This is a genomic window from Vibrio litoralis DSM 17657 (genome assembly GCF_000426765.1).
Taxonomy (GTDB): Bacteria; Pseudomonadota; Gammaproteobacteria; order Enterobacterales; family Vibrionaceae; genus Vibrio; species Vibrio litoralis.
In genome coordinates, this window is the sequence record NZ_AUFZ01000006.1 from 1 (window position 1) to 57671 (window position 57671).

Consider the following 57671-nt stretch of genomic DNA (forward strand, 5'->3'; position numbering starts at 1 on the left):
TGCCATTGGCTTTCAATTTACCAAGTAGTGTGAATAACTGCTCACGACCTTGCTCAGTCAAAATAGCTAATGTGATACCACTTAAATAAACCGCATCGAAGGTTGATAATGTTTCGATCAGTTGAGCGCTTTCCGCTTGATCAAACATATATTTCGCAGCGGCATCATTACGCCAGTAGTAGAAGCTACGCTCACCAGTGTCATCGGTTTCGATGTAATACATACCTGGTTGCTTGTTTTCAAAACGAAGGATGTGTTGAGTATCAATCGCTTCTTTTGACCAGCTATCAATCATGTTTTGGCTAAAGCCTTCACGACCAAGTGCGGTAATGTAGCTTGTTTTAATAGCAGTATGTTTGGTTAGGCGAGCAAGATACAACGCAGTATTAAGCGTATCACCACCAAATTTTTGCGTTAGGAATTCGCCTGATTTTTGCAGTTCAATCATACATTCGCCAATGACTGCAATATTGAAATTTTTCATTGCATTTCCAACATTAGATATTATTTATAGCGAGCCTTTAAATACCGACACAAAATCTTTCGCTTTCACGACGATTTCTTCATCGGACATCGTCGGTTTATAAAGTGCCGAGCCCAAACCAAATCCAACCGCACCTGCTTCCATAAATGGGCGCATACTTTCTTCTGTCGCATCAATCCCACCAACTGGCATACAAGGTGTTTCTTTAGGTAAAACAGATAGTAATGCTTTAAAGCCATCCAAACCTAAGGCTGAAACTGGGAATAATTTTAAACCTGTTGCACCAGCGGCTAAGGCATTAAAGGCCTCGGTTGGCGTAACAACACCGGGGAATACCGCACAACCCGCTGCTCGACCGATTTTGATAACATCAGCATTCATGTTAGGCGTAACCACTAAGTTAGCACCAGTGGCTACCACAGCTCGTGCTTGCTCTTCGGTAGTTACCGTTCCCGCTCCAACCATCATTTCATTAAGATCAAAATGCTCAACTAAGCGTCGAATACTTTCCAATGCATCAGGGCTATTTAGCGGCACCTCAATCATAGTAAAACCTTGATCTTTCAACAGGGTCGCTATACGGATAATGTCATTAGGCTCAATGCCTCTTAAGATAGCAATTAAGGGTAAGTGCTTAGATAAATCAAACTGTTTCATTAATACTTTCCTTTATCATTTGAATACCTGAGATAAAACAGCTATCTCCATCGAATATTTGCGCATCAATGCCTAATAATTGACAAGCACTTAAGTAACGCTTCGCCAACGCTTCGCCCCCAACGATATAAACACGCTCTTTTACTTGTGATAACTCATGGCCGATAAGTAGCCCAGAAACAAAGCTATGTACATGAGAAGGAGAAATATTCTTAAACAACAAGTTAGTACGCGCAGAAAATAGTTGAGTTAATAAAGAGCGATCTTGCTGAGCTTGAAAAACACCTCTTTCAAAGGTTTCTCTATCTTCTACCTGCTCAGGCAAGCCTTTGCCTAAAATCGAATGATTAACGAGTAAAGAAAAAACCTCACCTGTCATATAGGTTGAAAATTGACTGATGTGTTTTTGAGTAACAGCGACGTGCTTACTATGAGTACCCGGCAATAGCGCGCAAAAGTCACCATTCGCACATAGACCTTGCAGACCTAAAACCTGAACTTCTTCACCTCGCATTACATCGGTAATTCCCGGTGGTTCGAGATGACTCACCCCAGGAACAATATAAGCAGGCGCTCCCCAAGGAAGTGCAAAGTGATGAATTTTTGCAGCCAGTGATAAGATAGACGCCTGAGTTTCTACATACCCTGCATCAAGCCAACCATTAGCTGAGCCTACCATTCCAGCCATAAAGATAGGATGTTGCTGATAGTCAGTTAACCAATTAGATAAAGTATCAGCAAGAACATGAGAGAATTGGCCATCAGCCACACTCAATAAACCCATCTTGCGTTCTATTTTATCGATGCACTGGCCAGAGCCGTCTATCGCAAAAGCGCGGAAATTGGTGGTACCCCAATCAATGATTAAATATTCAATTTGACTCATATAATAACCTTAAAAGGCCACGACTATACCTTTCGTACTTGAAGGGTATGTGTGGCCTAAATAATATCGTTACGCTTGTTTAGTCGATAACTCAGCCTCAGTTGTTGAGTCTGACTCCATTGCTCGGCGCTGTTCGTTAATAATCGCCAACGCTTCTTCATCAGAAACCGTATTTGCCGGCGTTAGTAACGTCACAATCACACCACCAATCAAAGCTGCAATCACAGAAGGAATTGATGGGTTCCCCCAGTAAGTATTCCAGTCAGCATGTAGCATTACAGAAATTGAACCTACCGATGCACACAATAATGTCGCTAACGCACCCTGCCAGTTATAACGTTTCCAAAATTTACCTAGAAGGCCAACCACACACATACCCGACATTACAGTCGCAATCATCTTAGTGATATAGCTGATAATGTCATTCGATGTTAAAGCAAACAGCAAAGCAATACCGATTACCGCAATCAGAGCAAAACGAGAGTACTTAACTGCTTTATCTTTTGGTGGGACTTTACCTGTCACCATGCTCCAAACATCACATAATAAAATTGATACACCAGCAATCGCATCAGAACTTGCACTCGACATGGTTGCTGATAGACCTGCAATCAAAACAATCAGTGCAATACCTGCCGGTAAAACCGTTGCTGCTAAAAATGGGAAAGCAAAGTTACTGTTTTCTAGATCAGGGTTAATCACATGTGCCGCCATACCAATAATGGCAGGAACAATTGAAAACAATAAATATAATCCACCAGATAAGATGAAGGATTTTTTAACCGTAGACACATCTTTACCTGAGTATATACGCTGGCGATAAGATGGCGTTGCCAACACACCGACAGCAACAACAAATGCAAGGGATAACGCAGGAAGTAGACCTAACTTATCAATAGCCAAGAAACTCACAGAAGCCGAGTCCATACCATTATAAAGGTTCTCAAGACCACCAATATGATCAACGGCAAATACTGCCATCAAAATAAAACCAAAAAATAAAATTAATGCTTGGATGGTATCAGTCCAAACAACTGCGGTATAACCACCGATCACAACATAAATCGCAAATGCTACTGCAATTAAAATTTTTGCCGTATTTAAATCAATATCCGCAATCCAAGCTAAATATAGACCACCACCTAAAATATGTGCACCAAGCCAGCCAATAGAGGCAATAAAGATCAATACACCTACAATATTTTTAACTAACTTATTACCACCAACATAATAAGAAAGCTCTTCACTCATTGTCATAAACTTAAGTTTACGCACTGGAGCAAAAATAAAGGCTAGTAACAAAATACCGATTGCACCACCCACTCCATATAGAGCACCAGCCCAACCATTAGAGTAACCAAAGCCTACCGCCCCCATACTAGAACCGGTGCCTACCATAGTTGCAACAGTTGTACCTAATACCAAGAATAACGGTAACCCTCGACCACCAAGTAAAAAATCCTCGCCTGTTTTTTGTTTTCGAGAGACAAACCAGCCCAACCAAATACAAAAAACCACATATAAGCCAAACCCAGAAAGAAACAGTGTACTATGCATATTAATCCCTTATTTTATATTTCACGCTAATGACGTTATATTTTTATTTTATTTAGATAAAAACTTCAGGGTGCAGAAAACTAAAGGCTCACAGCATGAGCCTTGATTTTATTATTTAAATTTAATAATTGAGAATTATAAAGCCATTCATCTAAATTGAACCTTTGGCGTTATAAAACCATTTGGATTTATAAAATTATTGTGCTTTATAACAAGTCAAATCAACTTCAACTTTCACATCAACGACAAGATCAGCCACCATACAAATACGTGCAGGTGGGTGTTCAGCAAAATATTCTTTAAATACTTTGTTAAAAGATTGGAAATAACGAGAGTCTGTTAATACCACTTTCATATGAACAATATCTTCTTTGTTATAACCTGCATTATGCATAATGGCTAAACAGTTATCGATCGCCAGTTTAGATTGCTCAATAATGCCACCTTCAACCACTTCGCCATCTGTCATTGGCGTTTGACCTGAAACATATAACCAACCACCGGCTTCTACTGCGTTAGAGAATGGTAAGTGTTGACCACCTGTTCCTGATTTACCTTCTGGGCCAAAACGTTTAATTGACATAACAATTACCTTTATTGTGTTTTTAAAATGAAGCGCGACGAATAAATTGTCCGTAACGCTGTGATTGAATATTTTTGTTTTGGTAAGCTAAGCCACCATTAACAAAAACACTATAAATACCTTCTGCTTTTCTTTTAGGTTCAGAAAAAGTTGCCACATCTTTAATTGTATTAGCATCAAATAAAACAATATCAGCAAATGCTCCAGCTTTAATGACACCTCGATTTAATAAATTAAAGCGTTGTGCAGATTTACCCGTCATTTTATGAACCGCTTCTTCTAAAGAAAATAATTGCTTTTCTCTTGAGTAAAAACCTAATACTCGAGGGAAAGCGCCCCATAAACGAGGGTGTGGATGTGGATCATTAGGTAAACCATCTGAACCAATAACCGAATGTTTAGATTGTAGAACTCGCTCAACGTCTTCAGCGCACATATTGTGATAAACCGCACCAGCTGGCTGTAGCATTTTTGCTGCTTCTAACAATGTTTGGTTCGTTTCATCCGCGATTTGCTGCAATGTTTTTTGAGCATGTTCTGGACAAGATTCTGACCAAGTAATAAAAATCTCAAACTCATCGGTAACTTGCTTTAAATCTAAAGTCGAAGAGCTCGCTGAATAAGGGTAGCAATCACAACCTACGGTTTGCTCTTTCGATGTCTCATCAAGCAATTGCAATGTTTCGGTTGTTCTACCCCAGTTACCCGCGCCTGCACATTTTAAATGTGAAATCACAACGGGAACTTTATTAATACGCCCCACTTTAAAAGCCTCTTCCATTGCATCAAGAATGGGTTCAAACTCCGAGCGCATGTGAGTAGTATAAATCGCGCTCTGGTTTGTTAATTCAGCAGCCAGTTGCTCCACCTCATCCGAAGAAGAATCAAATGCGGAAGCGTAAGCGAGTCCAGTACTTAAACCCAATGCCCCTTCTTTTAAAGCTTGCTTAAGTTGTTCGCGCATTCCTGCAATTTCTTGTGGGTTAGCCGGACGATATAAATCATCCATCACATTATTGCGTAATGTTGTGTGACCAACTAACGCAGCCACATTTACCGCAGGCTGTGCTTGTTCAACCGCTTGAGCATAATCTTGAAAAGTTGGGTATTTAAAATCTTCTTTATTCCCCAATAAATTCATTGGATCTGGCGGCACATCTTGCAACATTGCAGGGGTGGCACTAATGCCACAATTGCCAACAATAACCGTGGTAATACCTTGAGTGATTTTAGGCTCACACTCAGGCTCACGAATCACATTGGTATCATCATGGGTATGCACATCAATAAAACCTGGTGCTGCTGTTAAACCGTCCCCATCAATGAGTACCGCGTTTTCATTTTGTAAATCTTGACCAACTCGCGTAATTTTATCTTCAACAATTTCAATATCAGAAAAAAACCTTGGCTTTGAAGTGCCATCTACAATCGATACATTCTTGATTAAATACGTCGTCATTCCAATGCTCTTATTTTCTAATCACCTAGAGGTTGGCGATCCCCTCCTGATCGATGATTATCAAGGTTAATTTTGATTCGCCTTAACTTGTCTCTTGATCTTTGCTTTTGAATCACAGCTAACCGATAAGCTAAAATATCGATTGCTACCATCATGGCGTAACGAGAAGCTGATGGCTTATAAATGTAATCCGTTTCTTCAGTTAAAATGGGTAACGTAAAATCACTAATCTCAGCTAATTCCGAATCAGGGTTGGTAATCGCTATCACCTTTGCTCCGTACTGTTTCGCAATACTCGCCGCTTCTGTGACCTCTCGAGTAAACCCTGATACCGACATCACAACAAATACATCATTCTTATCTATGGTCGATGCTACCATTCGGCTTAACAGGCCATCGTTATAAGCAGTAACCACAAAACCCAAACGAAATAATCGATATTGCAGCTCTTGTGCCATGATGGTTGAGCCACCGCCCATCCCCACACTTAACACTTGCCTTGAGCCAATGATCACGTCACAAACTTGATTTAACACGTCATCCGAAATGGCGTTGCGATTTTTATGAATCATGTTTTTGGCACTTTCATAAATACCGCCGATGCCACTTTCATCCGGCTTTTCATAAATAAAGCGCTGACCAATCGCTAATGATTTTGCGATCTTCATCTTCAGCTCACGAATATTTCGACAGCCTAGTGTTTTACTAAATCGAGTCACCGATGCTTCACTGACTTCCGCTTGAGCCGCTAACTCAGTAATGCTCGCACTAGAAGCAAACTCCAAGTCATCAATAATGGCATTAGCGACTTTTTTCTCCGTACCTTTTAATTCCGGATAAACTTCATTTATGCGCGAAACAATATCTATTTCAATATTCATATTGAGTTCCAAATTATGGGATCAGTATCCCTTTACTTTAAGTCTAATTCTGTGAGATAAAACTCATTAACCAAAACAATTTATGAAAATTTCAAACAGAAAAAATGAAAAAACAAAAATTAAAACCTTAAATACAACAGCTTAACCAATGATTGGAATAATAGGAAATAAAATAATGCACCACAAAAATGAAAATAACAATCATAGTGAATTTTTAAAAACCCAAAAAGGTATGCCTGCGATCCAACAAAACAGTGGTCGCTATAACTTGATAAATGAAGAAGTTAGCTTACCTTGTGCAACCTTAAAAATGAGTGCAGTCGACAATAACATTGCCTGGATGAAACACTTCGCGGAGCTCTTTAATGTTCAGCTAGCACCTCATGGTAAAACCAGCTTAACGCCAGCCATCATCAGCAAGCAACTCGCTGCGGGAGCATGGGGGATGACCATGGCAACCATTCAACAAGCCTTTGTTGCCTATCAATGCGGTGCGAGAAATGTCATTTTAGCCAATCAATTAATCGGTAAATCAAATTTTGAACTGGCTCATCAACTCATCACACAAAGCGACTGCCAACTTTATGTCTGTGTTGATTCATTAAAAAATGCTCAAGCGCTGGCCGATTTTTTTGCAGATAAGAAAAGCACTCTTAATGTATTGATTGAATTTGGAGTCGAAGGCGGCCGTTGCGGAGTCCGAACAGCAGAACAAGCAATGGAACTAGCCACCTTCATCAAAAACACTGATTCCCTTTCTCTACAAGGCATCGAATTCTACGAAGGTGTGATTCATGGAGAAAATGAAGAACAAGAAATCCGGGACTTTTTACTCGAAGTGTCACAATTAGCCCTAGAGTTCCAGCAACAAACACTATTTGATACTAAGCAGCCAATTTTAACTGGCGCAGGCTCTGCATTTTACGATCTAGTCACTGAGATGATGGCCTGTATCCCGGATTCATTTACTAAAATCATTCGCCCTGGTTGCTACATATCTCATGACCGTGGTATCTATCAAACTGCCCAAAATCTGGTCCGTGAACGCTTACGTCGCTCTGAAGTCTTAACCGAAGCCCTACCTGGCGATCTGGTGTCGGCTATTGAAGTATGGGCTTATGTACAATCTCGCCCAGAACCAAATAAAGTCATCGTCAATGTAGGTAAACGCGATGTGGCATTTGATGCTGATTTGCCAATGCTTGAACGAGCTTATCGCGACGGCCAATTGCTCTCCGTTGATACCTCGAACATCACAACAACGGCGGTAATGGATCAGCATATGTTCATGCAAGTGGACACTGATTGCCCATTAGAAGTGGGGGATGTACTGGTGCTCTCTACTTCCCACCCATGTATTACCTTTGATAAATGGCGCTACATTGGCCTCACTGACGACCAAGATCAGATAACAGAATGGGTTAAGACAGAGTTCTAACCCGAGTTAAAATACCCTCGCAAAAAGTTTTGCGAGGGTATTCACTACAACCGATTCAATACTGCTCTTAACTTCAACGGTTTAACTGGCTTAGTTAAAAATTGGAAACCACCCGCTTTAATGGCTTGGTTCACTTCTTCTGAGCGATCGGCGCTGATCACAACCCCGACAAAGCTATCACCTATTTGTTCTCTCAATGCATCTAACACTTCTAAACCGGTGCGGCCATTATCTAAGTGGTAGTCAGAAAATACTACTTCTGGGTTCCAGTCGTGTTCTAACGCACTGATGCTTTGTTTGAGATCGAGCGCGGTACGGACTTCACAACCCCAACGTTCAAGTAAGGTTTTCATGCCTAACAAGATATCCGGCTCATTATCGACACACAGTACTTTGATATTAGCTAGCGGTGCATGCTCGATAACTTTGGCTTTCACGGGTTCTACTGGTAACTGATGACAGCGCTTCAAGCTCACAGAAAATACCGTGCCTTGTTGTGGCCATGAGCGCAGATCTAAATGATGCCCAAGCAATCGAGTGATCCCGCGAGCGATGGCCAAACCTAGCCCCAGCCCTTGATCGGCGCGGTTTTCATCGACTCGGGTAAATTCATCGAAAATTTCACCCTGCTTTTCCAGTGGAATGCCAATGCCGTTGTCCCACACTTCAATGCGAATATCATCCTGCATACGTCGCACACCAAGCAGTACTTTGCCTCGACGACCTTCTTGCTGACTATAACGAAACGCATTAGTGAGCAAGTTTTGCAGTACTCGGCGGAGTAATTTAGGATCGGACTCGACAATCAGTTGCGTTGGCACTCGCTCAAATTCAACATTTTGCTCTGCCGCTAATACGCTAAATTCTGCATCCAATTTGTCTAGCACTTCTCGCAATTCAAAACAGCGAATATCGGTCGGCACTTTGCCTGACTCTAAGCGAGAAATATCCAGTAGATCGCCAATTAAATCTTCGGCTGCCCCTAAAGCACTTTCGATATGGGCAGAAAACTGCTTGGTATTATCATCACTAGCGGTTTCGTTGAGCGATGAAGCAAACAAACGTGCAGCATTGAGCGGTTGCATTAAGTCATGGCTAACCGCGGCCAATAGTCGGCTTTTCGATTGAGAGGCTTGCTGCGCATCTCGAGTTGCACTCACCAGTTTAGTGTTTAACTTTTCTAATTCGTAGGTACGCTCTTGTACTCGGTCTTCCAAAGTTTCATTGGCTTCTTTTAATGCTTGCTCGGCGCGGCGGAAAGCGGTGATATCAGAAAAACTCATGACAAAGCCGCCACCAGGCATTGGGTTACCTTGCACTTCAATTACTTGGCCATCTTCACGGATTCGAGAAGAGGTATGTTGGGTGCCGCGCTCCAAATGCTCAACCCGACGGCGAACATGTATTTCCGGATCGCCCGGCCCACATAAGCCTTGCTGGGCATTATGACGAATAATATCGGCAATCGGTCGCCCTACCTGAATTAAGCCCGGAGGAAAGTCGAATAATTCTAAATAACGTTGATTCCAAGCCACCAGCCGCAGCTGTTTATCAACGACTGCAATGCCTTGGCTAACGTGTTCAATCGCCCCTTGCAATAAACCTCGGCTAAAGTCATACAGCTCAGAGGCTTCATCGACTATTGCCGCCACTTCTTCGAGCTGCATATTACGACCTTGCAGCGCTGAAGTCAGCACTAAACGCGCCGAAGAGGCACCAAATACCCCAGCCAGTACTCGCTCGGTATGACGAATCAATGGGGCAGAAGCTTGTTGTTGAGGTGGTAGCGTTTCTGGTTGTTGTGACCAAAAAAGTTGGAACGCATTACGCGCTCGCTTACGGCCAACAAAACGGGAAGCCAGCATTTCTAGCTCAGCCACACTGACTCTACTTTGATACAAGCTGACATCTTCACTTTCTGGAAATGGCGTGCCGACAAACGAAGCAGCTTGCAGGCGCTCACTTAAACTCGAACGTGTCACTAAGGAAACAAAAACGTAAGCTAAGCTGTTTACCACAAGGCTCAACGCCATCCCCCAATCGGAAGACTGTAAATTCAAGCTTTGTAACCATTCAGGAGGTGTCAGGAACCAGACTAAAAAGTTGGTATCTTCGCTGCCCGCCAACATATTAGTTTGCAGCATTAAGGTGGCTAGCCACACTACAAAACCGAGAATTAACCCAACATACACACCTTTACGATTACCCTTGCGCCAATACAAACCGCCAAGTAATGCGGGAGCAAATTGCGCGATGGCCGCGAAAGACAATAAGCCAATCACCGCGAGTGAAGGCACGCGATCGAGTATTTGGTAAAAGCCCCATGCCCCTGTTAATAACAGAGCAATCAAAGCACGCCGCACATTGAGTAATAGTCCAGAAATTTGCCTTGGTTTGGCTTTAGATAACTTCATTCGACGCAGTAACATCGGCCAAACTAGGTCATTAGACACCATAATCGTAAGCGCAATAGTCGAGACAATCACCATGCCACTGGCCGCTGAAGTACCGCCTAAATAAGCCAGCAAAGCAATAGTATCGGCGCCAAACGACAACGGCAGGTTAATCACATAAGCATCGGCGCTTGAACCGCCCAGTAAATATTGACCAGCCCAGGCAACAGGCAATACAAACAAGCCCATCAGTACTAAATAGATCGGAAAAACACGTCTTGCGACATGCAAATCACGCGCTTGGTCGTTTTCTACTATGGTGGTGTGGAACTGACGCGGCAAACAAATGATCGCCGCCATAGTCAGCAGCATGTGAATCACTAAAGTAGGAATATTAGGCGCTTGGTAATACTGTTGTGATAGCTGGTTTAAACTGATATCCGGCGTTTGATAAATCAAATACACCACAAATACGCCAACCACTAAAAAGGCAAATAGTTTGACTACCGATTCAAACGCCACCGCCATCATAATGCCGCGATGATGCTCGGTGTTGTCGATATGGCGAGTACCAAACAACATGGTAAACACCGCCAACACGCCGACCACAAACCACGAGACTTGCATATCTTGATAGCCAAGTTGCTGCATTAAATTAGGCGCAACTAACTCCAACCCCATGGTAATACCACGTAATTGCAACGCGATATAAGGCAAAATACCAATCACCGCAATTAAGGTGACGGTAATGGCTAGACCTTGAGATTTGCCATAACGCGCCGCGATAAAATCAGCAATCGAGGTGATATGTTCACGCTTGGTGATCAGAACTAAACGCGCGAGAATGCGCCACCCCAAAGTAAAAACCACAATGGGGGCGAGATAAATCGGTAAGAAAGACCACATATCAGCACTGGCTTGACCGACCGTACCGTAGAAGGTCCAAGAGGTACAATAGACCGCAATAGATAAACTATAGATCCACGGTCGCCAACGAAATAACCAACTTTTTTGCCTATCGCCATACCAGGCAATTAAAAACAGTATCCCTAAATACGCCAGTGATACTGGGATCACTATCCATCCTTGCATATCGCCTCAATCTACCATCCATGTATATTGATTTGATTGTGCTATGGCGAGCCTTTCCCCTCAATCGATTTGCGCCTAATTTGTGGGCTCAGTGCGAAATTACTGGATTATAAATTCTCATCAAATCAAGCGGATGATTTTAAGCTTTGCGGATCATCTAATTTAACCAGCAGAGCGAGTACGCCCATTGCCGCCATTACCCAAAAAACGCCGGCGCCCCATGCTTGGTAGCCCCAGCCACTTAACGCCGTCATCAAGGCAACAAACGCACCTAACGGAATCGCATTATACAAACCTTGCAATGGCACCATATGACGATCATCGGCCTGCTGGATATAGCGAATCGTAGCAAAATGAGTCAGCGCAAAAGTCAAACCATGCAACGTCTGTAAGCCTGCCAACAGCCAAATATCATGGGTAAGTGCAAGACCACTCCAACGGGCAATTGCCGCGACAGAAGCCACCAAAAACATAGCACGCAGTGACCAACCTCCGAATAATCGCGCGCTAAACGCAAATAACAACACTTCGGAAACCACCGAAAAACTCCACAAATAGCCAATCACCGATTCGGAAATCCCTACTTCCTTCCAATGAATGGCGCTAAAACTGTAGTAGGCGGCGTGAGAACCTTGGATCAGCGCAATTAAGCAAAGGAATTTCACGACAGGCCATTGCTTGACTAGCCCAATAAGTTTTGGTCGTTCTTGGTGCTGCTCGGCGGCTTGAGTCACCGGCAGTTGAGTTGGATTACGCAGAGAAAGCAGCGTGGCCACCAATAAACCCGCCATCGCCGTATAGACAATCATATCCGTGCCGAAACCATTGGCTAAATAACCCACCAAGGTTGAACCGACGATAAAGGACACCGAGCCCCATAAACGACTACGGCCATAATCAATCACTTTCAATTTACTGTAATAGTTAGCAACTGCATCGGACAACGGCATACCGGGGCCAAAGCTGGCATTAAAACCGACCGTCGTTAACGCCAACCACCAGAAATTGCCGCCGGTTAATACGTGCAAACTACAGAAAATTAACGAGATAAACGTCAGTATGCGCAGAGCCGGTAATAAGTACTCGACTTTATGCAGCCTTGGGGTAAGCAATAAATTGGTCACACAGCGAGTAGCAAAACCAAGCCCAATTAACAGGCCAATATCCGCTGAAGAAACGCCTTGTTGTGAAAGCCATAACCCCCAAAAAGGCAAGTACACGCCGTAAACAAAAAAGAAACCGAAAAAGTATTGCGATATCCAACCAAAAGGCGCGGGCTTGAGCATGATTCCATCCAAGGGTTTGTTGAAAAACAAAAATCAGGCGTCATTATGCCTGTAATCCCGCGGAGTGACTATTCTAGTAATGCTAAAAATACAAAGTTAACAACGCTCTAGTTAAGCTATATAGACCAAAGTCGTCTAGCGAAACACCTACAAAATAGCCACACTGAAATCTCCCATTTTTGTATGAGTATGAGTGTGGTTGCCATGCCTGATAAATTTAATATGACATTAGCACCTTTTGATCGCTTGTCAGAACAGCAACAGGCACAGCTGCGCTCGAATCTTGATGTGGCTTATTTTCGCCACTCCGACACCATACTCACTCCGGGAAAATGCGATGAAAACCTGTATGTATTAATTAAAGGTGCGGTAGAAGAAACCAGTGATGATGGTCGAGAAGTGTTTGCTCACTACGGCCATGAAGACATGTTTGATGTGCGATCGCTACTTGATGGCAGCATAAAGCATCGTTATACCGCACTAGAAGATACACTTACCTACCTACTTCCTCGACGTATTTTCTTAGCCTTATATGAAGAAAATGAAGACTTTGCCGCTTATTTTGATAACAACTTATCCGCTCGCCAACAACGAATTGAGCAAGCGCATAACCAACAAAATCTAGCAGAATTTATTCTGACCAAAGTCGATTCGGCTATCTACACCCCAGCGCTAATACTTAAAGAAGATGCCAATTTAAAACAAGCCTCTGAACAGATGCAGCAACATGGTAGTGATGCGGCGTTAATTGCCCTTCCCACTCACCGACATACCAATCAACAACATGCTAATCAGCAACATACCGATTCACAATTGCCGTTTGGCATTATTACTCGCACCGATTTATTGCACGCGATTGCTCTAGATCAGCAGCCGCTTGATTACCCTGCGCAACAAGTGGCGAATTCTCCGGTTCTGCATGTGCCAGAAGGTGATTATTTATTTGATGCCATGATCATGATGACCCGTTACAAGTGCAAACGCCTTGCGGTGACTCAAGGGCAACAAATTGTCGGCATGCTTAATCTCACCCAAGTGTTGAGCGCGTTTTCGACCCATTCACACGTATTAACCTTGAGAATTGCTAACGCCAATAATCTAGAAGAACTGATCGATGCAGCCAGCCGACAACGGGAATTAGTACACACCCTGCAACATAACGGTATTCGTACTCGATTTATTATGGAGCTTATTTCTGCGGTCAATGAACAGATCATAGAGAAAGCTTTTGAACTTATCGTGCCAGCACATTTACATGATCATTGCTGCTTATTGGTACTAGGCTCGGAAGGACGTGGCGAACAAATTCTCAAAACCGATCAAGACAATGCGCTGATCACTAAAGATGGTCTGCATTGGCATCAATTTGGCCCTTTGATGGACAGTTTCAGTGAGACTTTGCAACGGCTTGGTTATCCACCTTGCCCAGGTAAAGTGATGGTCAACAACCCAGAATGGGTCAAAAGCCAACTTGATTGGAAAAAATGCTTACAACAATGGGCCAAAGAAAGTTCATCATCTTCGGTAATGAAGCTGGCGATTTTTTCTGATGCTCAAGCCATTGCCGGCAATAAAAGCCTACTCGGACCGCTGAAACAACAGCTACACACCTTAATGCACAATAATGGGCTTGGCTTAATGGAATTCGCTCGTCCGGCGCTAGGCTTTGCGGTGCCATTAACCTTTTTTGGTCAAGTGAAACAAAGCAAACAAGGCATTGATATTAAACAAGGTGGGATTTTCCCTATCGTACACGGCATTCGCACTTTGGCACTAGAGCATCAAATTCTCGCCAGCAATACTTTTGAGCGAATTGAACAACTGCAAAAACAAAATATTCTAGAAAGCTTAACCGCTGATAATTTATCGGAAGCGCTCAAACTGTTTATTAAATGGCGACTGTCGCAGCAGCTAACCTGCCAACATAGTCACAATCAATTGGATGTTCAAAGCCTCAACCGTAGTGAGCGCGATCTACTACGTCATAGCCTACATGTAGTCAAAAAATTCAAGCAATGGCTTGGCTATCATTATCAAATTAGGGAGTAAGCGTATGAACACTCTGCAGCGTTTATATTGGTTTTATCGCCTCAAAGGTTCCCCGTATCAACCGTTATTTGGCATGATCCCCAAAGGCGAGTTTGTGTCTCTAGATTGCGAAACCACCAGCTTAAATCCACAACAAGCGGAATTGGTCACCATTGCCGCCACCAAAATCATCAACAATAAAATCATTACTAGTGAGCCGTTTCATATCAAGCTGAAAGCACCGCAATCTTTATGCTCCAACTCAGTGAAAATTCATCATATTCGTCACAATGATTTAGCGGAAGGCTACTCAGAAGCTGAAGGATTAGAGAAGTTACTGGCGTTTATCGGTAATCGTCCATTAGTGGGATATCACATCCGTTACGACAAAACGATACTCGATCGCGCTTATAAAAAGCACTTTGGCTTTCCGCTACCCAATCCATTAATTGAAGTTAGCCACCTTTATCATCAACAACTAGAACGTCTACTGCCCAACGCTTATTGCGATTTAAGTTTAGAGGCGATTTGTCGACATTTAGAACTGCCGATTCAACAACGCCATGATGCGCTACAAGATGCAATTACCGCGGCATTGATTTATGTTCGGCTTACTTACGGCAGCATGCCAAACCCCAGCCTTGCCTATCGAAAAGGTTAAAAACATCCGATCTAGTTCTCATTTCACCCGATAATTGGAGCTAAAAAACCTTTATTAACAACATCTAAGCCTAAAGTCTAATTGTAGAAAACACCTCATAGGCGGAAAGTAAGATAAAACAAAAAAGACGAATCCCTACAGATTAAGTATTGAGTCCGACTCAAGCAAGGAGAGCCCAATGAGTGAAGTTCATATTCATCCAGTTAAAGAAAACATCTTGCAGCAAACTCACGCCGATAATGACACCTACCTATCGATGTACCAAGAATCGGTCAATGACCCACAAGGCTTCTGGGCCAAACATGGCAAGATTGTTGATTGGATCAAACCTTTTACTCAGGTTAAAAACACGTCTTTTGAACCTGGCAACATCAGCATCAAATGGTTTGAAGATGGCCAGCTTAACGTCTCAGCTAACTGTATTGACCGCCACCTTGCAGAACGTGGTGATGAAGTGGCGATTATTTGGGAAGGTGATGATCCAAACGATGATGCGCAAATTACCTTTAACCAATTGCATGAAAAAGTGTGTCGCTTCTCCAATGTATTAAAAGCACAGGGCGTGAAAAAAGGCGACGTGGTTTGTCTTTACATGCCAATGGTGCCAGAAGCCGCCGTCGCTATGCTGGCGTGTACTCGTATCGGTGCTATCCACACTGTCGTCTTTGGCGGTTTCTCTCCTGATGCACTGGCCGGTCGTATTATTGATTCCAACGCAAAAGTTGTGATCACAGCCGATGAAGGGGTGCGCGGTGGACGCGCTGTACCACTTAAAGCAAACGTAGACCAAGCTTTGCAAAACCCAGAAACCAATATCAGTAGCGTGGTAGTTTTCCAGCGCACTGGTGGCAATGTTGAATGGAACGCTGAGCGTGATATTTGGTGGCATGAAGCAACTGAACAAGCCTCACCAGAATGCGCCCCTGAACCAATGAATGCCGAAGATCCGCTATTTATTCTTTACACTTCAGGTTCAACCGGCAAACCAAAAGGCGTACTTCATACTACTGGCGGCTACCTAGTGTATGCCACCATGACATTCAAATATGTGTTCGATTACCAACCAAATGACGTATTCTGGTGTACCGCCGATGTCGGCTGGATCACTGGCCACACTTACCTTGTATATGGTCCACTCTCTAACGGCGCAAAAACCATCTTATTTGAAGGCGTGCCAAACTACCCAGATACCAGCCGTATGAGTGAAGTGGTTGATAAACATCAGGTCAGCATTTTATATACCGCGCCAACGGCGATTCGTGCACTCATGGCAAAAGGCGATGAAGCGATTAAAGGCACCACTCGCTCCAGCTTACGTATTATGGGCTCGGTGGGTGAACCAATTAACCCTGAAGCTTGGGAGTGGTACTACAAAACCATCGGTGATGAGCGTTGCCCAATTGTTGATACTTGGTGGCAAACTGAAACCGGCGGCATTTTGATCACCCCACTTCCAGGGGCAACTGAACTGAAATCAGGTTCAGCGACCCGCCCATTCTTCGGCGTGCAACCAGCACTGTTTGATAATGAAGGTGGCACACTGGAAGGCGCTAATGAAGGTAACTTAGTGATCACTGACTCTTGGCCGGGACAAATGCGCACTATTTATGGTGACCACGACCGCTTTGAGCAAACCTACTTCTCAACCTTTAAAGGCGTGTACACCACAGGTGATGGTGCACGACGTGATGAAGATGGTTATTACTGGATCACAGGCCGTGTCGATGACGTGCTAAACGTATCAGGTCACCGCATGGGTACCGCAGAGATTGAATCGGCTCTAGTGGCATTTGATAAAATTGCCGAGGCAGCGATTGTCGGTATTCCGCATGATATTAAAGGTCAGGCGATTTATGCTTATATCACGCTTAATGATGGTGAATTCCCATCAGCGGAGCTGCATAAAGAAGTTAAAGACTGGGTACGCAAAGAAATTGGCCCAATCGCCACGCCAGATGTACTGCACTGGACAGATTCTCTACCGAAAACTCGCTCAGGCAAAATTATGCGTCGAATCCTACGTAAAATTGCCACTGGCGATACCGGCAACCTAGGGGATACTTCTACTCTTGCTGACCCAAGCGTAGTCGATAAATTAATCGAAGAAAAAGCGAATTTGGTGTAGATAGCGACCGCTACACCTGAAGCGTAAAAATAGACAACAAAGACCGTGGCTTAGGCTGCGGTTTTTATTTTTAGGTTCCTGGTTCCTGGTTCCTGGTTCCTGGTTCCTGGTTCCTGGTTCCTGGTTCCTGGTTCCTGGAAGGCAGCTTTTTGCACCTAACAATATAAAACAAGTAAATAAGTAATTTATTACCTATAAATATTCAGCGACAACGACCAAGGAACTAGGGACCAGGGCCTAGCAACCCATCCTCTAGGGACTAGGAACTCTCAACCTAGGAACTCGCTTTGACCTCATTAGACCAGTAAAATGCTGCGATTTGCGCTGATTTAGCTATAATCAGTCAAATCATTAGATGTAGAGTCATTTTTTTTGCTATCTTACTTAGCAAAGCATCAAAATTATGACATGATGCATTTTACATTCACTTTAATGGATATTAGCCACACAATGTCAGCAAACTTACGAGTTCTAGTCTTAAATGGGCCGAATTTAAATTTGCTCGGGTTACGTGAACCGACGCATTATGGTTCTAATACATTGTCCGATATTGTTAATAACTTAGAGGCGCAAGCTAAAGAGTTAGGTATTGAACTGTCGCATTTACAATCGAATCGTGAATACGAATTGATCGAAGCGATTCATGCCGCTTACAACACTATCGACTTTATCATCATCAACCCTGCCGCGTTTACCCACACCAGTGTGGCACTACGCGATGCATTGCTTGGGGTGAAGATTCCATTTATTGAAGTGCACCTATCGAACGTTCACGCTCGCGAAGCTTTCCGCCATCATTCTTATCTTTCAGATAAAGCGGTTGGTGTGATTTGCGGGCTCGGCGCTCAAGGTTACCAATTTGCACTCTCGGCAGCGCACTCTCATTTAAGCCAAACGCCATCGGCTTAATGAATTCGCTACCAAGATTTCGCGCGTTCAAATTACTTGGACACGTTTACGACATTGGCAGTAGTTTTACTATTGTCGTGAAATGAATAATTAAACTAATAGAGAACACATTATGGATATTCGTAAAATCAAGAAGCTTATCGAGCTAGTAGAAGAATCTGGCATCGCTGAACTTGAAATCTCTGAAGGTGAAGAATCAGTACGCATCAACCGCTATAGCAATCAAGCGGCTCCTGCGGCTCCAGTTCAATATGCGGCAGCTCCGGCTCCAGCAGCGCCTGCGGCTGCACCAGCGGCATCTGAACCAGCAGCGCCTGCGGCTGCTCCTGTAGAAACGGGTCACAAAGTACTTTCACCAATGGTTGGTACTTTCTACCGTTCTCCAAGCCCAGAAGCGAAATCTTTCATCGAGATTGGTCAAAGCGTACAAGAAGGTCAAACTCTTTGTATCGTTGAAGCAATGAAAATGATGAACCAAATTGAAGCTGATAAAACAGGTGTTGTTAAAGCTATTCTTGTTGAAGATGGCCAACCTGTTGAATTCGATCAACCGCTTGTTGTGATTGAATAAGTCTGTTGTTTCAAACAGATCTCACATCATTAACACGGTAACAAGAGGCAATAAAATGCTAGATAAATTAGTCATCGCGAACCGAGGCGAAATCGCCCTACGTATTCTTCGCGCATGTAAAGAGCTAGGCATTAAAACGGTCGCCATTCACTCAACGGCTGACCGTGATTTAAAACACGTACTACTTGCTGATGAAACCATTTGTATTGGTCCTGCTCGCAGTACAGATAGCTACCTAAACGTGCCACGCATTATTTCTGCTGCAGAAGTATCGGGCGCAGTTGCTATCCACCCAGGTTACGGTTTCTTATCTGAGAATGCCGATTTCGCTGAACAAGTTGAAAAATCTGGCTTCATCTTCGTTGGCCCGAAAGCTGAAACTATTCGCCTAATGGGTGACAAAGTTTCTGCTATCAACGCAATGAAAAAAGCTGGCGTACCTTGTGTACCGGGTTCTGATGGCCCGTTAGACGATGACGATGCGAAAAACCGCGCCTTTGCAAAACGCATTGGTTACCCAGTTATCATCAAAGCCTCTGGTGGCGGCGGTGGTCGTGGTATGCGTGTAGTACGTAAAGATGCCGATTTGGTTGAAGCCATTGCAATGACTCGTTCTGAAGCAAAATCTTTCTTCAACAATGACATGGTTTACATGGAGAAATACCTAGAAAACCCTCGTCACATTGAAGTTCAAGTATTAGCAGATGGCCAAGGCGGCGCAATCCACCTAGGTGAGCGTGACTGTTCAATGCAACGTCGTCACCAAAAAGTAGTGGAAGAAGCTCCGGCTCCAGGTATTACTGAAGAAATGCGTCAATACATTGGTGAGCGTTGTACGCGTGCTTGTATTGAAATCGGCTACCGTGGCGCAGGTACTTTCGAGTTCCTATACGAAAACGGCGAGTTCTACTTCATTGAAATGAACACACGTATTCAGGTAGAACACCCAGTGACAGAAATGGTAACTGGCATTGACCTAATCAAAGAGCAATTACGTATTGCTGCAGGTCAGCCTTTATCGTTCACGCAGAACGATATTAAGATCCGCGGCCATGCGGTTGAGTGTCGTATCAATGCGGAAGATCCAGTGCGTTTCCTACCTTGTCCGGGTAAAATCCAACACTTCCATCCACCAGGTGGCATGGGCGTTCGTTGGGAATCTCACGTGTATGCTGGCTACTCTGTACCGCCACACTACGATTCAATGATCGGCAAGCTAATCACTTTCGGTGAAAACCGTGATGTTGCGATTGCACGTATGAAGAATGCACTAGGTGAAACCATCATTGATGGCATCAAAACCAACATTCCTCTACAGCTTGACATCATGCTGGATGAAAACTTCCAACACGGTGGTGCAAACATTCACTACCTTGAGAAGAAGTTAGGTCTGCAATAAAAGCAGGTTACTAGGAGCTAGTCCCTAGTTTCTAGAAAAAGACACAGAGACCGTGGTGAAAACTGCGGTCTTTTTTTTGTTTTCGGGGTTCGGGCGCTGCGCTGCTCGTTGCTTGAACAAGAAAGATCGTTAATAAGTGATACAAAAAGCTGTCATCCTTGAGGAGCCTAGGCGACATCGAGGATCTATATTCAACTCGCTGTAAGTAGATTCCCGCTCTCGCTAAGGCTCGGCAGGAATGACGTTTTTTTGTTGGGAATTGTGCGTTTCGAGTAAAAGTAAGCGATCTTGAAACTGCTCTTTCTAGGAACTAGGAACCAGAAACTAGGAACCTCTTCCCATTTGTGTTTCTTTGGATTGTTTGTAAAAATGCCTCCCCTCTTTCATCTCAGTAAAGAACATTGATCATGAAAACCCTACAGGCTCGTTATCGACAAGCACACAAAGAAGCTAAGTGGGCGATTGGCCTAGCCTTAGCTTATTTTGTCTGGTGGTATGTTTCCGCTTATGGTTTAGCGCCTAGCCCTGAAAACATCACCGAGATGCCGACTCTCTATTTTGGTTTTCCATTGTGGTTTTTAATGGCCTGTGTGGTCGGCCCGGTTGTCTTTACTTTACTGTGCGCCGCGATGGTGAAATGGATCTATAAAGATATGTCACTAGAAATAGAACAAGAAGATCACCATGAATAGCCAAATTCTTATCCCGTTAGCGTTATATCTTATTGCGGTGTTCGGCTTGGCTTTTTGGAGTAGTCGCCACAGCAACAAGCAAGGTTTTTTAAATGAATACCTAGTTGGTGGTCGTAGCATGGGTGGCTTTGTGCTTGCTATGACACTTGCTGCTACTTATGCCAGTGCCAGTTCCTTTATTGGTGGCCCGGGCGCGGCTTATCAAATGGGACTTGGTTGGGTATTACTGGCGATGATCCAATTGCCCGCGACTTGGCTTACTCTCGGCGTGTTAGGGAAAAAGTTTGCCATTGAAGCTCGTCGTCATAATGCTCTCACATTAAACGATATTCTGTACGCGCGTTATAAAAACCGCGGTGTGGTGGTGTTTGCCTCGTTATCTTTATTGTTAGCTTTCTTTGGCACTATGGTGGTTCAGTTTGTCGGTGGTGCACGTTTGCTGCAAACCGTGACCGGACTTTCTTACACCTACGGCTTGATGATTTTTGCTATTACGGTTGGCTTGTACACGACTATTGGCGGTTTTCGCGCCGTCGTAATGACCGATACCCTGCAAGGCATCATGATGATTATTGGTACTATTGCATTGCTGGTCGGCATCGTTCATGCCGGTGGCAGCATTGGCGAACTCGTCACCGACTTACACAGCATCGATCCGGCTTTAATTACGCCTTACGGGCCAAACCACTTTCTCACAGAACCTTTTATGATGAGCTTTTGGGTACTAGTGTGTTTTGGGGTAATTGGCTTACCTCATGCCGCAGTGCGCTGTATGTCATATAAAGACAGCGGCTCTCTACACAAAGGCATGGTGATCAGTACCATAATGGTCGCGCTATTAATGCTAGGCATGCACTTAGCCGGCGCTTTTGGTCGTGCTATCGTGCCGGATATCGCCAGCCCTGACCAAATTATGCCGACCTTAATGATCACGGTTTTACCGCCCGTCGTTGCCGGAGTTTTCTTAGCTGGGCCAATGGCGGCAATTATGTCGACGATTGATTCACAATTAATTCAAGCCTCCGCGACCTTATTAAAAGACTTGTACATCAACTACATCAACCCTTCGATGGCACAAGGGGAAAAAGCGGAAAAAACACTACCTAAATTATCATTATGGGTCACCGGTATTTTTGCTGCGTTAGTGTTTGTCGCCGCGCTTAATCCACCGGATATGATCATCTGGCTAAATCTATTGGCCTTTGGCGGCATGCAAGCGGTATTCCTATGGCCGTTGGTATTAGGGCTTTACTGGAAAAACGCTTCGGCAACCGGCGCTTTCGCGTCAATGGTGGTTGGACTGTTTTCTTATATCGCATTCAGTACCTTCAAACCGGACATCGGCGGTGTACATGCCATCGTACCGACACTACTACTTGGGTTAATCGCCTTCATCATTGGTAGTAAGCTCAAACCCAATACTCAGCTTCAAACCGCATAATAAGAATACCCTAGTAATTTATATAATCTCTACAAGGCGAAGCGCATCTGCTAAACTTCGCCTCAATTCATATTTATCCAAATTAACCTAGCAAGAGGCCAATCCCATGCCTTGGATTCAAATTAAACTTAATGCCACTGACACTAACGCCGAAGCTATTGGCGACATGTTAATGGAAGAAACGGGCGCGTTATCTGTCACTTTTTTAGATGCCAAAGATACCCCAGTATTTGAACCACTACCGGGTGAAACTCGTTTATGGGGTGAAACTGACATCCTCGCGCTTTACGATGCAGAGGTTGATACTCAACTAGTATTGAACCAAATCAAAGGCAGCCAAATGCTCAGCGACGATTTTGCTTATAAAATTGAGCAAATCGAAGATAAAGACTGGGAACGTGAATGGATGGATAACTTCCACCCAATGCAATTTGGTCAGCGTCTATGGATTTGTCCAAGCTGGCGCGAAATCCCTGATCCAAGTGCAGTTAATGTGATGCTTGATCCGGGCCTAGCATTTGGTACCGGTACTCACCCAACTACCTCAGTATGTTTAGAGTGGCTAGAAGGGTTAGATCTTGAAGGCAAAACTGTCATCGACTTTGGTTGTGGTTCTGGCATTTTAGCGATTGCTGCCATCAAACTCGGCGCTGCTAAAGTGATTGGTATTGATATCGATCCCCAAGCGATTTTGGCTTCACGCGATAATGCTGAGCGTAACGGCGTAGCAGACCAATTAGAGCTATTCCTACCTCAAGACCAACCAGAAGGCTTAATTGCCGATGTAGTGGTTGCTAACATCCTTGCAGGGCCATTACGCGAGCTTTCAGGCGTGATCACTAGCCTAGTCAAACCAAGTGGTTTATTGGCTATGTCAGGTGTGCTTGATTCGCAAGCTGCCGATGTTGCGACTTACTACCAAGATGCTTTCGAGCTTGACCCAATTATCGAGCAACAAGAATGGTGCCGCATCTCGGGTCAAAAAAAGCCTCAATAACACAGCATTAAAAACTTTTTATCGCCACCCTCGGGGCTAATTGACTGAAAAGTAGACGATTTCGCAAACTATTTATGAAATGGTCAAATATTAGTCTTTTCACGCCCCGAAAAAATGCGTAAAATGCGCGCCCTTGCCGAGATGAAGTGTGATGCTGTTTTGAAAATCGGAAACTATACATTACCGAACAACCTAATCGTCGCCCCGATGGCAGGTGTGACCGATAGGCCGTTTCGTGAATTGTGTCTTCGATATGGTGCAGGAATGGCTGTCAGTGAAATGATGTCCTCCAATCCTAAAGTTTGGAACACATCCAAGTCGCTACAACGCATGGTACATGAAGGCGAATCGGGCATTCGTTCTGTACAAATTGCGGGCGCAGATCCTGATCTCGTGGCACAAGCTGCGCAAGTCAGTGTTGAAAACGGTGCTCAAATCATCGACATCAACATGGGTTGCCCAGCCAAAAAAGTGAATAAAAAACTGGCAGGTTCCGCGTTATTGCAGCACCCCGATATTATCGAACAGATATTAAAAGCGGTGGTGAAGGCAGTTGAGGTTCCAGTAACCTTAAAAACGCGCACAGGATGGGACACAGACAATAAAAACTGTGTTGAAGTTGCCAAAATGGCTGAGCAATGTGGCATACAAGCGTTGGCACTCCACGGGAGAACGCGAGCTTGCATGTACAAAGGCGAAGCAGAATACGACAGCATTAGAGCCGTCAAACAAGCTATCTCTATTCCGGTGATCGCCAATGGTGATATTGATAGCCCAGAAAAAGCGAAATACGTATTAGATTACACTGGTGCGGATGCTCTAATGATCGGTAGGCCTGCCCAAGGTCGACCGTGGATTTTTAACCAGATCCAACATTTTTTACAAACCGGAGAACACTTGCCCCCCCTTCCACAAGAAGAAGTGCAAGATATCTTAATTGGTCATGTTCAAGCCCTTCATGAATTTTATGGAGCGTTTTTAGGCCCTCGCATCGCTCGTAAGCATGTGGGCTGGTATCTAAAAGAGCATGATAGTCAAGGTGAGTTCCGCCGTATTTTCAATGCCATCGAGGATGCTGAAAAGCAAATTGATGTGCTAAGAAATTATTTTTATACCACGAGTATTTAAACACTCGCAGCAAGACGACCAGCGAATGAAGCCTAGTGATTCAGGTTAATAAGCATCGTCAACAACGCTGTCGCTTTAAATATGACGGGTATCGTTGCATTATAACTATCAAAACGAAGAGCTAAGACTAATTATGTTCGAACAAAATCTGACTTCAGAACCATTCACAGTTACTACTGTTACATCACAAGACCAGATCACACAGAAGCCACTACGTGACTCTGTAAAAGCATCTTTAAAGAACTACCTTGCTCAGTTAAATGGCCAAGACGTTAACGATCTTTACGAATTAGTATTAGCTGAAGTTGAACAACCAATGCTAGACATGGTTATGCAGTACACTCGCGGCAACCAAACTCGCGCAGCGAACATGATGGGTATCAACCGTGGAACTCTTCGTAAGAAGCTTAAAAAATACGGTATGAACTAAAGTCATTTAATGTAAAAACAAAGGCTTACATTCACTCGTAAGCCTTTTTTGTTATTGAACACTATCAAAATATTTCTCTCAATTTTTGATATCTTAAAAAATCACGTTTCGTAAATTAATCACACTATCCCTCATTTTCCCATTCACTTTATTTCCCTATTCGCGAATATGTAAAATAATCAAAATCACCACTCAAAATATCAGCTATAGTTCACTATCTAAACCGTGATGATAACCATATTTCACTATTCAAGTAGAATTCATGAAAAATACAGTGACGATCAAAGACATTGCCAAAAAAGCCGAAGTATCAACCACTACGGTATCGCTAGCATTAAGGAATAAGGGCAATCTTTCCCCTGAAACAAGAGATAAAGTCATTCAGATTGCTCAAGATATTGGTTATGTTCGTAACCACCTTGCCGCAAAATTACGTTCTAAATACAGTAAAACTGTTGGCATCGTGGTGGGAGATATAAGCTGCAGCTACACATCCCACACTCTAAAAAGCTTGATTGATAAACTGCAAGAACAAGATTATCTGATAAATATCTATCAATGTGATCACCAATGGAAAACGCTCACCGAACAAACTCATCAGCTCATCTCCCAAGGCGTTGACGGTATTTTTTATTGTTTATCTTTATCCGGAGGCGCTTTTTATCAAGCGGCATTAGATTCTGTTTCAAATGATTTACCCATTATTGATTTATCAAAAAATAGCATATTTACCGATAACGTCGATTATCTCGGTGTCGACCACGCTAACTCAGGAAGAATGGCGACAGACTATTTCATCAATCAAGGTCATAGAAAAGTTGCCTATGTGGGAGGCGAAACTGGCTCTATGTGCAGAGCAGAGCGAATTTCAGGCTACTTTAAAGCACTTAATCACGCCAATTTATCCGCAAGTACTCATTGTGTTTTGGATTCTGAAGAAGGGTTATCTGAAAGAGTTTTTCACTTATTGAAAGAAGATGCTGCAATCTCGGCCGTGATCTGCCATGACCTTGAATCTTACGCTGAAGCATGTGTTGCCATTGAACGTTTAGGCCACAAGGTTGGTTACGATCAAGTCTTCGGTAAAGTCGTTTCCTTGATCTGCTTTGTGGATACAAAACCAACCTTCTATTTTAACGATTCATCATTATTTATTTCAGCCGACTTAGGGGAAATAGGTGTTCAAGCTTGCCGACGATTTTTTGAAGTCAGTCAAGAAATAGAGGGGGCTCCCAAAGAGGAATCCCCTTCCTTTCGCCTGATGATCCCATCTAGCATTCATCATAAATAAGTACTTTATAAAAATTTTCGAGAAGTAAAACGTTTAATTAAAAAGTCGATTTATAAAGTAAAACGTTTAATTTTTAATAAAAACATCGCTTTATTTCGCTTACTTGACTCGGCCCTTCTTATAATCTCCTTGTCATGAATTCAAGGAGGAAATGATTTATGGACCTTATAAAATCACTCACTGGCGCCGTTTCCAGATTATCGTTAATTGGCCGAGCGTTAATGCTACCGATTTCACTCTTACCCGCTGCAGGCTTATTGCTCGCGTTTGGAGACAAGTTTGACCTACCATTAATGATGCACGCGGGTGGCGTAATCTTTGATAACTTACCCTTATTATTCGCGATTGGATCGGCAGTGGGCTTAGCGGGGGAATCGGGCATTGCAGCGTTATCAGCTGCGGTTTCTATTCTCATCATTAACACCACAATAGGCACGATGCTAAATATCACACCAGAAATGGCGATGTCCGGTGGAAAATACGCGTTAGTGCTTGGTATTCCTAGCCTGCAAATGGGCGTGTTTGGTGGCTTAATTTCCGGTATTTTAGCAGCCTATTGCTACAATAAATTTCATGCAATACAGCTTCCTGAATTTCTAGGATTCTTTTCTGGAAAACGTTTTGTTCCACTCGCCACTGCGTTATTTTCCTTTTTTCTTGGTTTATTACTCCCTTATATTTGGGGGCATATTCAAGATGGTATCAATGCGTTATCTGGCATCGTCAATGGTGGTAATCAAGCACTATCCACCTTCATTTTTGGCTTAACAGAAAGGGCGTTAATCCCTCTTGGTTTGCACCATATTTGGTACCCTTCTTTCTGGTATTCATTTGGTGAGTACACCACAACAGCAGGGCAAGTCATTCATGGAGATCAGACTATATGGTTCAAAATGCTTGCCGAAGGTGTGAAATCTTTCTCGACCGATAGCTACCAAAATGCCGGTAAGTTTATGCAAGGCGAGTTTCCTTTGATGCTGTTTGCATTACCTGCAGCCTGTTTGGCCATGTACCATGAAGCTCACACCAAAAACAAAAAAATCGCTGCGGGTATCTTATTTTCTGCTGCACTAACCTGTTTCTTAACAGGCATAACGGAACCGGTAGAGTTCACTTTTATTTTTGTTGCACCTATTTTATACGTCTTTAACGCCATCATGGCGGGGCTGTCTTACATGGCGATGTATTTACTGGATGCTCATATTGCGAAGTCGTTCTCGGCGGGATTAATTGACTACATCTCATTTGGTATTGTTCCATCACTCAACGGTTTTGAAACCAATTATTTAAGCGCAGTGATTGTCGGTATCCCAATGGCAATCATCTATTATGGTGTATTCCGCTTTGTGATCAGAAAATTAGATGTAAAAACACCGGGTCGTGTCACCATCACGACTAACATCGATGACATTTCAGACAATGAATTGGCCAATAAAGTACTCGCCAGCGTGGGCGGACTTGATAACATTCAATCATCTACAGCTTGTATCACTCGATTACGATTGCAGCTTAAACAAGGTGACCTTATTGATAAAGATGGCCTCACTCAATTAGGTGCTAAGGGGGTTGTTTATGTCGGCGATACCGGAATCCAAGTAATCCTTGGCTCCAGAGCACAATTTATTTCCAATGAAATTGAAGGGCTATTAAAAGCATAACTCTTACTATTAGTTCAATATGAAAAGGCTTACGTAAATGCGTAAGCCTTTCTTTATATAAAACAAACTCTCTCCACATTTGAAATATGCTGTTGTAATCATGCGGATAACAATCATGTCCCAACAATGTATTAACTCACATTTAGTGCAACGCCCTTCTTAACAACTCCTGCTGCGCAGCATACTTTTCTGCTTTTGATTGCCCATCGGTGGTGAGACTTTGTAATTGTGCACGGTCTAAATCTTTCAGATAACTAAAATCCTGTTGGCCTTGCATACTTGCGACAACTGTTTTTAACTTTTCAAATAAACTCATTCAGCTTCCTTTTCTGAAGTTGTGGTGATTTGTTGTCGGTAGACGGCGGGAGTGAGTCCAGTATGCTTACGAAACATTTTAATAAACGCCGAAGCATCACTGTAGCCTAGCTGGTAAGCCACTTGGTTTATTGATTCTGCCTGTTTTAACAGTTGTAGTGCAGTTACTACCTTCAACCTCTGTCGCCATTCATTAAAGCTCATGCGTAAATGCTTTTGAAAACGTCGATGCAATGTTCGTTCGGTAGTAAAGGCTCGTTTGGCCCATTCAGACATTGGGCAATTGTTAGTGGGGTTGGCTTCTAGCTCTGCCAATATTGGTTGTAATAATAAATCGGTTGTTGTCGGCAGAAAATCATCTACTCGGTGAGCACTGGCTAACCGTTCAAGTAATACATCGGTTAAGCAAGTATCTTGATGGCTTTCAATTTTATCGACTTTACGGGCCACTAAGTCATCAATAATAGCCAGCACTAAGGGTGGTAAGGCGATCATGCATGCCTGACTCGGCAAATGATGAGTTCGAGAAACATCAATGTTAATCGCACAATACTCAATATCTTGTCGATTAAAGGCTCGATGAGGAACTTGAGCCGGAGTCCAAATCGCAAAACCGGCCGGTGAGACCATTTTTCGCCCATTTACCTCCATCTCTAGCACACCTTGTTTTATCAAATGCACTTGCCCCCAATCATGCAGATGAGTCTCCGTTTCAGTACCACCTGCAATATGAAAGTAATGCACAAAAACCGAGCTTGGTAATTGATCAACCAACTTAGGCATGAAGGTTGGGCTTACGATACCTTTACTTGTTCTATCTTTGCTTGTCATTACACCCTCCCTACTAACTTGTCTGAACCTGCCAACTCTCTGTCCGATCGAGCCTATTGGTTGACCCACTTTTCGTGCCACACTCTACACTATAGGTAAAACGTTTTATCAAAAGATTTAACCACTAGTAGATAAAGATCTCCCATAAGGAAAAATGATGACCGTATTTAACCGTAAATTATTTATTCAGTGTTTATTTCCCATTGTTGCCGTTGCGATTTGGGCGACCAATGCTGTCGTGAGCAAAATGGCGACGGCGACGATTGAGCCAGGTGCGATTGCTTTTTATCGTTGGTTTGTCGCGTTATTAGTACTCAGTCCTTTTTGTTTGTTTTCAGTCATCAAACAATGGGCAGTGGTTAAACGCCATTTAATCAAGCTGACGACATTAGCTTCATTGGGGATGGTGCTCAACCAAAGCCTAGCGTATTACGCCGCCTACACCACCAGCGCGACCAACATTGCTATCTTTCTATCTTTGATGCCGTTGATTGGCCTTTTTCTTGCCGTGCCGCTGTTAGGTTCTCAATTACGTAAAACCACATTAATCGGCGCGGTGATCTCTTTTTCGGGCTTGTTGTATATGCTGACCGAAGGAAATCCGTTGCAATTAATGGAGCAAGGCTTAAAGCAAGGCGACATGCTGATGCTCGCTTCCACTTGTGCCTATGCTTTATATTCCGTGCTGCTTAACAAATGGAAACTGCCTTTAACGACCTGGTGCGCGGTGTATTGTCAGGTAATGCTTGGAGCGTTATTACAACTACCATTACTATTTTCAAGTCAGCATTGGGGCATTGAAACCAACGCTTGGCCAATGGTTGGTTTTGCCGCCCTAGCCGCCTCGATTATTGCCCCTTGGTGCTGGTTAAAAGGCGTTGCTTTCATTGGTGCAGAACGGGCGACGTTATTTATGAATCTCGTGCCGATCTTTACCGCCAGCATCAGCGTGTTGCTGCTTGGTGTGCATCCTACTCAGTTTCATTTAATTGGAGGTGGTTTGGTGTTTATTGGCTTAACTCTGGCGCAATACAAGCCAAAAGCTCAAGTTAAACTTCCCTCTAAGCTGGTTATCAACAAAACCTAAACCTCCATATTAACCTTGCACGATAAGGTCGCCCTAGGTAACTCCTCTAGGGCTTTTTCTTATTAACTTTAATGCTGTAGGCTTTTAATCGCCGCAATTAACGCCGTTAAACCCGTTTCAACTTTACTGCGTGGACAGCCGACATTTAGGCGAATATAACCTTGCCCTTCTTTGCCATAGGTATCGCCACGCATAATTGCCACTTTATAATCTTCAATTAAAATACGTTGCAGTTCATCCATATCAATATTCAACGGATTTAAGTCTAACCATGCTAGGTAAGTACCTTGAGGAACTTGATAATTCAATTGTGGAATTTGTTGATTAAGCGTATCTGCCACGTATTTGAGATTTTCAAACAGATAAGCCTTTAATGCTTCCAACCACTCTTCACCTTGTTGATAAGCAGCAATATGCGCAATCACCCCTAGAATAGATGGGGAGGACAAACCATGGGCGGCTTTTAACTGGGTAAGGTAGGCATCACGATGTTCTTGATTTGGGATAAATGCATAGGCGCCTGTGAGTGCCGGAATATTAAATGACTTAGAACCGGAACTGACCAATGCCCAATCTTCATCTACTGCCACTTGTGACCAAGGAATGTAACGCTCAAACGCCATATCCATGTGAATATCATCAGAAATGACTTTTACATCATGACGCTGACAAATCTGTGCCATACGTTGTAATTCATCTAACGTCCACACTCGACCCGTTGGATTTTGCGGGCTACAAAGCAGTAAAATTTTACATTGAGGTAGTGCGGCTTGAGTTTCAAATTGTGGCCAATCAATTTCATAACAGGTGTCAGTTTTCATTAAAGGGCTGGTCAGCATTTGACGATAATTCGCCGATAGCATATTGCCAAAGGCGTCATAGGCGGGAGTATGCACTAACACCCCTTCACCTGGCTTGCTCCACTGTAAAATAAGCTGTGAAATGATATAAATGACCGACGGTCCATACACCAGATGCTCGGTTTCTAATGTCGCCTGATAACGACGTTCAAACCAACCTGTCACCGCGGATTTAAACTCATCATGGTTCCAACGACTGTAACCCAACACTCCGTGTTCCATCCGCTGCTTTACGGCACTTAGTACACAAGGCGCCGTTTCAAAATCCATATCTGAAATAGTAAAAGGTAATAAATCGGCGTGACCAAAGCGATCTTGCACGTAATCCCATTGAGTACAAAACGTGCCGTGGCGATCCACCACTTGCGAGAAATCAAACATAATTAACCTCAATCATCGATCCAAATACCTTTATCGCTTCACCTCAAGCGGTACAGGTATTGAGACAAACTCACTCAGATTCAGATAGCTAATAAAAACAAAGGGAAGAGACTAATACCCTCCTCCCTTCTACCGATTCAACCTAACCCGTTACGCAGGAGAGTTCATCAGTGATTGCATTTCATTTTTTACCATATGCACTTGCGGGCCGATGACAACTTGTAAGTTATGGTCATCTAATTTCACCACACCCAATGCACCATTGGCTTTTAATACCGCATCGTTCACTAACGACATATCTTCCACCGACATACGTAGGCGAGTAATGCAGTTATCAAGTGAAGTAATGTTTTTCACACCACCTAAAGCTTCAAGAATAATGTCGCCTTTGTAGCCAAATTTACTCTCTTTCACTTCCGCAGCAAACGCTAGCTCATCATTGGTTTCCACTTCACGACCTGGTGTTTTCAGGTTAAAGCGAGTAATCGCGAAACGGAACACGCCGTAATACATCGCAAACCAAACCGCAGCCACAAGAGGCACCAAGTACCATTCGGTTTTAGTCCCTTGCAGAACACCAAAGATTAAGAAGTCGATAATGTTGCCATCGGTATTACCAATCGTAACACCTAGTAGGCCCATCACCATAAATCCTAGACCCGTTAAAATCGCGTGCACAAAGAACAATACCGGTGCAACAAACAAGAATAAGAACTCAAGAGGTTCGGTAATACCACCAACCACACAAGCCACCACACCAGAAAGTAATAATGCTTTCACTTTTCCACGGTTTTCAGGACGAGCACAGTGGTACATCGCAAGTGCAGCGCCAGGTAAACCACCTAAGAAAGTCGGCATTTTACCTTGAGAAAGGAACGCGGTTGCTTGTGGATCAAAATTAGTCACACTAGAACAAGACAGTTGCGCGTAGAAGATATTCAATGCACCACTGACCTCTTGCCCACAAACAGGGTACGTACCGCCCGCTTCTGTAAAGCGAATTAACGCTACTAAAATATGATGTAAACCAAACGGTAGAAGTAAACGCTCACCTGTACCAAATAAGAACGGACCAAATGGACCTGAGTGAGAAATTAATGAACCAATGCCATTAATGCCCATAGCAAAATAAGGCCACACAACAGGAACGATAAGCCCTACCACACCTAAGGTAACTGCAGTCACAATCGGAACAAAACGAGCACCACCAAAGAAGGCAAGTGAATCTGGCATCTTGTAGGTATAAAAACGGGCGTGTAATTTCGCCACGAGAATACCCACAATCACCGCGCCAAGAATACCGGTATCAATTGACTGAATGCCAATGATTGACTTAACACCATAAGCAGTTTCTAACTCAGCGTTGCCAATCACACCCGCAACGGTTAAGTAGAAGTTAACCGATAAGTTCATTGCCGCAAAGCCAACGAAACCGGCAAAAGCAGCAACGCCTTTTTCTTCACGGGCTAATCCCAGTGGAATAGCAATCGCAAACATCACGGGTAAATAAATAAAGGCAACCAAACCAATTTTGGTCATCCACATAAAGATCAGCTGAAGGATAAAATTATCAAGAAAAGGCAGGCTTTCCTTCACCGCTGAACTCGATAAAGAACTCCCCACCCCTAGAAGAATCCCCGAAAAAGCCAGCAGCGCCACAGGCAACATGAAAGTTTTTCCTAAGCTTTGAAAAAACTCCCAAATAGTGGTTTTGTTTTTTGTCTTAGACATACTTGTCACTCCACATCATATCGATTGGTTAACCTGATAAAAGACTGCTAAAACGTTTTATCAAATTAGTTATAAAAAATGCCGACCAATAAATTTTAAGTAATCGTCAGCATCATTTTTAAATTCGAAATATAGGATAAAACGTTTTACCTATATTTTTTGCAAACTTGATCACGGTTATTCCCCACCAAAACACTCATTGTTTGATTTTGTGATCGCGATAAAAGAATCTATACCCATACACTTTTTATGAATTAGCGAACAATGAGCATTCCAAAACCTAAAATCACCGATGTTGCAAAGTATGCAGGCGTTTCGGTTTCAACGGTCTCGCTAGCTCTGAGCGGCAAAGGGCGCATTTCCGAAGCCACCATTAGCAAAGTAAATCAAGCAATCGAAGCCTTAGGCTATGTACGTAATACCGCCGCAGCCAACTTGCGTTCACATACCTCCAATTTAGTTGGTTTAGTGCTCAAAGACATTACCGACCCTTTTTATATGGGCATCACCGCCGGGCTTAGTGAGCAATTAGAAAAACAAGGTTATATGTTGTTTCTTGCTCAATCGGGTAACGATAAAACTAAGCAACTTAATTGCCTTCAATCGATGATTCAACAAGGCGTTGCTGGGCTAATTTTTTGCCCAGTAAGGGAAGGTGCACAAGCCAGTTTCGAGCTTATCAAGCAAGCCAACATTCCAGCCATTAGTATCGCCCGAGCCGATATCAATGCCAATATTGACTATATCGGGCCCGATAATACTCATGCTGCAACACTAGCAACCAAGCATCTCATCGAACAAGGACATCGTCATATTGCCTATTTAGGTGGGACCGGTGATTCATTAACCCGAGCTGAACGCATTGGTGGCTATTGTTCGACACTGATGCAGTTTGGTCTACCATTTAAAAATGAATGGATTGTCGAGTGTGGAAAAACCCAGCAGCAAGCCGCCGATGCCGCGCACCAATTACTGAATAAGCACCCGAAAATCACTGCCATACTATGCCATCGTTCAGCCACTGCGATTGGGGCAATCTATGGAGCACAGAGTGCAGGTAAAACAGTCGGTAAAGATAACTACATTGGACAAGAAGTGGCGATTTTAGGTTTTGATGATACCGCTGAAGCCGAACTCACCACGCCATCGCTTAGCTTTATTAATACTTCGACTCACTACATTGGCCAACAAGCCGCATTACAAATCATACGAAAAATGCAGCAACCTAATTTGCCACCACAACGGATTATTGTTCCACCAAAAATGATTCTGCGAGACTCCGCTTAACAACCCCACCACATCAGGTTATGATTTAACCACTTTTACAATGGATCAAGGATGAAACATGAAAAGTTCTACTCGCTACCCTCTCCTATTATTAGCGGCAACAACGTTACTTGGCTGTGCCAGTCAAGATAAACAAGAGTTTAAAGAGGACGCTCGCGAGGCTGCTCAGGCCACTAAAGAGGCTGGTAAAACCATAGGTCACGCCACCCGTGATGCCGCCAAAGAAACCGGCCACTTTTTCCGAGACATCTTTAAAGACTAACCTTTTGATTTTTATTAACATACCAAAAAGCCAAACGATTGCGCGGGCTTTTTGGTTTGAAGTTAGTTAGAATATGCGCCATCAAATCTGGAGTTTCCGGCTAGCTTGTCACTATTGGTCAGTAGTAGGCACAAGAAGCAACAAAGGTTTTTACCAAAACGCGTGAAGTCATGTGTACTACTCAACTTTTCTCGCTTTGGCAAACATCTTTATTTGTTTTTAACTCCGTGATTTAAGGAATATGGAAGCCATGGAAAACGCTCGCCCAATTCGCCGCGCTTTAATCAGCGTATCTGACAAAACTGGTATTGTGGAATTTGCTCAAGCACTCACTCAACGTGGTGTCGAGATCCTTTCAACTGGCGGCACTTTTAAGCTGCTGCAAGATAATGCCATCACCGCCACAGAAGTGTCTGATTACACAGGTTTCCCTGAAATGATGGACGGTCGTGTTAAGACTCTTCACCCGAAAGTACATGGTGGCGTATTAGGCCGTCGTGGTACTGATGAAGCGGTAATGGAACAACACGGCATCAACCCTATCGATATTGTCGTGGTTAACCTTTACCCATTTGCTGAAACCGTCGCAAAAGAAGGCTGCACACTAGAAGATGCCGTTGAAAACATCGATATCGGTGGGCCGACTATGGTGCGTTCTGCTGCGAAAAACCATAAAGATGTCACCATTGTGGTTAACGCGCACGACTACGACCGCGTGATTGCTGAAATGGATGCGAATGACAAATCTCTAACGCTAGAAACACGCTTTGATTTAGCGATTGCAGCATTTGAGCACACTGCGGCTTACGATGGCATGATTGCTAACTACTTCGGCACCATGGTTCCTAGCTATAGCGAAAATAAAGAAGAAGGTGACGAGGCCCCTTCTCCTAAAAATAAAGTTAAATTCCCTCGCACTTTCAATCAACAATTCGAGAAGAAACAAGACATGCGCTACGGTGAGAACAGCCACCAAGCAGCGGCATTCTATGTTGAAGCTAACCCTCAAGAAGCCTCTGTTTCAACCGCTCGTCAAATCCAAGGTAAAGCTCTGTCTTACAACAACATTGCCGATACAGACTCTGCCCTTGAGTGTGTGAAAGAATTCAACGAGCCAGCTTGTGTGATCGTTAAACACGCCAACCCATGTGGTGTGGCTCTAGGTAAAGATATTCTTGAAGCCTACAACCGTGCTTACCAAACCGATCCAACATCAGCATTTGGTGGCATCATCGCCTTTAACCGTGAATTAGATGCAGTGACAGCAACCGCTATCACTGAGCGTCAATTCGTTGAAGTCATTATTGCCCCGTCTGTTTCTGCAGAAGCGGTAGAAATCGTTGCGGCGAAGAAAAACCTTCGCCTACTAGAATGTGGTGAATGGACAAGCAAAACCACTGAGTTTGATATCAAACGCGTGAACGGTGGCCTACTAGTTCAAGACCGTGACCAAGGTATGGTAGGACTGGATGATCTTAAAGTGGTATCGAAACGTCAACCAAGCGATGAAGAATTAAAAGATGCACTATTCTGCTGGAAAGTAGCGAAATACGTGAAATCTAACGCGATTGTTTACTCAAAAGGCGATATGACCATTGGTGTAGGCGCAGGCCAAATGAGCCGCGTTTACTCAGCCAAAATTGCGGGCATTAAAGCCGCTGACGAAGGTCTACAAGTGGAAGGTTGTGTGATGGCATCGGATGCCTTCTTCCCATTCCGTGACGGTATCGACGCTGCTGCTGAAGCAGGCATTAAATGCGTGATTCAACCAGGTGGTTCAATGCGTGATGATGAAGTCATTGCCGCAGCCGATGAACACGGCATGGCGATGATCTTTACCGGCATGCGTCATTTCCGTCATTAGAAATAAGGAAGCGAGACTCTAGTCCCTAGTTTCTAGGATTCGAGCCTCATAATTTTCAAAAATTCTTAACGACTCGATACACTTGAAGATTTTAGACCCAATGAAAGCGTCTACCTCTAGGGACTAGGAACTAGCAACCTAAAATGTCGAATCGATAATCTATAGAGATCAAAGCATTATGAAAATACTAATCATTGGCGCTGGCGGCCGCGAACATGCACTCGGCTGGAAAGCAGCACAAAACCCAAATGTTGAAACAGTTTACGTTGCACCTGGCAATGCAGGAACGGCACTTGAGCCTAAGCTTGAAAACGTCAACATTGACGTAGAAGATATCGAAGGTTTAGTTGAATTTGCGCAAAACAACAGTATTGAATTGACGATTGTTGGTCCTGAAGCACCGCTTGTAATTGGCGTTGTGGATGCTTTCCGCGCAGCCAAACTACCAATCTTCGGCCCAACCAAAGATGCTGCGCAACTTGAAGGCTCTAAAGCGTTCACTAAAGACTTCCTAGCACGTCATAAGATCCCAACCGCTGATTACGCTAACTTCACTGAAATCGAGCCAGCATTGGCTTATGTGCGCGAGAAAGGCGCACCTATCGTGATTAAAGCCGATGGCCTTGCAGCCGGTAAAGGCGTGATTGTTGCGATGACGCTACAAGAAGCTGAAGATGCCATTCAAGATATGTTGGCTGGTAATGCGTTTGGTGACGCTGGTAGTCGCGTGGTGGTTGAAGAATTCCTTGATGGTGAAGAAGCAAGTTTCATCGTGATGGTTGACGGCTCTAGCGTTCTACCAATGGCGACGAGTCAAGACCACAAACGTGTTGGCGACAAAGATACCGGACCAAACACGGGCGGTATGGGTGCTTACTCTCCTGCGCCTGTAGTAACGCCTGAAATCCACCAGCGCGTATTGGAAGAAGTGATTTACCCAACGGTTCAAGGCATGGATGCAGAAGGCTACCCATACACAGGTTTCCTGTATGCCGGCCTTATGATCATGGCAGATGGCACGCCTAAAGTAATTGAATACAACTGCCGCTTTGGTGACCCTGAAACTCAACCTATCATGATGCGCATGCAATCTGATTTGGTTGAACTTTGCCTAATGGCGATTGATGAAAAGTTAGATGAAGCGGAATCTCATTGGGACTCACGCGCCTCAATCGGCATCGTACTCGCTGCGGGCGGTTACCCTGGTGACTACGTGAAAGGTGATGTGATTAGCCTACCTGCTGCTAATGATATTGAAGGTGAGAAAATCTTCCATGCTGGCACGGCTAACAATGCTGATGGCGAGGTCGTTACCGCAGGCGGGCGCGTACTATGTGCAACGGCATTAGGAGACACCGTCTCAGAGGCTCAACAACGTGCTTACCAGCTAGCCAAGCAAGTGAGCTGGAATGGTATGTTCCATCGCAATGATATCGGTTATCGTGCGATTGCTCGTGAGCAAGAGCCAGAGCAAGAATAAATTCTCAGTCGAGAAAAAAGCGCGTACTTAATAAAAGTGCGCGCTTTTTTATATTCGAAGACAATAATATTGAAGTCACTTGGGTATAGTATTAATTCATAATCAGGTGAGCTCGTTGAATGCAACCATGAACTGGCTTGTCCAATGATAATAGCTTCTCAACCGTCACGGTTTTGCTGCGTTTGTCTTTATAACCAATAAATGCAGCATAACTATTTAAGCCATTAATTCGTTCTTTAATCGATATTGGCAGATTCGCTGCTTGATCAAACTGCAGGTTGTTATATTGAACGCCATCGCATGAGTCGAAAGTACTACCATTCCATACCCCTTGAATCAGCTCAAAACCTTGATCATGAATATCATCGACCTTTTTGACTAAGTCTTCCGCTTGTTGTGAGTAATAATCTAAATCTTTTTGGTTTAATGGCAATATTTGGTTATCTAAACGATAACGTTGATAAATCGCCTCGCCTTCAGAGCTAAAGCGAATATGCACCAGAAAGGGTTTTAAGCTATCACTGCTTTGTTGCACTTCACCTTCACGAACAATCTCTTTAATCGTGCCATCTTGCCACTGATAGCTACTTTTATACCAAGCATTATCCGGTAATTGAACGTAATCTGATGCCACTTTAGGCTTGGATAGTGCTCGAGTATACCAATAGAAAGCTTTTGAAGTGCCTGCTAGCTCGCCACCGGATAACTCGGCGGACTCAACTGAGCCTGAAAATTTACTGCTAATATGATCGGTCCACGAGCCAGGTGATGAGCAACCGCCAAGTAACGATAAGACAAGAATGGAAAATAAACTACGTTTCATAAAAAAACTACGCTGAGAAGACACTCAGCGTAGTATATACATAAACAACCGCTGGGTGCGAGTTGCAAGTTATCAGGACAAAGTAAAATTATTTTACCGCGTCTTTTAGTGCTTTACCGGCTGTGAATGCTGGAACATTTGCTGCAGAAATTTGGATCTCAGCACCTGTTTTAGGGTTACGGCCAGTGCGAGCTGCACGGTGGTTAATTTTAAAGGTACCAAAACCAATTAGTTGCACTTGATCGCCATCTTTAAGAGCGCCAGTTACGCCTTCAAGTGTTGCTTCAAGAGCCGCTTTCGCTTGAGCTTTAGATAGGTCTGCTTTTTCAGCAATGGCATCGATTAATTGAGTCTTGTTCATTCTAGGTTTCCCTTCTCATTATTTTTGAAGATCATATTGTTTAAGGTCTGAAGTCACTCTAAATCATAAAGGCCCCGTCTGGCAAAGGTTTGTGGCACTTCTTTTGATCTTATGACGTAATTTTGACCATAATTTGAGTCTTGACTCACATTTTGAATTTTTTCAGAAAAATCAGATACAAAATGATGAATTTTAAGCTATTACCCCATTTTTATTTTATGCAATCAAACATTCACAAAACTTATCCATAATGGAGCAAAATGTTTAATGCTCGACACTAATGCCAATATTACTAATACCTTCATCACGAAGCTCAATGCGTAATTCTTTGATCAGTTCAATATCACGAACTTCAGATTCACGTAGTGGACGGAATAATGCCCATTGAACATCCCACTCTTGGCAAACCGCTTCATTTTCTTTTTGATTTTCGTTGGTGATTTCGTCACTGCCTTGCGCTTCTTCAAGCTGCGCGACCGTCTTAACCGATACTTGACTTAAGTCGATCATCGCTTCAAACATTTCTTCACGATCGAGTAAAGCATGCAGCAGAATCGATAACCCAATGCAGGCATCAATCGCAGGGTATACCGCATAGAATTGATAGTCTTCTGAGCTTGGGATCAACTCTTCTAGCTTTTCAAGTTGACGTTCGAAATTCACTTTGGCAGTTTTAACCGTTAGCACTTCCCAAACACTGTCTAGAATCTCACGATATTTTCGCGCATCGGCAAATTCAGTATTTTCACAAAACAAGGCATAGTTTGGATACATACGCTCACATAGGCAGGCCATGAAAGTCATTTGTTGCCAAGGGACGAATTTTTCTAGACGGACTTGAAGGGGATTCTGTAGCATAATTACGTTAACTCATTCCAATTAATACCAAACAAGGGAAGTGTACTTGATAACCGTATCGTTTACTTGAAAAAGCATTCGGTTTACCCAAAAAAAGCAAGGAGCGAACGACAACGTTATGAAATCGACTGCCGAAGAACCATCCACACCATTAGCCGCACCATTATTGTATATCCTTTCCAATCAGGCCGAGGCTTATCAAGCGTTATTAGTTAACTCTAATCTCTCAAATATTGAGCTAACTTGCGATGCTTCTCAAGCCACCATAGTGCTTGCCGACCCACCACTGTTATCCAAGCAATTAGATGATTTTCCGAAGCTACAGTGGGCCCAATCGACCTTTGCTGGAATCGATGCTCTGGTCACGCCATCACTGCGCCAAAATTATCAATTAACGAATGTGAAAGGGATCTTTGGGCAGCTAATCAGTGAATATGTTTTAGGTTATAGCCTGAGCTATTTTCGCCATTTTTCCGTCTACCAGCAGCAACAAAGCGAGCAGCAATGGCAACCTCATGCTTATCAATCGGTGGCGGGTAAAACACTGGTCATTCTTGGTACCGGTTCCATTGGGAGCAAATTAGCCCAAACCGCTGCAGCGCTTGGCTTTGCCTGTTTAGGTGTAAATCGAAGTGGCCAAGCCCCTTCCAATAGTGACTTCACACAATGCTATTCCATTGAGCACATTGATCGTGCATTAGAGCAAGCAGATATCGTAGTGAATGCTCTACCAAGTACCCAGCAAACCAGACATATTCTTAACCAGCAGCACTTATCTCATTGCCAAGATGTTCTGCTATTTAATATTGGTCGGGGCGATGCCGTCGATCAACAAGGATTATTAACCGCGCTGAAAAAAGGTTGGGTGGCGCACGCCTATTTAGATGTATTTCCGATCGAGCCGCTGCCACAAGATAGCGCTTATTGGCAGCACCCCAAAGTGACTATCACGCCACACATCGCCGCCACCAGTTTTCCTGAGCAAGTGTTTGAGATTTTTGAGCAAAACTGTCAACGCTGGCTGGCTCAACAACCGCTACTCAATCAAGTCGATTTTGCTCTAGGGTACTAAGTAATGGCTGGCCAATTTCATCAATTAATAGCAGAGATCGCACAGTGCCAAATTTGTGCGCAACACCTTGAGCACGGCTGTCGGCCAGTAGTTCAAGCTCACCCAGATGCTAAGATATTGATTATTGGTCAAGCGCCAGGGTTGAAAGTACATCAAAGTGGCGTGCCATTTAATGATGCCAGTGGTGAGCGTTTACGCCAGTGGATGGGGATTGATAAAACGCTCTTTTATGATCCCCACTTTCTCGCCATTATGCCGATGGGGTTTTGTTATCCGGGAAAAGGCAAAAGTGGCGATTTACCACCACGTAAAGAATGCGCGCCGCAATGGCATGAGCAACTACTGCAACAATTGCCAAATATTGAACTGATCTTATTGATAGGCCAATACGCGCAAGATTATTACTTAGCTAATAAACCCAAAACCTTAACCGAGACAGTACAAGCTTGGCAGCAGTATCAACCTAAATATCTACCTTTACCGCACCCTTCACCACGCAATAATATCTGGCTCAAGAAAAACCCTTGGTTTGAACAACAGATCGTCCCGCACCTGCAAAGCATTATTGCGAAGCTACAACCCTAGTCGATTTCGCTTTACGCTGCATTAACCACAGTGCTAAGCCGCCGTAGATCGCAACTTGTGCCCAGAGTTGCCACACATAAGGAAGAATCTGTTCAAAGCTTGCGCCCATTTGATTAAGACGCAAAAAGCCATTAATCGCAGGGGTAGACGGCGCTAATTGCGCTAACCACTTAAGTAAACTTGGCAGCTCTGAAGTCGGCCAGACAAAACCGGCACAAAAAACCAAAGGCAAAGAGCTCAATACCACGATTAAAGTCGCCAATTCTTTACGCGGGATTAACTCGCCCATCACCATGCCCAAACCAATCACAGCTAATAAGAATGGAATAATTAACGCAAATAAATGGGAAATAGAAGCAAGGCGACTGATGCCATAAAACTCGAAACTAAAGCCGAAGTAGTACATCACCAATGGAATATAGGTCAGCAATAAAATCACCGCTCGTGCCGACCACATATCAAACGCCGAACAATCTTGCCAATATCCCGCTTGCTTGGCCTGGCGTTGCTCATTAAGACCGCCTCCTAGTAAACCCGCAGCAATCAATAGCGTTTGATGCAAAATCAACACAAACACCGCTGGTACTATGTAGTTGATATAACCATTGGTTGGGTTAAAAACTGGCTGCATCGACAGTTTAATTGGCGCGTATTGCTGAGCCGCCAAAACTAAGTTTTCTCCCGACATAACCATTCTCGACACTTTCGCCTGTGCCGATAAAGTCCCTCCTGCCGTAGCTAAACCTTCGACTACCGTACCGTAAATCAAGAAATAAGCCGCATCACCGGCATAGGCTAACGTCGGGCTTTCACCGAGTAATAAATCACGAGCAAAGTGGCGAGGGATCAATAAAATTCCATGCACCTTGCCTTGATTAAATAACTGCTTGGCCTCTTGTAAGCTATAGGCATGTTGAGTGATTTGAACCTGTGGCGTGGCATCAACCATTCGCTCAAGTGTTCGACTGGTTGAGGTGTTATCTAAATTGACTACCACGATTGATTGCTCACGTGGTAGTTGCTGGCTATATGGTAGAGGGTATAAAAACGAATACATCACTACCCCGCCAAACACAGTGAGCAGTAACGCCGAGTTGGTATAAATCGACTTTAATTCACAGCGAAACACCTGCCACCAGCTCATGATACGGCATCCTGTTTATCGGCTAACACCAAAGCTCTCGCTCTTAACCACACCATCAGCAGTAGCGTTAAAAACACACTCATTGCGAGCAATGAACCCATCACTTGACCTAAATCGACACCGTTATTGACCTGTTTTACTTGCACATCAATATAGTGACTGACTGGTAATAAACTACGCCAAATCTGGCCTAGTAACGGCATATCTGAGGTAGGAAAAGTGATCCCCATAAACGCAAAGGCTGGCGCGGTAAATGCGGCAACAAAACTCATTGAACGAGTGGCATCTAAAGTGATCATAAAAAATATCGCGCCGACACTTTGGCAAGCCAAGACCATCAATAATTGCGCCGATAATAAAATCCCCCAACTACCATGCATTGGCCAGTCTAGCCAACCGTACATTCCCCATAAAAACACCACACCTTGCGCGAGATATAACAGAGAGTAAGCCAGCAACTTAGTGACAACAGCCTGAAAAGGCGTGACGGAAAGCCAACGCTGCATGCCTTGCGTTCTTTGCTCTAATGAAAAACTCAGCACGGTCGTCGCGACAATTAAGATTTGCCATAACGCAGGAATCGCCGCCGACACCAAGAATTGGCCATAATGACTATTACTATTAAATAACGCGGTGATTTGAGTTTGAATAGGCACTGCTTGAGCTAACGCTTGTTGCGGAACGGTATCGCCTTTACTGAGATTCTTAACCGCTTCAATTTGCGCATTAAAAGTGCCCTGAGCTTGTTGCATAGCGGCGTTGACTAACTTACCAATCAAGATAAATTGACTGTTATAGAAAGTAGTAATGGTAGGAGGATGGCCCAGTAATACATCTTGAGTAAGACTATCTGGGATCACCACTAAGGCATAAATTTTACCAGATTGCAGATCTTGCTTGCCTTCTGACACCGAAGTGTAGCTTTGAGTGACTTTTAAGGTAGGACTAGCATCGTAATAATGCACCACTCCACGCGACATACTTGAGTGTTCAAAATCAACCACCCCGATAGCGAGATCGCGGGCACTGCCAGCCGAGAATATCCACCATAGCGAAAAAAACATCAGCAGAGGTAGCCAGAACAACATCGCCTTTAACCAAGGTTGAGTTGCTATCTGTCGCCATTCTCTAATCAATGCATGCCGATGCAACATTAATTGTGTCCTACATTCTCAAGCAACACACTCATGCCAACTCGCAAACCTTCGATTGGCTGGGTTGGACGAGCTTCCACTTCAAAAGTACGCATATCAAAACCTTGATTGGCATCGGTAGTGCGCCAAGTGGCAAAATCGCCCATCACCGCGACATGAGAAACCACAAAGTGATATTGCTCATTACCTAGCGCAGGAATCGTTACCTTGAGCTCAGTGCCTTGTTTAAATTGTTGTAATTTGTCTTCACGAACATGGAAAATCGCCCAGGCATCCTGCATATCTAAAATCGTCACCACAGGAAAGCCTTGCGGTGCTAACTCACCTGAATGCAGCAAAATATCGCTCACTTCACCATCATGCCAACTGGCCACTTGGGTATCGGCGACATAAGCTTCAACTTCAGCCACCGCGCCAGCAGCTTGTTTTTCTTGCTGTTGAGCGGCGCGCTTAGTCTCATCACGAGCGCCCTCTTGCGCCATTTGGTACATTTGATAGGCCGCGCGTTCGGTATATAACGAGGCTTGCCATTGAGTGTAGGCTTCATCGCGTTTTTGCTCAGCGACCACGCCATCTTGATACAAGTTTTGTACTCGTTGGTAGGTTTTTTCCATCAAGCTAGAAGCGGCTTTGGCTTTACGCCATTGATCTTGAGCCGCCGCTATCTCTTGGTTACGCGCACCTTTTTCCGCTTGATCTGCCATCGCACCTGCCGCACCTTGAGCGGCTTTCGCTTGCGCTAATTTGGCTTCAATCTCTGGGCTTAAGATAGTGAAAATTTGCTGACCGGACTTAACTTGATCGCCTTTTTTGACCAACACTTGATCTATGCGCCCCGGCACTTTCGATGAAATCAAATATTGCTGCGCTTCAATCTGACCTTGAAAACGTTCTGCTTTGGGTTGATAGGCAAGCCAAAAGGTATAAGCCAACCAGACTAGAACCAAAGCCACTACACCAATAAAAATAATCGATTTACGTGAGCGCATTATTGAACCTCTAATCCTTGATATTGTTGGTATTGATTAAAACTGTCGACTTCGCCACTGATCGCCAATAAGCGCGATAAAGAAAGAACATATTGATAAGCCGCCGCTGAGCGTTGGGTTTTAATGCTGTTTAAATACATTTCCGCATCCACTACATCCAAAGAAGTCGCAAGCCCCTGACTAAAGGCTTTCTTCTGCAAGCTAATGTTTTCACTGGCCATGCTGACACTCGAGGCTAAGCCATTGTATTCCTCTAACGCTTGATTGGCTTCGCGATAGGTTTTTTCCACCAGCAAGGACAAATCTTGTTTGGCTTGTGCGCGTAAATAACCTACTTGCTTAATCGCACTATGAGCAACACTGACTTTTTCAGAACGACCTGAGGTATCCAGTAGCGGAATACTCACGCCAACGCCTACTAGCCAATCGGGGGTATTATCGCCTACTAAAGTGTCGTCTTGATATAAGTTGTAATTACCGTAGAGATAAACTTCTGGATAATATTTTCCTTTCTCCACATCAACCAATCCACTGGCTTGCTTTTCTTTGGCATCCAAAATGCTCAAGCCGGGGTAACTTTGCAGGGTTTTATCCATAAAGGCTTGCATCGGAGGTAGACTTTCATTAATAAAAAGATGGGTAGAAGGTTCAGCCAGTGTCGGCGCTTTAATCAAGTTCGTCAGCGCCATTTGAGCAATTTCCAGATCGCGCTGTGCTTTTTTGGTATCAACTTGCGCCTTATGGTATGCAGTTTCTGCTTGTAGGCGCTGCACGCGAGCAATTTGTCCTTGCTCTTGCATTTTAACCGCGTGGTCGAAGTGTTCTTTCAAACCTTGTTCGACTTCTTGTCTAGTGGCGAGTACTTGTTGCGATAACACGACGCCAAAATAGTATTTCGACAAATCTTCAAATTTACCTTGCTGCTTCATCTCTAATAAATACTTCGCTTCCTCTGATTTCGCTTCGGCAATATCTTGCGCGGCTGAAATACGTCCACCCGTAAAAATAGGCCAAATTGCACGAATCGAGCTAGTAAAGACATCTTTCTCCACCAAGGTCGAGGTCAACATGCCATCAAAGGCTTGAGTTAAAGCACTGGAGCCTACCGAAGTACTGTCTGCTAACTCAGATGGGGACACGTCAATATCATCGTCTAAGCGGGTGTAGTTGGCACTTAAAGTAATGCTTGGTAAGTTCATCGCTCCGGCGGCTTGCTGTTTATATTCAGCTTGCTCAACACTAGCTCGCTCTGCGGCCAAGCCATCATTATTGCTTAGTAGTGATTGCCACGCTTGATAAAAGGTCACGCTTTGCGCCCAACTCGTCGTTGGCATTAATAAGAATATCGGAAGAGTAAAAATAGCAAGATGAGATTTGAATCGATGCATGTGTCTGTTACTTATCCATAGTAGGTGCTGACGACTAATTATAGGCCGTAGATTGATAGACAGATCCGAGCAGTTATTCTGCCGTAATGCGTCGGGAAAAAATGAGATATAAATCACTATACCCAAGTAACTTCAAGATACAGGATTCAGAGCACCTTAAGTTACTTGGGTATATCACATTAACAGTATCAATGAATAATCACTACTTACCATTGAAATAAATAACTTAAAATACAAACAAATAAAACGCAGCCTAGGTTAAGGCTGCGCTCTCGTTATTTATAACCAAATTATATACTCAAGTACGAAGAGTATAGGCTATTTATGATACGGCTTAGATAACTCATGTACCGCATCAACAAACACACCAGCGTTTTCTGGCGGTACATCTAAATGAATACCGTGACCTAGGTTGAATACATGACCAGTACCAGCATCACCAAAACCTTCTAGAATCGAAGCGACTTCTTGACGAATACGCTCTGGCTGAGCATACAGCATTGATGGATCCATATTGCCTTGTAGTGCCACTTTATCGCCTACGCGAGCCACGGCATCTTGAATATTAATCGTCCAATCAAGGCCAACCGCATCACAACCTGTGGCGGCGATTTTCTCAAGCCACATACCACCATTTTTAGTGAATAGCGTAACCGGTACGCGACGACCGTCATTTTCACGAATTAAGCCATCAACGATTTTGTGCATGTACTGCAAAGAGAAATCATTGTAATCGCGTGACGTTAATACACCGCCCCAAGTATCAAATATCATTACAGACTGAGCGCCGGCTTTGATTTGGGCATTTAAGTATTCAATGACACTATCAGCTAGCTTATCTAAAAGTGCATGCAGAATAGCGGGATCGGCGTACATCATTTTTTTGATTTTAGTGAACGCTTTAGAACTTCCACCTTCCACCATGTAAGTCGCTAGCGTCCAAGGGCTGCCCGAGAAACCAATCAGCGGCACTTCACCTTGCAAGTCTTTGCGAATTTGGCGAACCGCATTCATTACATATTGCAATTCACCTTCTGGATCAGGCAAACCAATTTTATCGACATCAGCTTTGCAAGTAATCGGGCGCTCAAATTTAGGGCCTTCACCGGCTTCAAAGTATAAGCCTAGTCCCATGGCATCTGGGATGGTCAAAATATCAGAAAACAGAATCGCCGCATCAAGCGGAAAACGACGTAGTGGTTGAAGCGTCACTTCTGAAGCTAACTCGGCATTTTTGCATAAAGACATAAAGTCGCCCGCAACACTGCGCGTTTGACGATATTCAGGCAAATAACGACCGGCTTGGCGCATCATCCATACTGGCGTGTAATCTACTGGCTGTTTTAATAAAGCTCGTAGATAACGGTCATTTTTCAATTCAGTCATTTTTCTATCCTAAAAATTTGGGGCAGTCTTTATTTGCCGCTTATTCTAACATTACACAGCGCACATTTTGCTAATGGTTTGTAATACAGATCATGTTATTGAACATTAAAATCTATCGCAATTTGCTTCAATTGAGCCATTTGTTAATACTTCGTGTGCTAGCACAATTATAACGAGCTGAAACACATGAATGTTCAGCATCTCATAACGACATCTTACTTACCCCTCCGGCAATCCCGGAGGTTTTTTTTATTCCCTTCGCAATTGAAGCTTCATCGTCGTTGACGGTGTTCATTCGCCCCAATCATTTAGACAGGCTAAACTCATGGGGCCTCACTCACTTGTCGCCTAGCTGCAACTCCAATTTCTTTGGGAATAATCGTTAAGTATATGAAATAAAACTATGCTGTTATTCAATGTCACAACCTAGTGTATGTTCTATCAAGGCGCGTGCAATCGTTCCCTTCGGAGCAATCGGCGGTAATTCGCTAGCAGTAAACCAATCTGCCGATGACAATTCAAATTTATCCACTCGAATGTCACCACTGTCGTAATCCGCTAAAAAAGCCATCATCATACTAGATGGAAATGCCCATGGTTGACTGCCAAAGTAACGAATATTGGTGACATTAATACCGGTCTCTTCTTTCACTTCACGCGCCACACATTGCTCTAACGTTTCTCCGACTTCGACAAAACCGGCAATCACGGTATGCATGCCACTTTTATGGCGAGCATGATGCGCCAGTAGAATTTTATCGTCTTTACGAATCGCGACGATGATGCAAGGAAAAATTCTCGGGTAATGCAAAGTGCGGCAATCATTACATTGCATTGCCAGTTGATTATGGTTAAGGCGATTACGCCCACCACAATGCGAACAAAAGCGTTGTGAAACAGACATGTAACCATATTGAACGGCGCGACTAGCCATCAAAAATATTGCTTCAGGAAAAGACAATAAGTCTCGTAACGGGGTCATTTCGAGCTCATACTCAAGCTCGCTAGCATTCAACCAAGCACACGGGACGCCATCTAATTCACCAATAATAACCGCATGTTCTGTCGGTAAATTGAGTGCTTCAGCAGATCCATAAGGCAATGTTTTGTCTTGCAAATGTAACGTACTACCATCAACGATACACCAGTTTACTTTTTGATCTTTTTTTAGCATCTGCCCATCTCATTGCTTGAAGTTCCACCATTTTACTGGCAATCTAATTTCATACCAGTGCTTATCGATTTGCTGTCTATAACCACTCATATCACTACATGATATATATCCAAGTGACTTGGGTATACACTATCAAAAAGGACCCTCTATTAATAAAAAAGTAGAGCGGCTAAACGCCAATAACGCGTTAGCTATTATGAGGATACAGCCATGCTAAATAAACTAAAACAGACTCAAGCACAATTTGGCGGTTCCAGTGAAGTCATCGACCATTGGCTCGACACTAGACAAAACTTGATTGTTGAATATTGGAAATTGGCGGCACTAAAGCCAAGTCATCATAAAAAAACGGCCATCGAAAAACTTCCTTCCCCTGAAGAGCTACAAGATTTCTGCCAACATGTGGTGGATTATATTTCTGAAGGGCATTTCAAAATCTACGACATGGTGATGCAACAGTGGGAATCAACTGGCTTTTCACCAACCGAAGACATCAACACCACGTATTTTAAAATTGTTGAAACCACTGACCCTCTACTGAATTACACCGACAAATATGCCGATGTTGCGGTCGAAGATGAACTGGAAGACTTTGATTTCGATCTATCAAAAATTGGTGAAGTATTGGAAGATCGCTTCGAGTTAGAAGATCAGCTGATCCAGATGATCGCTGAAAGCTTGGAAATCCCACCAGGCGCATAAATCATTTTTCAGGTTACCTTATGTAAGGTAGCCTTTTTCTTGTGGCTCATTGGAATCCGTGGATTATAACCCGAACCAATATGGCAACACATACTCACCACCTTATTCCACATTAAATTAATACATAAACATTTTCTATTAGAAACAAAAAAGGCACCCGAAGGTGCCTTTTAACAGTCTTGACTTACGTCTGTCTCTTTAAAGATTACTCTTCAGAGAAACCTGCGTTAAGTAATGCTGCAAGGTTGTCAGTTGCTTGTTCAGCTGAAGGACCTTGTTCTTCACCCTCACGTTGCTTTTGACGCTCTTGGTGGTAAGCATAACCAGTACCAGCTGGGATCAAGCGACCCACGATTACGTTCTCTTTCAAGCCACGTAGTTCATCACGTTTACCAGAAACCGCAGCTTCTGTTAGTACGCGCGTCGTTTCTTGGAACGATGCTGCAGAGATGAACGACTCAGTTGCTAGAGACGCTTTAGTGATACCTAGTAAGTCACGCTCGAACTGTACAAGTGCTTTGCCTTCAGCTTCAAGCTGACGGTTAGCGATTTTAACTTGTGCAAACTCAACTTGCTCACCTTCAAGGAATTCAGAATCACCAGAATGCGTGATTGTACACTTACGTAGCATTTGACGAACGATAGTCTCGATGTGCTTATCGTTAATCTTAACGCCCTGTAAGCGGTAAACTTCTTGAACTTCGTTAGCAATGTATTGAGTAACAGCGTGAACACCACGTAAACGTAGAATGTCATGCGGCGTTTCTGGACCATCAGAGATCACATCACCACGTTCCACTTTCTCGCCTTCAAACACGTTAAGCTGACGATGTTTATGAATCATTTCTTCATAAACGTCACCGCCTTCGCGAGTGATTAATAGACGACGTTTACCTTTGGTTTCTTTACCAAACGACACAGTACCTGTGTGCTCAGCAAGAATCGCAGGCTCTTTCGGCTTACGTGCTTCAAACAAGTCAGCTACGCGTGGTAGACCACCGGTGATATCTTTGTTTCCGCCAGATTTCTGAGGGATACGAGATAGTGTGTCACCAATGCCAACTTCCGCGCCATCTTCAATGTTAACGATCGCTTTACCTGGTAGGAAGTATGCTGCTGGCATATCCGTACCTGGAATCATCACATCGTTACCTTGAGCATCAACTAACTTGATCACTGGACGCATATCTTTACCAGCAGATGGACGCTGTGCTGGGTCTACTACTTCACTTGAAGATAGGCCAGTTAGGTCATCAGTTTGGCGAGAGATAGTCACACCATCAATCATGTCTACGAACTGGATACGACCTGCCACTTCAGTGATGATTGGCATGGTGTGCGCTTCCCAGTTAGCGACAACCTCACCAGCCGTAACTGCTTCGTTGTCGCCTTTGCTTAGCATAGAACCGTATGGAAGTTTGTGTTTCTCTTTCGTACGGCCGAACTCATCAATGATGGTCATTTCAGATGCACGAGAAGTGATTACAAGCTTGCCATCTTTGTTAGTTACATACTTAGCATTGTGAAGTTTCACAGTACCCGTTGTTTTCGCTTGGATGCTGTTTTCTGCTGCTGCCGTTGATGCCGCACCACCGATGTGGAACGTACGCATGGTAAGCTGTGTACCTGGTTCACCGATAGACTGTGCTGCAATAACACCTACCGCTTCACCTTGGTTCACTTTATGACCACGAGCTAGATCACGACCGTAACAGTTTGCACAACAACCGAAGTCAGCTTCACAAGTTACCACTGAACGTACTTTGATCTTATCAACAGAGTTGTCTTCAAGGATCTGACACCACTTCTCATCAAGTAGAGTATTACGTGGGATCAATACTTGTTCAGTACCAGGCTTAACGATGTCATCAGCAACAACACGACCTAGAGCAAGTTCAGCAAGGGCAACTTTAACATCACCACCTTCGATATGAGGCATCATATCTAGGCCTTCGAAAGTACCACAGTCATGTTCTGTTACCACAACGTCTTGCGCTACGTCTACTAGACGACGAGTCAAGTAACCAGAGTTCGCAGTCTTAAGTGCCGTATCAGCAAGACCCTTACGAGCACCGTGGGTTGAGATAAAGTACTGAAGTACGTTTAGACCTTCTTTAAAGTTTGCTGTGATCGGCGTTTCGATGATTGAACCATCTGGACGCGCCATCAGACCACGCATACCGGCTAACTGACGAATCTGCGCTGCAGAACCACGAGCACCGGAGTCAGCCATCATGTAGATGCTGTTAAACGATTCTTGTTGTTCTTCTTCGCCATCGCGGTTAATCACGGTTTCAGAAGAAAGGTTATCCATCATAGCTTTTGCTACGCGGTCGTTGGTAGACGCCCAGATATCGATAACTTTGTTGTAACGCTCGCCCGCAGTAACAAGACCAGATTGGAATTGCTCCTGGATTTCACGTACTTCTTCTTCTGCTTCTGCAATTTCAGTGTATTTCGCGTCCGGTACAACCATATCGTCGATACCAACAGAAACACCAGAAAGTGCTGCGTATGCAAAACCTGTGTACATGATTTGGTCAGCAAAGATTACCGTATCTTTAAGGCCAAGTTTACGGTAGCACTCATTCAACAAGGTTGAAATTTGTTTCTTACCTAGCTTTTGGTTCACGATTTCAAAAGGAAGGCCTTTTGGTACGATCTGCCAAAGCATTGCACGACCAATAGTGGTTTCACGCATTGCGGTATTTGTTGTGCTGTTACCGTCTTCATCAACCACTGTTTCAGTGATACGTACTTTAACGCGAGCATGTAGCTCAGCTGTCTTAGTACGGTATGCCTTTTCAGCCTCTTCAGGGCCAGCGAGGTACATACCTTCACCTTTAACATTGATCTTGTCACGAGTCATGTAGTAAAGACCCAATACCACGTCCTGAGAAGGTACGATGATCGGATCACCAGACGCTGGTGAAAGGATGTTGTTGGTTGACATCATTAACGTACGTGCTTCAAGCTGCGCTTCCAATGTTAACGGTACGTGTACCGCCATTTGGTCACCATCGAAGTCGGCGTTGTATGCCGCACACACAAGTGGGTGAAGCTGAATCGCTTTACCTTCGATAAGTACAGGTTCGAATGCTTGAATACCAAGACGGTGAAGCGTTGGTGCACGGTTTAGTAGAACTGGGTGTTCACGAATCACTTCGTCTAGGATATCCCAAACAACCGCTTCTTCGCGCTCTACCATTTTCTTCGCTGCTTTAATCGTTGTAGCCATGCCACGAGATTCTAGCTTGCTGTAGATAAATGGTTTAAATAGTTCTAGTGCCATCTTCTTCGGAAGACCACATTGGTGTAGACGAAGGTATGGACCTACTGTGATTACAGAACGGCCAGAGTAGTCAACACGCTTACCAAGTAAGTTCTGACGGAAACGACCTTGCTTACCTTTGATCATATCAGCCAAAGATTTCAGAGGACGCTTGTTAGAACCTGTGATCGCACGACCGCGACGACCGTTATCTAGTAGGGCATCAACAGATTCTTGCAACATACGCTTTTCGTTACGTACGATGATATCTGGAGCCGCTAGGTCTAGAAGACGCTTCAAACGGTTGTTACGGTTGATCACACGACGGTATAAGTCGTTCAGATCTGAAGTCGCAAAACGACCGCCATCTAGAGGGACTAGAGGGCGTAGATCTGGCGGTAAAACTGGAAGTACAGTTAAGATCATCCATTCAGGGTTGTTACCTGATGCGATGAAAGCTTCGACCAGTTTTAGACGCTTAGTCAGTTTTTTACGCTTAGTTTCAGAGTTAGTGGTTTCTAGCTCTTCACGCATTTGCTCGGCTTCTGCGTTCATGTCCATGGTGTGTAGCAGATCTTTGATCGCTTCAGCGCCCATTTTCGCAACGAACTCATCGCCCCACTCTTCCAAGCGGTCTAGGTATTCTTCTTCCGTTAGCATTTGACCTTTTTCAAGATCAGTCATGCCAGGTTCAGTCACTACATACATTTCGAAGTAAAGTACACGTTCGATGTCACGTAGCGGAATATCCATTAATAGACCGATACGAGATGGTAGTGATTTTAAGAACCAAATGTGTGCAACTGGAGAGGCTAGCTCGATGTGGCCCATACGGTCACGACGAACTTTAGTTTGTGTAACTTCTACGCCACACTTCTCACAGATAACACCACGGTGTTTCAAGCGCTTGTATTTACCACAAAGACATTCGTAGTCTTTTACTGGACCAAAAATACGCGCACAGAACAGACCATCACGCTCAGGCTTGAACGTACGGTAGTTAATAGTTTCTGGCTTTTTAACTTCACCGAAAGACCATGAGCGAATCATGTCTGGAGAAGCTAGACCGATTTTGATTGCATCAAATTCTTCGGTCTTATGCTGTGCTTTTAGAAAGTTCAGTAAATCTTTCACAATCAGCTCCTGTAAGGAGTTAAGAGACGCTCAAATTGAACGCCTCTTTTCTACCGGGTTAAATCCGAGAGTTCTTTATCATTAATCGCAGCATTTGCTGAATAAATAACAAGGATTACTCTTCGTCTTCTAGCTCGATGTTAATACCTAGCGAGCGAATCTCTTTCAACAATACGTTGAACGATTCTGGCATGCCAGGCTCCATGCTGTGGTCGCCATCGACGATGTTTTTGTACATCTTCGTACGGCCATTCACGTCATCAGACTTAACAGTTAGCATTTCTTGTAGCGTGTAAGCAGCACCGTATGCTTCTAGTGCCCATACTTCCATCTCACCGAAACGCTGGCCACCGAACTGAGCTTTACCACCAAGTGGTTGCTGAGTTACTAGGCTGTAAGAGCCCGTCGAACGTGCGTGCATCTTGTCATCAACCAAGTGGTTCAGTTTCAGCATGTACATGTAACCTACCGTTACAGGACGCTCAAACTTATCACCCGTACGACCATCGTATAGGTCTAATTGACCTGACGTTGGAAGATCAGCAAGCGCAAGCAATTCTTTAATTGCTGGTTCGTTTGCACCATCGAATACAGGTGTAGCAATCGGTAGACCACCACGCAAGTTTCCGATTAGAGTACGGACTTCATCATCAGACAGTTCAGCAATGTTCACTTCTTGGCGAGTATCGCCTAAGTCATAAACTTTCTGTAAGAACTCACGGAACTTAGCCAGTTCTTGTTGCTCTTTCACCATCTGGTTAATCTTGTCGCCAATACCTTTCGCTGCAAGACCTAAGTGAACTTCAAGGATCTGACCGATGTTCATACGTGATGGTACACCCAGTGGGTTCAACACGATGTCAACAGGTTGACCTTTTTCATCATAAGGCATGTCTTCAACAGGGTTGATCTTAGAGATTACACCCTTGTTACCGTGACGACCCGCCATCTTATCACCAGGCTGAATGCGACGTTTAACTGCAAGGTAAACCTTAACAATCTTCAGTACGCCCGGTGCAAGATCATCACCTTGAGTGATCTTACGACGCTTAGTTTCAAACTTCTTATCAAAGTCAGCTTTTAGCTCATCCCACTGCTCAGCAAGTTGCTCAAGCTGAGACTGCAGTGCATCGTCTTCTAGTGTTTGTACTAACCACTGCTTACGATCCATTGAGTCTAGTTTCGCTTCAGAGAAGCCACCAGAAATCAGCAGAGAACGAACACGCGCTAATAGACCACCTTCAAGAATTTGGAACTCTTCAGTTAAGTCTTTCTTCGCGTCTTTCAGCTGCATTTGTTCAATTTCAAGCGCACGCTTGTCTTTTTCTACGCCATCGCGAGTAAAGACTTGAACATCAATGATGGTACCTGAGATAGAGTTAGGCACACGTAGTGACGTATCTTTAACATCAGATGCTTTTTCACCGAAGATTGCACGTAGTAGTTTCTCTTCAGGAGTCAGTTGCGTTTCACCTTTAGGCGTTACTTTACCAACTAGGATGTCGCCACCCTTCACTTCAGCACCAATGTAAACAATACCTGACTCATCTAGTTTAGATAGAGCAGACTCACCTACGTTTGGAATATCAGCTGTAATTTCTTCGCTACCAAGCTTGGTATCACGAGCCACACAAGAAAGTTCTTGGATGTGAATCGTTGTGAAACGGTCTTCTTGAACTACGCGCTCAGATACTAAGATTGAGTCTTCGAAGTTGTAACCATTCCAAGGCATGAATGCGATACGCATGTTTTGGCCAAGTGCCAGCTCACCAAGGTCGGTGGAAGGACCATCAGCAAGAACGTCACCACGTGAAACAGGTTCACCCGGTAGTACGGTTGGACGTTGGTTAATACATGTGTTTTGGTTTGAACGGGTGTACTTAGTTAAGTTGTAGATGTCGATACCAGCTTCACCTGGAACCAACTCATCTTCGTTAACTTTAATTACGATACGAGAAGCATCAACAGATTGAACTGTACCGCCACGTTTCGCAACTGCTGTTACACCTGAGTCAACCGCTACATTACGCTCAATACCAGTACCGACTAGAGGCTTATCAGCTTTTAGTGTTGGTACCGCTTGACGTTGCATGTTTGCACCCATCAATGCACGGTTCGCATCATCGTGTTCTAGGAACGGGATAAGCGAGGCAGCGATAGATACAACTTGGTTTGTTGCCACGTCCATGTAGTTAACATGATCACGTGGGTGAAGACCAGATTCACCTTTCTGACGAGCAGTGATTAGCTCATCGGCAAAACGACCTTCGTCAGTCAAGTGTGCGTTCGCCTGAGCGATAACAAACTGACCTTCTTCAATAGCAGAAAGGTAATCCACTTCTTCAGTTACAACACCATCAACAACGCGACGGTACGGAGTCTCTAGGAAACCGTATTCATTACAACGAGCAAACGCTGATAATGAGTTGATCAAACCGATGTTTGGACCTTCTGGCGTTTCGATCGGACATAGACGACCGTAGTGAGTTACGTGAACGTCACGTACTTCAAAGCCGGCACGCTCACGTGTCAAACCGCCAGGACCTAATGCAGAAATACGACGCTTGTGCGTCACTTCTGACAACGGGTTGTTCTGATCCATAAATTGAGAAAGCTGTGATGAGCCAAAGAACTCTTTCACTGCTGCCGAAATCGGCTTAGCATTGATAAGATCTTGAGGCATGATAGCATCTAAATCACCAAGACTTAGGCGCTCTTTCACTGCGCGTTCAACACGGACTAGACCAACACGGAATTGGTTTTCAGCCATTTCACCAACAGAACGGATACGACGGTTGCCAAGGTGGTCAATATCATCCACTTCGCCAATACCGTTACGGATACCGATCAGTTTCTTCATTACCGCAATGATATCCGTTTCATCAAGGATACCTTGGTCTTGCGCATCTTCGCGGCCGATAGAGCTGTTAAACTTCATACGACCAACAGTCGATAGGTCATAACGCTCTTCAGAGAAGAATAAGCTTTGGAATAAAGATTCTGCTGCTTCTTTAGTTGGTGGCTCACCAGGGCGCATCATACGGTAGATTTCTACAAGTGCAGAAATACGATCCGTTGTGCTGTCAACACGTACTGTGTCTGACATAAATGGGCCATGGTCTAAATCATTAGTAAACAGAACTTCAAGCTGTTTGTAACCCGCTTGAGAAAGGTTCGCTAATGCTTCTAATGAAATTTCTTGGTTCGCTGCAACGATCAATTCGCCAGTTGATTCATTAACGTAATCTTTAGACGCAACTTTACCGACGATGTACTCAACCGGTACTTCGATAAATTCAACGCCATCTTTTTCAAGATTACGGATATGACGAGCCGTTACGCGACGACCAGCTTCTACGTAAACCGTACCATTTGCTTCAATATCAAATGATGCAGTTTCACCACGTAGACGATCTGGTACCAACTCCATTAATAGAGTTTGGTCTTTTACTTCAAAGCGCACTTTTTCAAAGAAGATATCTAGGA

The 57671-nt window shown here is 43.9% G+C and carries 46 protein-coding genes (1 of these 46 running past the window's edge); 22 read left to right on the forward strand and 24 right to left on the reverse strand.

Annotated features, from left to right (window positions below; genetic code table 11):
* From K358_RS0102465 to K358_RS0102495, 7 genes are all read right to left on the reverse strand, one after another.
* A partial coding sequence (locus K358_RS0102465; protein ID WP_027695336.1) for a PfkB family carbohydrate kinase occupies positions 1–484 on the reverse strand: 484 nt, incomplete at its 3' end.
* A 24-nt stretch (positions 485–508) separates the two neighbouring features.
* Positions 509–1141 (reverse strand): 2-dehydro-3-deoxy-6-phosphogalactonate aldolase, encoded by a 633-nt coding sequence (locus tag K358_RS0102470; RefSeq protein WP_027695337.1) that lies wholly within the window; start codon positions 1139–1141, stop codon positions 509–511.
* Positions 1128–2027: a 2-dehydro-3-deoxygalactonokinase gene (locus K358_RS0102475; RefSeq protein WP_027695338.1), complete on the reverse strand. Its 900-nt coding sequence runs from the start codon at positions 2025–2027 to the stop codon at positions 1128–1130. Before K358_RS0102475 ends, K358_RS0102470 begins: the two co-directional genes overlap by 14 nt.
* Positions 2028–2096: 69 nt before the next feature.
* Complete coding sequence (locus K358_RS0102480; RefSeq protein ID WP_027695339.1) at positions 2097–3584, reverse strand: sodium:solute symporter family protein; 1488 nt, start codon at positions 3582–3584, stop codon at positions 2097–2099.
* Positions 3585–3780: 196 nt separating this feature from the next.
* Positions 3781–4167: a RidA family protein gene (locus tag K358_RS0102485; protein ID WP_027695340.1), complete on the reverse strand. Its 387-nt coding sequence runs from the start codon at positions 4165–4167 to the stop codon at positions 3781–3783.
* Between the two features lie 22 nt (positions 4168–4189).
* Positions 4190–5626, reverse strand: coding sequence for an N-acyl-D-amino-acid deacylase family protein (locus tag K358_RS0102490; protein WP_027695341.1), 1437 nt, complete (start codon positions 5624–5626; stop codon positions 4190–4192).
* A gap of 17 nt (positions 5627–5643) precedes the next feature.
* Positions 5644–6507 carry a MurR/RpiR family transcriptional regulator gene (locus tag K358_RS0102495; protein WP_027695342.1) on the reverse strand — a complete coding sequence of 288 codons (864 nt, stop codon included), beginning with the start codon at positions 6505–6507 and terminating at the stop codon, positions 5644–5646.
* A gap of 175 nt (positions 6508–6682) precedes the next feature.
* On the opposite strand from K358_RS0102495, the gene K358_RS0102500 reads away from it, so the two are divergent.
* Positions 6683–7945: an amino acid deaminase gene (locus tag K358_RS0102500; protein WP_051241147.1), complete on the forward strand. Its 1263-nt coding sequence runs from the start codon at positions 6683–6685 to the stop codon at positions 7943–7945.
* A 44-nt stretch (positions 7946–7989) separates the two neighbouring features.
* Here the strand turns inward: K358_RS0102500 and K358_RS0102505 are convergent, their stop codons facing one another.
* Both K358_RS0102505 and K358_RS0102510 read right to left on the reverse strand, forming a co-directional pair.
* Entirely contained in the window at positions 7990–11430 is a 3441-nt protein-coding gene (locus K358_RS0102505; RefSeq protein ID WP_027695344.1) for a hybrid sensor histidine kinase/response regulator, read from the reverse strand.
* A gap of 125 nt (positions 11431–11555) precedes the next feature.
* The gene (locus K358_RS0102510; RefSeq protein ID WP_027695345.1) at positions 11556–12716 is read right to left on the reverse strand and encodes a 3-phenylpropionate MFS transporter; all 1161 of its coding nucleotides are present in this window, start codon (positions 12714–12716) and stop codon (positions 11556–11558) included.
* A gap of 204 nt (positions 12717–12920) precedes the next feature.
* Between K358_RS0102510 and K358_RS0102515 the strand changes: the two genes are divergently transcribed.
* From K358_RS0102515 to K358_RS0102575, 13 genes are all read left to right on the forward strand, one after another.
* On the forward strand, positions 12921–14765 hold the full coding sequence (locus tag K358_RS0102515) for a DUF294 nucleotidyltransferase-like domain-containing protein (RefSeq protein ID WP_027695346.1): 1845 nt from the start codon (positions 12921–12923) through the stop codon (positions 14763–14765).
* A gap of 4 nt (positions 14766–14769) precedes the next feature.
* The gene (locus tag K358_RS0102520; RefSeq protein ID WP_027695347.1) at positions 14770–15405 is read left to right on the forward strand and encodes a 3'-5' exonuclease; all 636 of its coding nucleotides are present in this window, start codon (positions 14770–14772) and stop codon (positions 15403–15405) included.
* A gap of 178 nt (positions 15406–15583) precedes the next feature.
* Positions 15584–17530 (forward strand): acetate--CoA ligase, encoded by a 1947-nt coding sequence (gene acs / locus K358_RS0102525; protein WP_027695348.1) that lies wholly within the window; start codon positions 15584–15586, stop codon positions 17528–17530.
* 450 nt (positions 17531–17980) lie between these two features.
* On the forward strand, positions 17981–18439 hold the full coding sequence (gene aroQ, locus K358_RS0102530; RefSeq protein WP_027695349.1) for a type II 3-dehydroquinate dehydratase: 459 nt from the start codon (positions 17981–17983) through the stop codon (positions 18437–18439).
* A gap of 112 nt (positions 18440–18551) precedes the next feature.
* Entirely contained in the window at positions 18552–19010 is a 459-nt protein-coding gene (gene accB / locus K358_RS0102535; RefSeq protein WP_027695350.1) for an acetyl-CoA carboxylase biotin carboxyl carrier protein, read from the forward strand.
* 55 nt (positions 19011–19065) lie between these two features.
* Entirely contained in the window at positions 19066–20409 is a 1344-nt protein-coding gene (accC, locus tag K358_RS0102540) for an acetyl-CoA carboxylase biotin carboxylase subunit (protein ID WP_027695351.1), read from the forward strand.
* Between the two features lie 407 nt (positions 20410–20816).
* Positions 20817–21101 (forward strand): YhdT family protein, encoded by a 285-nt coding sequence (locus tag K358_RS0102545; RefSeq protein WP_027695352.1) that lies wholly within the window; start codon positions 20817–20819, stop codon positions 21099–21101.
* Complete coding sequence (gene panF / locus K358_RS0102550) at positions 21094–22542, forward strand: sodium/pantothenate symporter (RefSeq protein WP_027695353.1); 1449 nt, start codon at positions 21094–21096, stop codon at positions 22540–22542. Before K358_RS0102545 ends, panF begins: the two co-directional genes overlap by 8 nt.
* Before the next feature lie 106 nt (positions 22543–22648).
* A complete protein-coding gene (gene prmA, locus K358_RS0102555) occupies positions 22649–23539 on the forward strand; it encodes a 50S ribosomal protein L11 methyltransferase (RefSeq protein WP_027695354.1) in 891 nt (296 codons plus the stop codon).
* A 159-nt stretch (positions 23540–23698) separates the two neighbouring features.
* On the forward strand, positions 23699–24667 hold the full coding sequence (gene dusB, locus K358_RS0102560) for a tRNA dihydrouridine synthase DusB (protein WP_027695355.1): 969 nt from the start codon (positions 23699–23701) through the stop codon (positions 24665–24667).
* A gap of 133 nt (positions 24668–24800) precedes the next feature.
* The gene (gene fis / locus K358_RS0102565; protein WP_027695356.1) at positions 24801–25097 is read left to right on the forward strand and encodes a DNA-binding transcriptional regulator Fis; all 297 of its coding nucleotides are present in this window, start codon (positions 24801–24803) and stop codon (positions 25095–25097) included.
* A 262-nt stretch (positions 25098–25359) separates the two neighbouring features.
* Positions 25360–26388, forward strand: coding sequence for a LacI family DNA-binding transcriptional regulator (locus K358_RS0102570; RefSeq protein ID WP_027695357.1), 1029 nt, complete (start codon positions 25360–25362; stop codon positions 26386–26388).
* 158 nt (positions 26389–26546) lie between these two features.
* Positions 26547–28046 carry a PTS transporter subunit EIIC gene (locus tag K358_RS0102575; protein WP_027695358.1) on the forward strand — a complete coding sequence of 500 codons (1500 nt, stop codon included), beginning with the start codon at positions 26547–26549 and terminating at the stop codon, positions 28044–28046.
* A 142-nt stretch (positions 28047–28188) separates the two neighbouring features.
* Here K358_RS0102575 and K358_RS19180 read toward each other — a convergent pair whose 3' ends face one another.
* Complete coding sequence (locus K358_RS19180) at positions 28189–28362, reverse strand: hypothetical protein (RefSeq protein WP_156888675.1); 174 nt, start codon at positions 28360–28362, stop codon at positions 28189–28191.
* Positions 28359–29192, reverse strand: coding sequence for an AraC family transcriptional regulator (locus K358_RS0102585; RefSeq protein WP_051241148.1), 834 nt, complete (start codon positions 29190–29192; stop codon positions 28359–28361). The genes K358_RS19180 and K358_RS0102585 overlap by 4 nt, the downstream gene beginning before the upstream one ends.
* Before the next feature lie 157 nt (positions 29193–29349).
* Between K358_RS0102585 and K358_RS17945 the strand changes: the two genes are divergently transcribed.
* Complete coding sequence (locus K358_RS17945) at positions 29350–30279, forward strand: DMT family transporter (RefSeq protein WP_038149560.1); 930 nt, start codon at positions 29350–29352, stop codon at positions 30277–30279.
* Between the two features lie 68 nt (positions 30280–30347).
* Here the strand turns inward: K358_RS17945 and K358_RS0102595 are convergent, their stop codons facing one another.
* On the reverse strand, positions 30348–31520 hold the full coding sequence (locus tag K358_RS0102595; protein ID WP_027695360.1) for a MalY/PatB family protein: 1173 nt from the start codon (positions 31518–31520) through the stop codon (positions 30348–30350).
* Between the two features lie 150 nt (positions 31521–31670).
* Positions 31671–33251: a maltose/glucose-specific PTS transporter subunit IIBC gene (gene malX / locus K358_RS0102600; protein WP_027695361.1), complete on the reverse strand. Its 1581-nt coding sequence runs from the start codon at positions 33249–33251 to the stop codon at positions 31671–31673.
* A gap of 264 nt (positions 33252–33515) precedes the next feature.
* On the opposite strand from malX, the gene malI reads away from it, so the two are divergent.
* The 4 genes from malI (at position 33516) to purD (ending at position 38144) form a co-directional block, all read left to right on the forward strand.
* The gene (gene malI / locus K358_RS0102605) at positions 33516–34538 is read left to right on the forward strand and encodes a Mal regulon transcriptional regulator MalI (protein WP_027695362.1); all 1023 of its coding nucleotides are present in this window, start codon (positions 33516–33518) and stop codon (positions 34536–34538) included.
* Between the two features lie 58 nt (positions 34539–34596).
* Positions 34597–34800 carry a hypothetical protein gene (locus K358_RS0102610; protein ID WP_027695363.1) on the forward strand — a complete coding sequence of 68 codons (204 nt, stop codon included), beginning with the start codon at positions 34597–34599 and terminating at the stop codon, positions 34798–34800.
* Between the two features lie 250 nt (positions 34801–35050).
* Positions 35051–36664 carry a bifunctional phosphoribosylaminoimidazolecarboxamide formyltransferase/IMP cyclohydrolase gene (purH, locus tag K358_RS0102615; RefSeq protein WP_027695364.1) on the forward strand — a complete coding sequence of 538 codons (1614 nt, stop codon included), beginning with the start codon at positions 35051–35053 and terminating at the stop codon, positions 36662–36664.
* Between the two features lie 178 nt (positions 36665–36842).
* On the forward strand, positions 36843–38144 hold the full coding sequence (gene purD, locus K358_RS0102620; RefSeq protein WP_027695365.1) for a phosphoribosylamine--glycine ligase: 1302 nt from the start codon (positions 36843–36845) through the stop codon (positions 38142–38144).
* A gap of 91 nt (positions 38145–38235) precedes the next feature.
* Here the strand turns inward: purD and K358_RS0102625 are convergent, their stop codons facing one another.
* From K358_RS0102625 to K358_RS0102635, 3 genes are all read right to left on the reverse strand, one after another.
* Entirely contained in the window at positions 38236–38967 is a 732-nt protein-coding gene (locus K358_RS0102625; RefSeq protein WP_027695366.1) for a DUF1481 domain-containing protein, read from the reverse strand.
* An 88-nt stretch (positions 38968–39055) separates the two neighbouring features.
* Positions 39056–39328 carry an HU family DNA-binding protein gene (locus tag K358_RS0102630; RefSeq protein WP_027695367.1) on the reverse strand — a complete coding sequence of 91 codons (273 nt, stop codon included), beginning with the start codon at positions 39326–39328 and terminating at the stop codon, positions 39056–39058.
* A gap of 264 nt (positions 39329–39592) precedes the next feature.
* Positions 39593–40186 (reverse strand): YjaG family protein, encoded by a 594-nt coding sequence (locus K358_RS0102635; RefSeq protein ID WP_027695368.1) that lies wholly within the window; start codon positions 40184–40186, stop codon positions 39593–39595.
* Between the two features lie 118 nt (positions 40187–40304).
* On the opposite strand from K358_RS0102635, the gene K358_RS0102640 reads away from it, so the two are divergent.
* Positions 40305–41258, forward strand: coding sequence for a D-2-hydroxyacid dehydrogenase (locus K358_RS0102640; RefSeq protein ID WP_051241149.1), 954 nt, complete (start codon positions 40305–40307; stop codon positions 41256–41258).
* A gap of 3 nt (positions 41259–41261) precedes the next feature.
* Positions 41262–41843, forward strand: coding sequence for a uracil-DNA glycosylase family protein (locus K358_RS0102645; protein WP_027695370.1), 582 nt, complete (start codon positions 41262–41264; stop codon positions 41841–41843).
* On the opposite strand, the gene K358_RS0102650 is transcribed toward K358_RS0102645, so the two are convergent.
* From K358_RS0102650 to nudC, 6 genes are all read right to left on the reverse strand, one after another.
* The gene (locus K358_RS0102650; RefSeq protein WP_027695371.1) at positions 41821–42987 is read right to left on the reverse strand and encodes an ABC transporter permease; all 1167 of its coding nucleotides are present in this window, start codon (positions 42985–42987) and stop codon (positions 41821–41823) included. The two genes, K358_RS0102645 and K358_RS0102650, sit on opposite strands and share 23 nt — an antisense overlap.
* Complete coding sequence (locus K358_RS0102655; protein ID WP_027695372.1) at positions 42984–44141, reverse strand: ABC transporter permease; 1158 nt, start codon at positions 44139–44141, stop codon at positions 42984–42986. The genes K358_RS0102650 and K358_RS0102655 overlap by 4 nt, the downstream gene beginning before the upstream one ends.
* The gene (locus K358_RS0102660) at positions 44141–45130 is read right to left on the reverse strand and encodes an HlyD family secretion protein (RefSeq protein ID WP_027695373.1); all 990 of its coding nucleotides are present in this window, start codon (positions 45128–45130) and stop codon (positions 44141–44143) included. Before K358_RS0102660 ends, K358_RS0102655 begins: the two co-directional genes overlap by 1 nt.
* Complete coding sequence (locus K358_RS0102665) at positions 45130–46518, reverse strand: TolC family protein (protein ID WP_027695374.1); 1389 nt, start codon at positions 46516–46518, stop codon at positions 45130–45132. The genes K358_RS0102660 and K358_RS0102665 overlap by 1 nt, the downstream gene beginning before the upstream one ends.
* 318 nt (positions 46519–46836) lie before the next feature.
* A complete protein-coding gene (hemE, locus tag K358_RS0102670) occupies positions 46837–47904 on the reverse strand; it encodes a uroporphyrinogen decarboxylase (protein ID WP_027695375.1) in 1068 nt (355 codons plus the stop codon).
* A gap of 409 nt (positions 47905–48313) precedes the next feature.
* Positions 48314–49078: an NAD(+) diphosphatase gene (nudC, locus tag K358_RS0102675; RefSeq protein WP_027695376.1), complete on the reverse strand. Its 765-nt coding sequence runs from the start codon at positions 49076–49078 to the stop codon at positions 48314–48316.
* Between the two features lie 210 nt (positions 49079–49288).
* Here nudC and K358_RS0102680 point away from each other — a divergent pair, with 210 nt between their 5' ends.
* Complete coding sequence (locus K358_RS0102680) at positions 49289–49780, forward strand: Rsd/AlgQ family anti-sigma factor (RefSeq protein ID WP_027695377.1); 492 nt, start codon at positions 49289–49291, stop codon at positions 49778–49780.
* 205 nt (positions 49781–49985) lie between these two features.
* Here the strand turns inward: K358_RS0102680 and rpoC are convergent, their stop codons facing one another.
* Positions 49986–54185, reverse strand: coding sequence for a DNA-directed RNA polymerase subunit beta' (gene rpoC / locus K358_RS0102685; protein WP_027695378.1), 4200 nt, complete (start codon positions 54183–54185; stop codon positions 49986–49988).
* A 115-nt stretch (positions 54186–54300) separates the two neighbouring features.
* Positions 54301–57671, reverse strand: the 3' portion of a protein-coding gene (rpoB, locus tag K358_RS0102690) for a DNA-directed RNA polymerase subunit beta (RefSeq protein ID WP_027695379.1). 658 nt of this gene lie beyond the right edge of the window; only the last 3371 of its 4029 coding nucleotides appear in the window; the start codon falls outside the window, past its right edge; the stop codon is at positions 54301–54303.

Bases quoted from the DNA above. Each gene is read 5' to 3' on its own strand.
- K358_RS0102470 (WP_027695337.1), bottom strand. From the start codon at position 1,141: ATGAAACAGTTTGATTTATCTAAGCACTTACCCTTAATTGCTATCTTA.
- K358_RS0102475 (WP_027695338.1), bottom strand. From the start codon at position 2,027: ATGAGTCAAATTGAATATTTAATCATTGATTGGGGTACCACCAATTTC.
- K358_RS0102480 (WP_027695339.1), bottom strand. From the start codon at position 3,584: ATGCATAGTACACTGTTTCTTTCTGGGTTTGGCTTATATGTGGTTTTT.
- K358_RS0102485 (WP_027695340.1), bottom strand. From the start codon at position 4,167: ATGTCAATTAAACGTTTTGGCCCAGAAGGTAAATCAGGAACAGGTGGT.
- K358_RS0102490 (WP_027695341.1), bottom strand. From the start codon at position 5,626: ATGACGACGTATTTAATCAAGAATGTATCGATTGTAGATGGCACTTCA.
- K358_RS0102495 (WP_027695342.1), bottom strand. From the start codon at position 6,507: ATGAATATTGAAATAGATATTGTTTCGCGCATAAATGAAGTTTATCCG.
- K358_RS0102500 (WP_051241147.1), top strand. From the start codon at position 6,683: ATGCACCACAAAAATGAAAATAACAATCATAGTGAATTTTTAAAAACC.
- K358_RS0102505 (WP_027695344.1), bottom strand. From the start codon at position 11,430: ATGCAAGGATGGATAGTGATCCCAGTATCACTGGCGTATTTAGGGATA.
- K358_RS0102510 (WP_027695345.1), bottom strand. From the start codon at position 12,716: ATGCTCAAGCCCGCGCCTTTTGGTTGGATATCGCAATACTTTTTCGGT.
- K358_RS0102515 (WP_027695346.1), top strand. From the start codon at position 12,921: ATGCCTGATAAATTTAATATGACATTAGCACCTTTTGATCGCTTGTCA.
- K358_RS0102520 (WP_027695347.1), top strand. From the start codon at position 14,770: ATGAACACTCTGCAGCGTTTATATTGGTTTTATCGCCTCAAAGGTTCC.
- acs (WP_027695348.1), top strand. From the start codon at position 15,584: ATGAGTGAAGTTCATATTCATCCAGTTAAAGAAAACATCTTGCAGCAA.
- aroQ (WP_027695349.1), top strand. From the start codon at position 17,981: ATGTCAGCAAACTTACGAGTTCTAGTCTTAAATGGGCCGAATTTAAAT.
- accB (WP_027695350.1), top strand. From the start codon at position 18,552: ATGGATATTCGTAAAATCAAGAAGCTTATCGAGCTAGTAGAAGAATCT.
- accC (WP_027695351.1), top strand. From the start codon at position 19,066: ATGCTAGATAAATTAGTCATCGCGAACCGAGGCGAAATCGCCCTACGT.
- K358_RS0102545 (WP_027695352.1), top strand. From the start codon at position 20,817: ATGAAAACCCTACAGGCTCGTTATCGACAAGCACACAAAGAAGCTAAG.
- panF (WP_027695353.1), top strand. From the start codon at position 21,094: ATGAATAGCCAAATTCTTATCCCGTTAGCGTTATATCTTATTGCGGTG.
- prmA (WP_027695354.1), top strand. From the start codon at position 22,649: ATGCCTTGGATTCAAATTAAACTTAATGCCACTGACACTAACGCCGAA.
- fis (WP_027695356.1), top strand. From the start codon at position 24,801: ATGTTCGAACAAAATCTGACTTCAGAACCATTCACAGTTACTACTGTT.
- K358_RS0102570 (WP_027695357.1), top strand. From the start codon at position 25,360: ATGAAAAATACAGTGACGATCAAAGACATTGCCAAAAAAGCCGAAGTA.
- K358_RS0102575 (WP_027695358.1), top strand. From the start codon at position 26,547: ATGGACCTTATAAAATCACTCACTGGCGCCGTTTCCAGATTATCGTTA.
- K358_RS19180 (WP_156888675.1), bottom strand. From the start codon at position 28,362: ATGAGTTTATTTGAAAAGTTAAAAACAGTTGTCGCAAGTATGCAAGGC.
- K358_RS0102585 (WP_051241148.1), bottom strand. From the start codon at position 29,192: ATGACAAGCAAAGATAGAACAAGTAAAGGTATCGTAAGCCCAACCTTC.
- K358_RS17945 (WP_038149560.1), top strand. From the start codon at position 29,350: ATGACCGTATTTAACCGTAAATTATTTATTCAGTGTTTATTTCCCATT.
- K358_RS0102595 (WP_027695360.1), bottom strand. From the start codon at position 31,520: ATGTTTGATTTCTCGCAAGTGGTGGATCGCCACGGCACGTTTTGTACT.
- malX (WP_027695361.1), bottom strand. From the start codon at position 33,251: ATGTCTAAGACAAAAAACAAAACCACTATTTGGGAGTTTTTTCAAAGC.
- malI (WP_027695362.1), top strand. From the start codon at position 33,516: ATGAGCATTCCAAAACCTAAAATCACCGATGTTGCAAAGTATGCAGGC.
- K358_RS0102610 (WP_027695363.1), top strand. From the start codon at position 34,597: ATGAAAAGTTCTACTCGCTACCCTCTCCTATTATTAGCGGCAACAACG.
- purH (WP_027695364.1), top strand. From the start codon at position 35,051: ATGGAAAACGCTCGCCCAATTCGCCGCGCTTTAATCAGCGTATCTGAC.
- purD (WP_027695365.1), top strand. From the start codon at position 36,843: ATGAAAATACTAATCATTGGCGCTGGCGGCCGCGAACATGCACTCGGC.
- K358_RS0102625 (WP_027695366.1), bottom strand. From the start codon at position 38,967: ATGAAACGTAGTTTATTTTCCATTCTTGTCTTATCGTTACTTGGCGGT.
- K358_RS0102630 (WP_027695367.1), bottom strand. From the start codon at position 39,328: ATGAACAAGACTCAATTAATCGATGCCATTGCTGAAAAAGCAGACCTA.
- K358_RS0102635 (WP_027695368.1), bottom strand. From the start codon at position 40,186: ATGCTACAGAATCCCCTTCAAGTCCGTCTAGAAAAATTCGTCCCTTGG.
- K358_RS0102640 (WP_051241149.1), top strand. From the start codon at position 40,305: ATGAAATCGACTGCCGAAGAACCATCCACACCATTAGCCGCACCATTA.
- K358_RS0102645 (WP_027695370.1), top strand. From the start codon at position 41,262: ATGGCTGGCCAATTTCATCAATTAATAGCAGAGATCGCACAGTGCCAA.
- K358_RS0102650 (WP_027695371.1), bottom strand. From the start codon at position 42,987: ATGAGCTGGTGGCAGGTGTTTCGCTGTGAATTAAAGTCGATTTATACC.
- K358_RS0102655 (WP_027695372.1), bottom strand. From the start codon at position 44,141: ATGTTGCATCGGCATGCATTGATTAGAGAATGGCGACAGATAGCAACT.
- K358_RS0102660 (WP_027695373.1), bottom strand. From the start codon at position 45,130: ATGCGCTCACGTAAATCGATTATTTTTATTGGTGTAGTGGCTTTGGTT.
- K358_RS0102665 (WP_027695374.1), bottom strand. From the start codon at position 46,518: ATGCATCGATTCAAATCTCATCTTGCTATTTTTACTCTTCCGATATTC.
- hemE (WP_027695375.1), bottom strand. From the start codon at position 47,904: ATGACTGAATTGAAAAATGACCGTTATCTACGAGCTTTATTAAAACAG.
- nudC (WP_027695376.1), bottom strand. From the start codon at position 49,078: ATGCTAAAAAAAGATCAAAAAGTAAACTGGTGTATCGTTGATGGTAGT.
- K358_RS0102680 (WP_027695377.1), top strand. From the start codon at position 49,289: ATGCTAAATAAACTAAAACAGACTCAAGCACAATTTGGCGGTTCCAGT.